We start from the raw sequence: 56,170 nt of genomic DNA, 5'->3' as shown, positions 1-56,170 counted from the left end.
GATTACTCATCTGCTGTGCCTGACCCAGCGCGCGCTCGCTTCCCAATGAATCCAGGGAATCCAGCTCACTCAATTGCGTTCCCAGTTCCGCACGAACGGTCAGGACGTTATTAAGGGAGTTTTTCAGACCACGGTTTGTTTTATCAATTGCCGCAGCAGCTTCCGCCTTCTTCACATCATCGTCAGCAACCGGCGTTTTCAGCGCTGCAATGGCCGTATCCAGCATCGCAAACAGGCTGGTTTCTGAAGCGCTGTTGTCGGGTTCCGGTACGGCATTACTGGTAATACGATTAAAAATCTGATCGCCCGTATGGCCAATTACCATCGTACGCGAAGCATCAACCTGCTGGGTGATGTTTTCAGTGCCACCGCTATAGTCGCCATTTGCCTGATCAAACGGCGCTTTTTCAGTTTTATAGCCCGCAAAAATATAACGACCGTTGCCGTCGGTGCTGTTGGCCAGGTTCATTAACTGATCGCGAATCCCCTGCAAATCGGTCGCCAGCGAGGCGCGGTCATCATCGCTTAAGGTGCCGTTCCCTGCGTTGACAATTTTTTCCTGCGCCGTCTGAATCGCAGTAGTCACCTGGCTTAGCACGTTTTCTTCCAGCGACACTTTCTGAGTGGCAAAGGTGCGTGCCAGCGCATACTGACTGTTCTGAGCCTGGGCCTGAGCGAGTACGATAGCCTGAGAAGCGGCAATAGGATCGTCAGACGGATTGATTACGCGCTTACCGGTGGACATCTGCTCACCGTACTTCATCCATTCAGCCTGGGAATTGGTGATACCACGCATATTCTGCTGGTACATCATCTGGGTACTGATACGCATTTATCCTCCTCTTCCTTAGCGAATGCCCAACAGCGCATCAAACAGCGTATTCGCGGTTTGCAGCACCTGGGCGTTCGCCAGGTAATACTGTTGGTAGCGTTGCAGGTTGCCGTATTCTTCATCAAGGTTAACACCGGAAATCGATTGCTGCTGGTTATACAACTGCGTCACAACATTGCCCTGCGCTGTGCTGCTGGTTTTCAACGTGGCGGTTTTGTTCCCCACATCGCTGACCATCGTCGCATAAGCATCATTAAAGGACTTATTGCCTACCGTTTTCTGGGTTTGCAAATCCAGCAGCGCCTGACCGTTACGGTTATCGCTCCCACCCGCATCGGGATCGGAAGCCATCGCAATTTTGGATTCATCGGTCACCAGCACGTTCATGTTCACAATGGCATCGCTGACCGGTTTCAGGGTAAAGCTGTCATTCGCATTTGCCCCTGCCCCGACCGTCACTTCCAGCCCGTCAAACGTCAGTTTCCCGTTGGTTTCAACCGCCTCAAAACTGGTATTGTCTGACAAGCGCGTGACCTGCCAGTTATTACCATCAAATACCAGCTTATAATTGGTAGCCTGTACCGCGGAACTGTCGGTAACTTCCGCAGACAAGGTCCCGCTGCCCGTATTTTTCGCATTACTCAATACGGACGGTTTACCGATGGAAAAGAAGTCCTCGCCCTGATCGCCATTGGCATCATATCCCTGTTTATGCTGGGCATTAAACGCTTCGGCAAAGGCCAGCGCCAGCTGGTTGAGGGTATTGCGAGTCTGATCCAGATCCTGAGAGCGGAACGTCAGCAACCCGCCAAGCGAGCCGCTATTGAGCAATTTTTCCGGGATTTCAACGTTTCCGGCAGTCGCATCAACATAGGCGACCGTGGTGCGTGACGGATCGGCGCTGGACGGCACCGCTGCCAGTTGACGGGCGCTGCTGCCCTGCACCAGGGTATAGCCATTCGCCATCGTCAGGTTATAGGTGCCGCCGTCCTGGACGCTAACTTCCACACCGACAATCTGGTTCAGCTCACTCACCAGTTGGTCGCGCTGGTCGAGAAGATCGTTCGGTGAAGCGCCCGCGCCCACCCCGGTCAGACGGGAAATCTGATCGTTCAGGCTGGCGATTTGCTTCGCGTAATTGTTGATCTGCTCAACGCTGGAGCCAATGGCGATATTGACCTGCTTATCCTGATCGCGCAGGTACTGATCGGTCGTTTTAAACTGGTTTACCAGGCCGTCGGCTTTACCGATAAGCGCCTGACGCGCTGCCGGGTCTTCCGCGTTGCTGACCAGCGTTTGCAGGCTGGTGAAGAAACCTTGCAGAGAGGTCGAAATCGAGCTGGTGGTACTGGAGAGCAGGTTATCAATTTTCGACATTTGCTCATAACGCGTAGTCAAACCGCTGCTCTGATTCTGCGCCGCGCGTAACTGATTGGTAATAAAAGAATCATACTCACGCTGTACGCCAGAAACGTAGACGCCATTACCGACCCAACCGCCCGCTCCCAGCGTACTGTTGGCTTGCGCCATAATCGTCGTCTGTCGGGTGTATCCGGCAACGTTATAGCTGGAGATGTTATTACTGGCAGTATTTAACGCAGCCTGGGCTGCGCTAAGTCCGCTCATGGCGTTGTTAATTAAGCTGGACATGGAGGTTCCTTGTAATCCTTCAATACTGGTTATTATCGGCAGCAGGTTTCTGGACTTGAGCTATTTAAAAGAGATTGTCGAGATTCGCGCTGTACGTTTTGCTCACCTTGTCGCTCATGGATTTCAGCTGTTGAATCATGCTGGTTAATTTACGCGCATAGTCAGGATCGGTTGCATAACCGGCATTTTGTAACGCCTGTGCGCCCTGTTCAGCGGTAGACGCGGCGGTCACCGCGGCATAGCGCGGGTTACGGGTCAGCAGCCCCACATAATCCGATAGCGCCTCCAGATAGGAGCTGTAAACGCGGAATTTCGCTTTTACCTTCTTCGCTTCGCCGTTCTCATATTCGGTGGTGGTGATCTCTGTTACCGGCCCCTTCCAGTTGGACGAGGCCTTAATACCAAACAGGTTAAAGCTCGGCTCGCCATTTTCACGGCGGATCTGTCGCTGACCCCATCCCGACTCCAGCGCCGCCTGCGCCAGAATCAGATGATGCGGCACGCCGCTTTGTTCACTTGCCAGGCGTGCCGGAAGCGAAAGCTGGGCCAGGAAGTCTTTGCTGTCGCCGGACAGCGGCTCATCATTATTTTCCGGCGCTTTTGGCATCGCCTTACGCACCAGCTGCGTCAGCGCCTGATTTTGATAGCTGGTCACCGTTTCCAGAGGGAACTTCATTGGTACCTGCGGCGCTTCTTCCGCAGGCTGCGTCTGCCCCTCGGTCATCTGCCTGACCATCATCTCCGCCAGTCCCAACCCTTTACCGGCGGTCATCTGCTGCGCAATCTGCTGGTCATACATGCTGGTGTACAGTCGCGTTTGATCGCTGCTGAATATGCCGTCTTTCGGCAGCGCTTCACGCATGCTTTTCAGCATCATCTGCACAAACATCCCTTCAACCTGACGAGCGACCGGGCGGATATTCGCCGCCGGATCTTGCCCCGCTTTGGCTTTCAGCTCATTGAGCGATTGCGCATCCCAGGCCGCGCTGGCCAACAGTTTGCTGTCACCAATCATCAGATAATTTCCAGTTTGGCGCGCAGACAACCCGCGCTCTGCATGGATTGCAGGATGGACATCAGATCCATCGGCGTGGCGCCCAGCGCATTCAGCGCGCGGACGACGTTGTTCAGGTTGGCGCTGGAACGGACGCTTTGCAGCGAACCGCCGCTCTGACGTAAATCAATCTGCGTTTGTGGCGTAACGACCGTCTGCCCACCGCCAAACGGCGTGTCCGGCTGGCTGACGTTCGCCTGGCGATTCACCGTTACGGACAAATTGCCCTGCGCGACGGCGCAGCTGTCCAGCGTCACTTCACGGTTCATCACCACGGAACCGGTACGGGAGTTAATCACCACCTTCGCGTCCTGTGGTGTGACGTTCACCTCCAGATTCTGGATATCCGCCAGGAAACGGACCTGCGAGCTGTTGCCGCTGGGTACGCGAACCTGAATCGTGCGCGCATCCAGCGCGGTCGCACTGCCATAGCCACGGGCACGGTTGATGGTGTCAGTGATCTGCTGCGCCATTGCGAAATCTTCGTTGTTCAGTTGCAGATTGAGGGTATTTCCGCCGCCAAACTGGCTGGGCAGCTCGCGTTCAATAATTGCGCCATTGGTGATACGCCCGCCATTGAGCTGGTTAACCTGCACGCTGCTGCCGCCCGCAGACGCCCCTGCGCCGCCGACTAAAATATTTCCCTGCGCCAGGGCATACACCTGGCTATCGACCCCTTTCAGCGGCGTCATCAGCAATGTACCGCCGCGCAGACTTTTCGCGTTCCCCATTGAGGACACCACCACGTCGATCGTTTGCCCCTGGCGACCGAATGCCGGAAATTGCGCCGTGACCATTACCGCCGCAACGTTTTTCAACTGCATATTGGTGCCCGTCGGGACGGTGATCCCCAACTGAGACAGCATGTTATTCAGCGTCTGGGTGGTAAAGGGCGTCTGGGTCGTCTGGTCGCCCGTCCCGTCCAGGCCGACCACCAGCCCGTAACCAATCAGCGAGTTTTCCCGCACCCCCTGCACGCTGGTCAGATCCCGAATACGATCGGCATGCGCCAGGGTGGTTGCCAGTATCAGTACAATTCCAACAAGAGATTTAAACACTGGAGACCTCGCTTACATCGGCGACAAGTTAAGGAAGAAACGTTGCAGCCAACCCATATTTTGCGCCTCGTTGATATAGCCGTTGCCGACATATTCAATGCGCGCATCCGCAACCTGTGTTGACGGAACGGAGTTGCTGCCGCTGATGGTGCGTGGGTTCACGACCCCGGAGAAGCGGATGAACTCAGTGCCCTGATTAATGGCGATCTGTTTTTCACCCACGACGTGTAAATTGCCATTTGCCAGTACCTGATCGACGGTCACGGTCAGCGTGCCGCTAAAGGTATTGCTGGCGTTCGCGCCGCCTTTACCGTTGAAGGAGTTCCCGCCAGAGGCTTCCATATCTGCACGCGCGTTGCCGAACAATCCCTGCAAATAACGAGGAACCGTATCAAAGCCGAAGTTGGTTTTACCATCACGGCTGGCATTGGCGGAGGAGCTCTTACTGGCGCTGACGTTTTCCTGCAATACAATCGTCAGCGTATCGCCGATATTGCGTGGACGTCGGTCTTCAAACAGCGGCTGATAGCCATAGTTGATCGGCTGCGCAGACTGAAAAATGGAACCATTCGCCACCGGAGTCGGGCCCGGTATGGGCTGTGCAGTGGTCGCGCCCTGCACGAGCGGTGTGGAAGGTATCCAGGCACATCCTGTCAGTGAAACCACCAGCAGGGCCATAATCGGGTAATGGTGCGCAGCGTATTTTTGCATTGCCTTCATCTTCAAAATCAGTGTGCCGGTGAGGTTTCCCTCACCGGACGACACTTAGAGTTGCGTCAGTTTTTGCAGCATCTGATCGGTAGTCGATACCGCTTTGCTGTTAATTTCGTAAGCGCGCTGAACCTGGATCATATTCACCAGTTCTTCCGCCACGTTTACGTTAGAGGTTTCGACATAGCCCTGATACAGCAGACCCGCACCGTTAAGCCCTGGCGTACTCTCATTCGGCGCACCCGAGGATTGCGTTTCGGTGTACAGGTTTTCACCAATGCTTTCCAGACCCGTATCGTTCATGAACGTGGTCAGGTTAAGCTGCCCCACCTGTACCGGCGCGGCCTGCCCCTGCTGAGTTACGCTTACCACGCCATCGCGACCCACGGTGATGCTCAGCGAGTTCGCCGGAATGGTGATCGCTGGCTGTACCTGGAAGCCGCCTGCCGTGACCAGTTGGCCGTTCTGATCCACCTGGAAAGAACCGTCACGGGTATAAGCAGAAGTGCCATCCGGCAACATCACCTGGAAGAAGCCCTGCCCTTTGATGGCGACATCTTTACTGTTGTTGGTCTGAGACAGGTTGCCCTGACTATGCAGACGCTCGGTGGCGACCGGGCGAACGCCCGTACCGATTTGCAGACCAGAAGGTAAGGTCGTCTGTTCTGACGACTGCGCGCCAGGCTGACGAATCGTCTGGTACAGCAGGTCTTCAAACACCGCGCGTTGACGCTTAAAACCATTGGTGCTGACGTTTGCCAGGTTGTTGGCAATCACATCCATGTTGGTTTGCTGCGCGTCCAGGCCGGTTTTGGCGATCCATAATGAACTGATCATAAAATGTCCTGTATTAACTCATCGACAGCAGTTGGTTAGCGCGCCCGGCATTGTCATCCACGCTGCTGATAACCTTCATCTGCATTTCAAAACGGCGGGCGTTAGCGATCATATCGCTCATGGCGGACACCGCATTCACGTTACTGCCCTCCAGTACGCCAGACATCACGCGAATGGACGGGTCAGCCTGCAACACCGGGCCACGCGCAGCCTGTGTCGCCGCGCTTAAACGGAACATACCGTCATCGCCGCGTTGCACTTCGCTGCCAAGCGCTTTCACCAGCTTCAGACGTCCTACCGGTGCGACGGTATTGGCCGGATCGCCAGGGTTAAGCGCAGAGATAGTCCCGTCTGCCGCGATAGTGATTTCTGAACCTTCAGGAACAGCAATCGGCCCGGCTTCACCGATAACCGGATGCCCCTGAATTGTCAGTTGCCCGGTCGGGTCTACCTGAATGCTGCCGTTACGGGTGTATCCCTCGTTACCATCAGCGGTCTGAACAACCAGCCAGCCATCCTGTTGCAGCGCCACATCCAGCGGGCGCGAGGTGTAATCCATCTGCCCGGGCGTCATATCGGCTCCCGGCGTGGACGCAGCCACCAGCGTACGCGTCGGTAAAGAGAGACCTTCCACCGGCACCGCGCGCAACGCATTAAGTTGCGCACGAAAACCCGGCGTGGAGGCGTTCGCCAGGTTGCTGGCGGTCACCGCTTGTTGATTAAGCGTCTGACTGGCCGCGCCCATGGCGGTATATATTGCGTGATCCATTAAGCCATCCCGTCAGGCGCTTAGCGCAGGTTAACCAGGGTGTTGAGGATCTGATCCTGGGTTTTGATGGTCTGCGCGTTTGACTGATAGTTACGCTGCGCGACGATCATATTCACCAGCTCTTTACTCAAATCCACGTTTGAGGATTCCAGCGCGCCGTTGGTCAACTTACCGAAGTTACCCGTACCCGCCGTACCAAGCAGCGCAACGCCTGAAGCCTGCGTCGCCGCCCAGACGTTATCGCCCTGAGAAGCCAGACCTTCATTGTTGGCGAAGTTAGCCAGCACGATCTGCCCCAGAACCTGCGTTTGTTCGTTGGAATAGTTACCCACTACGGTGCCGTCATCGTTGATCTGATAGCTCACCAGATCGCCCGGCTTATAGCCGTTCTGGTTGGTCGCGACGATATTGTTCGCACCGGTGTTCTGCTGCATAGAATTCAGGAAGCTCAGGGAGAAAGTAGCCGGTACCGCGCCGTTAATCGCTTCCGTAGTGATGTTAATTTGTGGCTGTGCGTTCGCAGGGCCTTCAATTAACGTGCCTGGATTACTCGGATCATCAATATAGTTATTAACGGAAGTCAGCGTACCGTTGCTGCTAAAATTCATTACCGCCGCTTTCGTAACCGCTGCTCCTGCAACGCTGGAGTCTTGGGTGTATACATCCCATTTATTGGCAGCAGTTTTGACATAATAAACGTTCATGTCATGGGCATTACCCTGGCTATCAAAGACCGTTATGGTGCCCTTTTTGTTGTAGGAATCCGCATCGCTCGGATCAAACGGTGACTTAGACGGCAGTTCATCCGTTGAGTTAAGGTTGATCTGCATAGACGCCGTGGTGGTCGCCTGTGCGGCCATCAGGGTGTTCGGGATGGTGATCGGGCCTGGGTTGGCACCCTGCTGGATCGTCGGCGGCGTTCCGGTTGCCGGATAGCCGGTCAGTTGCAGCCCCTGCATGTTAACCAGATTGCGGTTCTCATCCAGTTTGAACTGGCCGTTACGGCTGTAGAAAACGGAGCCGTTGCTGTCAACCAGACGGAAGAAACCGTTCTGGCTAATCGCGACATCCAGACCACGCCCGGTGTTGGTGGTAGTGCCGTCGGTAAAGTCCTGGGTAATCCCGGCGACTTTAACGCCCAGGCCCACTTTGGAGCCCGCGAACATATCAGCAAAAGACGCCGTACCGGATTTAAACCCGTAGGTGGCGGAGTTGGCGATGTTATTACCAATAACATCGAGGTTGGTCGCTGCTGCGTTCAGACCGCTGACCGCTTGAGAAAAGGCCATGACTTACTCCTGATAAGTGTAAAGGCTTAAATGATCTGCCGTACTTCGTCGAGTGTGGTGGTTCCGTAGGTCCCTAAATCCAGGGTATTACCGCTACTGTTGCGGATAACCCCCTGAACCAGCGCAAACTGAAGCGGTTGCGCCACAAGCTGCGTACTGCCGTTGCTGGCGGCGATCGCGACGTTATAGGAACCGTTTGGCGCGCTTGTGCCATCCTCCAACGTACCGTCCCAGGTAAAGGTATGAACGCCAGCCTTCAGCTCGCCGATATTGATCGTGCGCACCACCTTGCCGTCTTTGTCGGTAATGGTGGCGGTGACTTTATCCGCTGCCTGCTGCAACTCCACGCCAAACGGCGTCGTGGTGATGGTCGCGCCCTCTTCGGTACCCGTACCGGCCAGAATGGTGGTGCCGGGGATCATGACGCCATGACCAATCAGGGTGCTGGCCTGTAGCGACTGGCTGTTGTCGATCTGCCCAGAAATCGCGCCCAGCGTGGTGTTCAGTTTTTCAATTCCGCTAACGGTGCTGATCTGCGCCAGTTGCGTGGTCAGCTCGTTGTTTTGCAGTGGGTTGGTCGGGTCCTGATTCTTCAACTGCGCGACCAGCAATGTCAGGAAGCTGCTTTGCAAATCACTCGCGCTGCTTCCCGTCAGCGAACTGCCACTGCTGGTGGATGCGACTCCCGAGTTGGTCGAGTCATTCATATTTACGGCAATAGACATACGCGCCTCCTTTACTGGCCTAATGTCAGCGTTTTAAGCATCATGCTTTTCACGGTATTAAGAACTTCGACGTTTGCCTGATAGCTGCGCGAGGCTGACATGGTGTTGACCATTTCACCGACCACGTCCACATTAGGCATTTTTACGTACCCATTGGCGTCCGCCAGCGGGTTGCCAGGCTCATACACCAGTTTGTCCGGCGCCTGACTTTCAATAACGTCCGCCACTTTTACCCCACCGGTTGCCGCCCCTGGCGCCGCGTCTACCTGAAAGACCACCTGTTTAGCGCGATACGGTTGACCGTCCGGCCCGGTGACGCTATCGGCGTTCGCCAGGTTACTGGCCGCCACGTTAAGACGTTTGGACTGCGCGGTGAGCGCCGACCCGGCAATATCAAAAATGTTTAACAGCGCCACGAATTAGTTTCCTCCCTGTAGCACATTCATCATGCCTTTGATTTGTCCACCCAACACGGTGAGGCCCGTCTGGTATTTCAGACTGTTATCCGCAAACTGCGTACGCTCGCGGTCCATATCGACGGTATTGCCATCAAGGGACGGCTGGTCAGGAATACGGTAGAGCAGATCCACCGAAGGAGACGCGACGGTCTGGGCCGGAATGTGTTGTGCAGAGGTGAGCTTCAACGCGATCCCGCCGGTTTCTTCCCGACCACGCACCATGACTTTTTTGAGTTCGCTGGCGAAATCCATATCACGCGCCTGATACCCAGGGGTGTCGGCGTTAGCGATATTGGCGGCCAACACCTCCTGGCGTTGAGCGCGCAGATTCAGCGCTTCCTGTTGAAAACGTAAGGCGGCATCGAGCTTATCGAGCATATCTCCTCCGCAAATGACAAAATTCAGCCGACAGCTTAAATCCCATCACGCGCGCGTTATCGCCGGAATAAACGCAAAATGCGTCGCTATTTGTTGCGTTGATGCTTGTGGTACGCAGGTAGAATCCTGTCATTGCTTAAACTGGCGGGAAGTGACGATGCAAACGTTAAAACGTGGAATAGCGCTGCTGGCGCTGCTGTTCAGCCCCCTGACGATGGCCCAGGATCTGAATGCCCAGTTAACGGACTGGTTTTCTCAGCGTCTGGCAGGGTTCAGCGATGACGTCGTTGTCACGATCCGCACGTCGCCCAATCTGTTGCCGAATTGCGAACAGCCCGCGCTGAGCGTAACCGGAAGTGCGAAGTTATGGGGGCATGTGAACGTACTGGCGCGCTGCGCGAACGAAAAGCGCTATCTACAGGTAAATGTACAGGCAACGGGGAATTACGTTGTTGCCGCGGCCCCCGTCGCCCGTGGCGGTGCGCTTGGCCCGGCTAACATCACGCTAAAACGCGGACGGCTGGATCAGCTTCCCCCGCGAACCGTCCTGGACATCAACCAGATTCAGGACGCCGTCAGCTTGCGCGACCTCGTTCCCGGGCAGCCAATACAGCTCAGTATGTTGCGCCAGGCATGGCGGATAAAAGCCGGTCAGCGCGTTCTGGTGGTGGCAAGCGGCGACGGATTTAGCGTCAATGCGGAAGGCCAGGCACTGAACAATGCCGCCGTCGCGCAAAACGCGCGCGTACGCATGTTGTCAGGCCAGGTCGTGAGTGGAACCGTCGATCCTGATGGGAATATTCTTATTAATCTATAATGAGTTAAAGATTTTGTAGTGGCTGCCGATAAATAATCAACCAATGATGATAGCTGGCTGCTACAGCGTAACCCCTCGATGAGGATAAATAAATGAGCATTGACCGTACCTCACCTTTGAAGCCCGTTAGCACTGTCCAACCGCGCGAAACCAGCGATGCGCCGGTACAAAAAGCGCGTCAGGAAAAAGCGTCAACCACGACCAGTACCAGTGTGAAGTTAAGCGATGCTCAGGCGAAACTGATGCAACCCGGCACCAGCGACATCAATATGGAGCGCGTGGAAGCCCTGAAAACGGCGATTCGTAATGGTGAGTTGAAGATGGACACCGGTAAAATTGCAGACTCGCTGATCCGCGAGGCGCAGAGCTACTTACAGAGTAAATAAGCGTATGACTCGTCTGTCAGAAATTCTGGATCATATGACGGCTGTCCTCAATGACCTGAAAAAGGTGATGGATGCCGAGCAGCAGCAGCTCTCCGTAGGTCACATTAACGGTAGCCAGTTACAGCGTATTACAGAAGAAAAAAGCTCTTTACTGGCGACGCTGGATTATCTGGAGCAGCAGCGCCGTCTTGAACAAGATGCGCAGCGTAACGTTAATGATGATGTCGCCAGACGCTGGCAGGCGATTACGGAAAAAACGCAGCATTTACGCGATCTCAACCAACATAATGGTTGGCTGCTGGAAGGGCAGATTGAACGGAATCATCAGGCGCTCGACATGCTGAAACCGCATCAGGAACCGACGCTGTATGGCGCGAACGGTCAAACCGCCTCTCCCCACCGTGGCGGGAAAAAAATCTCTATCTGATTGCCGGATGGCGGCTACGCCTTATCCGGCCTACACGATTACAGAACAACTTGTAGGCCCGGTAAGCGACAGCGCCACCGGGCAATTGGCCGTAATCCGGCCGACACAATCACAGAACAACCCTGTAGGCCCGGTAAGCGGCAGCGCCACCGGGCAATTGGCCGGATAGAGGCTCTATGCCGTCCGGCGAGTAAATTCCTTCACTTTAAAGCCCAACACCGCCAGCGCGGCGAAATAGGCGGCAATCCCCACAACCACAACCGCCATCAGTCGGGCCAGACGCCACAGCATTGTCCCTTCTGACCACTCAGGCATAATATGCAACATGCCAACCAGCGCGGCGGACATCACCAGCACGGAAATCACCAGGCGGGTCAGGAACCACGTCCAGCCCGGCTGCGGAGTAAAGATTTTCTGTTTGCGCAGTTGCCAGTACAGCAGCGACGCATTCAGACACGCCGCCAGACCAATAGACAGCGACAGACCGGCATGCTTCAACGGCCCGATAAACGCCAGGTTCATCAACTGAGTCATGATCAGCGTCACAATGGCGATTCTGACCGGCGTTTTGATATCCTGGCGCGAGTAAAATCCCGGAGCCAAAACTTTCACCACGATTAAACCAATCAGACCAACGGAATAGGCCACCAGCGCGCGCTGGGTCATCGACGCATCAAAGGCAGTGAACTTGCCGTACTGGAACAGCGATACCGTCAGCGGTTTGGCCAGAATGCCCAACGCGACGGCGCTCGGCAACGCCAGCAGAAAACACAGACGCAGCCCCCAGTCCATCAGACGGCAATACTCATCATGATTGCCGCTGGCAAAACTTTTAGACAGCGAAGGCAGCAAAATGGTGCCCAGCGCCACGCCCAGAACCCCTGACGGAAACTCCATCAGTCGGTCAGCATAATACATCCAGGAGACCGAACCGGAAGCCAGAAACGAGGCGAAAATGGTGTTGATGATCAGAGATATCTGGCTTACCGAAACGCCGAGGATCGCCGGGCCCATTTGCTTCACAACGCGCATCGCGCCTGCGTCACGGAAATTGATGCGCGGCAATACCAGCATCCCAATTTTCTTCAGATGAGGAAGCTGGTAAACCAGTTGCAGCACGCCGCCCACCGTCACCGCCCAGGCCAGCGCCAGTACGGGAGGATTAAAATACGGCGCGGCAAACAGCGCAAAGCCGATCATACTGATATTCAGAAATGTGGGCGCAAACGCAGGAATCGAGAAACGGTTCCAGGTGTTGAGGATCGCGCCCACCAGCGAAGCCAGCGAAATCAGCAAAATATACGGAAAGGTGATTTGCAGCAGTTTGGTGGTCAGGGCGAATTTATCAGCGGTATCAGCAAAACCCGGCGCGGTTACCATGATCACCCACGGCGCGGCGAGCATACCGGCCACCGTCACCACGGCTAACGCCAGGGTCAGCAGGCCGGAGACATAGGAGACAAAAACCCGGGTCGCCTCTTCGCCCTGCTTGCTCTTGTATTCTGCAAGGATCGGCACAAACGCCTGGGAAAATGCCCCTTCGGCAAAAATGCGCCGCAACAGATTCGGTAACTTGAATGCCACGAAAAAGGCGTCGGTCGCCATCCCTGCGCCAAAAATTCTGGCGACAATCGCGTCACGCGCAAAACCAAGCACGCGCGAAAACATGGTCATCGAGCTGACGGCAGCCAGCGATTTTAATAAATTCATCAGTGTTGTATTCCAGACCCTGGAGCAAAACCCTTGCATGGCCGACCGCAGGCCGGATAAAGGCGTTTACGTCGCCATCCGGCAATATCGCTGTGCCTGATAACCACGTAAAAACGTCTTATCAGGCCGACAGAACGATCCACGGTTTGCCATCATTCTCTGTCAGAAAGAGGTGTTATTTTGAGTTGGCATATAGTACCTGGATTATGATGAATTACTACAGCCAGATGTTACAGGGCGTTATTCGCTCATTGCCTCGCGCCAGAGTTTCTCTACGACGCGCTGCGCCAGAACCGCCTGTTCGCCCGCCGTTTCAGGAACCGTCTGATTTTGCACGCATTCAATAAAATGACGGGCGCATCCGGCAAATCCACGTTGCTCCTGAGTTGTCTGCCAGCCCGGAATGGGTTTATGCACCACGCCCTGACCGCGTTCCTCGCGCCATTCGCGCATGTCCGTCACATCAAACAGGCCGCCGTCCGTCACCGCCTGCACACATTCACGCTGGCTCCCGGCGCGACGGTGCATACTGGTGGTGATTTGCAACTGATCCGCCGAAAAATAGTGCTCGGCATACAGCATCTCGCCAAGATCGTTGGTCTGCAACGTGCCGCCGTTCAGTTGCGCCTTGCCGTCCGTCAGCCACAACGCGGTGTCCACAACGTGCAGGTAGTCATCCAGCAGCGTGAAACGCAAATCATGCGGCCCGACGCTGTCCGTCCGGTGTTTATCCATACGGACAGAAGCGGCGGCGCCCAGTTGCGCTTTCAGATCGCGGTAGAGCGGAGCGAAGCGTCGGTTAAACCCGACCATTAGCGTCAAATTTTTGCGCGCGGCCAACGCCACCAGCCGTTCCGCATCGCGCAGGTTTTCCGCCAGCGGTTTATCGACGCAGACATGAACCCCGGCATTGAGCAGTTCGCTCACCACCTCATAATGCGTCGCCGTGCTGGAGTGGACGAAAATGGCGTCGCAGGTTGACGCCAGCGCTGGCAACGACTCAACGTACGGCATCCGCCAGCTTTCACAAATGCGCAGCGCCTTATCCCGCGAAGGAGACCAGGCCCCCTGTAGCGTCCAGTCGCCGGATGCGCCCAGTACGGGCAACCAGGCTTTTTGGGCGATCCCCCCTAACCCAACAACACCGATACGTAATTTTTTCACGTTAGTCTCCCAGGTGCGCCAGGAGCGAATCAAGGCGCTGTTTCAGTTCCGCGACTTCGCCTTCCAGCGCCTCAACGCGCGCATGCAGATCGCCCGACGCCGCCTGCGGCGCGTCATCTGAACTCACCGGTTCATCGACTTCGCCGCAAAACAGGTGCATATACCGGCTTTCACGCTTACCCGGTTCGCGCGCCAGGCGCACTACGTAAGGGCCGTCGTCACGGGTGGCAAGCTGTTCCAGCGTCGTTTCCACTTCCGCCATATCACTAAATTCATACATGCGGGATGCACGGCTGCGCAGTTCACCTGGCGTCTGGGCGCCACGCAGCAGCAGCGTGGCAATCAGCGCCACCTCCGCCGGACTCAGTTTAAGATTGCCAAACTCGGAGTTGCAGAAGCGCTGTTCATATTTGGTGACGCGATTGCCGAAACCGCTCACCGTCCGCAGAAAATGGCGTTTCACCAGGTTATCAAGCTGTTCCTGCACCTCATGTTCCGATAAGTTCATTACCGGTTCACGGTTGGTTTTTTGATTGCAGGCGGTAACCACGCCGTTAACCGAGAGCGGGTACTGCTCCGGCGTTGTCACCTGTTTTTCCAGCAGGCAGCCAATCACTCGCGCTTCAGTGGCGGTTAGTTCGTATTTCATCGTCCTCTCCTTAGCGACCGGGGGTCCATTCAGTCGTCGTCAACGCCGTCAGCACATGATCGCGCCACTGTCCGTCAATCAACAGGTAATCTTTCGCATACCCTTCTTTTTCAAAGCCGAGTCGCGCCAGCAAGTCGCCGCTGCGCTTATTATGCGGCATATAGTTCGCCATAATACGGTGAATATGTTGCGTACGCTGCATATAGCGAATCGCCGAGGTTAAGGCCTCATACATCAGCCCCTGCCCCTGCCACTTTTGTGCGATGGAGTATCCCAGATAACAGGCGTGGAATGAGCCACGCACCACGTTAGAAAAATTGGCCACGCCGATGATCTCTTTCTCTTCCGGGTCGAGCAGCGCGAAATAGAACGCTGAGCCCTGTTTATGAAATTCGGCGATCATGCTCAGACGCGCCTGCCAGCCCGAAGGATAGCAGTGGCTTTCATCACGAACGGGTTCCCAGGGTTTTAAAAAATGACGATTTTCCGCGTAATAATCGGCCAGACGCCAGGCATCACGCTCATGTACTAAACGCACAACCAGACGGTCGGTTGTTAAGCGTACTTTTGGCACGTTACTGCGATAGCCAAACATTCTATACCTACTCCTTCCCGTAACGTCTTCACACCCTGATAACGTTACTATACCTGCGCCTGTACGCTCTGTGAAAAGTGCAAATCGTCATTTTTTGGCTTATTCACACATTTTGATGAAAACTCTCTATCAAGATGGACTTTTGATAAAAAAATATTGTCCCGGCAAAGGTGGGAAAAAACGCGCCGACACCGCAGAATAGAAGGTGCTCACCTTTTAAACTCAACAGAATTCGAGTTGCAGGACGGCGGCAAGCGAGTCACTCCCTGAAAGCGCACAGAAATACGTGGCCGGGGAGCGCGAACGCCGCCGACGCGCCTGCGACGTGAAGGATGACGAGTGTCTTTCCCGGGAGGGGAAATGTCGCGTGTCTCGCAGGCCAGGAACCTGGGTAAATATTTCCTGCTCATCGATAATATGCTGGTCGTATTAGGCTTTTTCGTGGTGTTTCCACTGATCTCCATTCGCTTTGTCGACCAGATGGGCTGGGCGGCATTGATGGTCGGCATTGCGCTCGGACTGCGCCAGTTCATCCAGCAAGGGCTGGGCATTTTTGGCGGCGCGATTGCCGACCGTTTTGGCGCGAAGCCAATGATTGTTACCGGGATGCTTATGCGCGCAGCCGGATTCGCGACGATGGGGATCGCCCATGAGCCCTGGCTGCTCTGGTTTTCCTGCTTTCTTTCCGGGCTTGGCGGCACCCTTTTCGATCCGCCGCGCTCTGCGCTGGTCGTCAAGCTGATTCGCCCTGAACAACGCGGTCGTTTCTTTTCGCTGTTGATGATGCAGGACAGCGCGGGCGCCGTGACTGGCGCGCTATTGGGTAGCTGGTTGTTGCAGTACGATTTTCGTCTGGTATGCGCGACGGGAGCGGTACTGTTCGTTTTGTGCGCCGCGTTTAACGCCTGGCTGCTTCCGGCGTGGAAGCTGTCAACGGTGAAAATCCCGGTACGCGAGGGCATGGGGCGCGTCATGGCGGACAAACGGTTCGTGACTTACGTACTGACCCTGGCGGGATACTACATGCTGGCCGTACAGGTGATGCTGATGCTGCCCATCATGGTCAATGACATCGCGGGATCACCGGCCGCCGTCAAGTGGATGTATGCGATCGAAGCCTGCCTCTCGCTGACGCTGCTCTACCCAATCGCCCGCTGGAGCGAGAAACGTTTTCGCCTCGAGCACCGCCTGATGGCCGGACTGCTGCTGATGTCGCTCAGTATGTTGCCTGTCGGGCTGGTCGGTAATTTACAGCAGCTCTTCACGCTCATTTGCACGTTCTATATCGGTTCGGTCATTGCAGAACCGGCGCGTGAAACGCTCAGCGCCTCGCTGTCCGATGCGCGGGCGCGCGGCAGCTATATGGGCTTCAGTCGACTGGGTTTAGCCATTGGCGGCGCGATAGGGTATATCGGCGGAGGATGGTTGTTCGATATGGGGAAAGCGCTGCAACAGCCTGAACTGCCCTGGATGATGCTTGGGGTAATCGGAATCATGACCTTTCTTGCGCTCGGCTGGCAATTCAGCCACAAACGGACGCCACGCGGCATGCTGGAGCCAGGCGCCTGATTTGATACCTGCTTTCATCTCCTCCATACTGAAAGAGAACCGACAGTTAAATGGAGGAGAAACGTGAAGCTTTATATTTACGATCACTGCCCTTTCTGCATCAAAGCCCGCATGATTTTCGGCCTGAAAAATATTCCCGTTGAGCTAAACGTCCTGGCAAACGACGACGACGCAACGCCCACCCGCATGATCGGCAAAAAAATGGCGCCCATTCTGCAAAAGGACGACAGCCGTTATCTGCCCGAAAGTATGGATATCGTCCATTATGTGGACAACCTTGACGGCAAACCCTTGCTGATCGGAAAGCAGAACCCCGCGATTGAGGAGTGGCTACGCAAAGTTAACGGTTACGCCAATCGCCTGCTCCTTCCGCGTTTCGCAAAATCGGCATTTGATGAGTTTTCCACGCCGTCGGCGCGGAAATACTTCACTGAGAAAAAAGAGGCCATGATTGGCGACTTTAGCGAAAATCTGGCGCATTCCAGTGGGCTCATCAAAAACATCAGCGACGATCTGCGCGCGCTGGATAAATTGATTGTGCAGCCCAATGCCGTGAACGGTGAACTGTCTGAAGACGATATTCATCTGTTCCCGTTATTACGTAACCTGACGCTGGTCGCTGGCATAAACTGGCCAACCCGGGTCGCTGATTACCGTGATAACATGGCAAAACAGACGCAAATCAATCTGTTATCGTCTATGGCCCTCTAATGCTTGTGGGTGGAGGCGCCATGCCGCCACCCTTTCAGTTTTTTCTGCTGGTGCGCGGCGTGCTGGTGCCACATGCTGCTTTGTGTCAGGATTACGACACGGGCATCATGTTGAGGAACCCCATGAAAAAGATTGTCTTTGCCGCTGCATTGTTGGTTAGCGGCCTGTTGGTTGGCTGCAACCAACTCACGCAGTACACGGTAAGCGAGCAAGAAATTAATCAGGCGCTTGAAAAACGGAATAATTTTTCCAAAGACATTGGCTTACCGGGCATCGCGGATGCGCATATTGTACTGACGAATCTCAGCAGCCAGATTGGCCGGGAAGAGCCCAACAAAGTCACGCTAACCGGTGATGCGAACCTGGATATGAGCTCCCTGTTTGGCAGCCAGAAAGCCACCATGAAACTGAAGCTGAAAGCGCTACCGGTCTTTAACAAAGAAAAAGGCGCGATTTATCTGCAAGAAATGGAAGTGGTGGATGCAACCGTAACGCCGGAAAAAATGCAATCGGTGCTGCAAACGCTGATGCCTTACCTGAATCAGTCGTTGCGTAATTATTTTAATCAGCAACCGGCCTACGTTTTGCGTGAAGACAGCAGCAAAGGCGAAGCGCTGGCGAAAAAATATGCCAAAGGCATAGAGGTTAAACCGGGCGAAATCATCATCCCGTTCACCGACTAACGCACCAGGGCGCATTTGCGCCCTTTTTTTTCGTGCAAACGAAAACGTTTCCGCTTATCCTTGGTTTCCGGCAAAAATGACTATCCCCCAGCCGGAGCATATTAATGACTGCACCATCCCAGGTTTTAAAGATCCGCCGCCCAGACGACTGGCACGTTCACTTTCGCGATGGCGACATGTTAAAAACTGTCGTGCCTTACACCAGTGAAATTTATGGCCGCGCGATAGTGATGCCGAACCTGGCGCCGCCTGTTACGACGGTCGATGCGGCCATCGCATACCGCCAGCGCATTCTTGATGCCGTTCCTGCCGGGCATGACTTTACCCCACTGATGACCTGCTACTTAACGGATACGCTTGATCCTGATGAGCTTGAGCGCGGATTCCGCGAAGGCGTCTTTACCGCAGCAAAACTCTATCCGGCCAACGCGACCACCAACTCCAGCCACGGCGTCACCTCTGTCGATACGATCATGCCGGTACTGGAGCGCATGGAAAAACTCGGTATGCCGTTGCTGGTACACGGCGAAGTTACCCATGCTGATATCGATATTTTTGACCGCGAAGCGCGGTTTATTGAAACGGTGATGGAGCCGCTGCGCCAGCGTCTGACGGCGTTGAAGGTCGTGTTTGAGCACATTACCACCAAAGATGCCGCAGAGTACGTTCGCGACGGCAACGAGCTGTTAGCCGCCACCATCACGCCACAGCATCTGCTGTTTAATCGCAACCATATGCTGGTCGGCGGCATTCGCCCGCATCTGTATTGCCTGCCGATCCTCAAACGTAACGTCCACCAGCAGGCCTTGCGTGAACTGGTCGCCAGCGGATTTAGCCGCGCCTTCCTCGGTACCGACTCCGCGCCGCACGCCCGTCATCGGAAAGAAACCAGCTGCGGCTGCGCAGGCTGCTTTAATGCCCCGACGGCGCTTGGCAGCTACGCTACGGTCTTTGAAGAGATGAACGCCCTCGCGCATTTTGAAGCGTTCTGCTCACTCAATGGGCCACGGTTCTACGGCCTGCCGGTCAATGAAACCTACGTTGAACTGGTACGCGAAGAGCAGCTCGTCCCGGAAAGCATCACGCTTGACGATGACTCACTGGTGCCCTTCCTCGGCGGCGAGCGCGTACGCTGGTCAGTAAAATAATAAAAAAATGTGGCCAACTGTTGTAAGCCGGAAAGGTTAACTGTATAAATACACAGTATATTCAACAGGGGGCCATTATGCGTATTGAAGTCACTATAGCGAAAACGTCACCTTTGCCTGCTGGCGCGATTGACGCGCTGGCCGGTGAACTCTCCCGCCGTATCCATCACTCTTTTCCAGATAACGCGGGCAATGTTGTCGTCCGTTATGCCGCCGCCAACAATTTGTCGGTCATTGGCGCGACAAAAGAGGATAAAGAACGCATCAGCGAAATCCTACAGGAAACCTGGGAAAGCGCGGATGACTGGTTCGTCAATGAATAAAAAATGATATGCAGTAATGTTCGTTTTTGCCGGGTCGCCCCGGCTTTTTTATTTGCGCAACTGGTCGCTTTTTAATCCATTACTCAAAATAACTGCACAACATGCCAAAAAAATATGAATAACATGCTGTTTTATTGTGCACATAATTCTTAAAAAGAAGAAATTTATTCTGTCACCCTTTAAATTTCCAGTGAATAGCCTTATTTATTGATATACTGAAGTTGCTTCAGAAAAAAACACGCATTGAACCTCGAAAACCGTTGTCTTGTAACACGTATTAGGGGGCATAATGGAAAAGAATAATGAAGTCATTCAGACTCATCCGCTTGTAGGATGGGACATCAGCACCGTTGACAGCTATGATGCGCTGATGTTGCGTTTGCACTACCAGACCCCGAATCGCCCTGACCCTGATGGGACTGAAGTTGGTCAGACGCTCTGGTTAACCACCGATGTTGCCAGACAATTTATTTCGATATTAGAAGCAGGCATCGCCAAAATTGAATCTGGCGATTACCAGGAAAATGAGTATCGCCGTCATTAACGTGACGTGACCCCTCCACCCAAAGGCACCTTAAAAGGTGCCTTTATCGTTTCATACTCTCAATAATTCCACTGACAGAAAGTCGGCCGACAAACGCGCCGACGCGACAGCAATCCGAAAGCATGACGAGTATAACTTGTATATCTCAATTCACTTATTTACCCTGCAATAATCGCGATAGCAGAGAGAAGCTGATGAAATACGACTTAATCATTATTGGCAGCGGTTCCGTCGGCGCCGCAGCCGGATATTATGCCACTCGCGCCGGACTGAAGGTTCTGATGACAGATGCCCATATGCCGCCACATCAACAGGGCAGCCATCATGGCGATACCCGGTTAATCCGCCACGCTTATGGCGAGGGTGAGAAATACGTTCCTCTGGTGCTGCGTGCGCAAACGTTATGGGAAGAGCTTTCAACGCATAATGAAGATCCCATCTTCGTTCGCTCCGGCGTCATAAACCTCGGCCCGGTGGACTCACCATTTCTGGCGAACGTGGCGCATAGCGCACAGCAATGGCAGTTAAACGTTGAGCAACTGGATGCCGCCGCCATCATGGCGCGCTGGCCTGAAATTCGCGTCCCTGACAACTACATTGGCCTGTTCGAAACGGACTCCGGTTTTCTGCGCAGTGAACTGGCGATCAAAACCTGGGTTCGCCTTGCCGAAGAGGCTGGCTGCGCGCAGCTCTTTAACTGCCCCGTCACCGCCCTTCACCACGATAACGACGGCGTTGCCGTTGAAACCGCTGACGGCGAATACCGCGCGAAGAAAGTGCTGATCAGTGCCGGTACATGGGTACAGGCGCTGGTGCCGGAACTCCCTATCCAACCCGTTCGTAAAGTTTTTGCCTGGTATCAGGCTGACGGGCGCTACAGCATGAAAAATAACTTCCCGGCGTTCACTGGAGAACTCCCGAACGGCGATCAGTATTACGGTTTTCCCGCCGAAAACGACGCATTAAAAATAGGAAAACACAACGGTGGTCAGTTGATTCACTCACCGGAAGAGCGCAAGCCGTTTGCCGCCGTCGACAGCGATGGTTCCGAAGCGTTCCCCTTCCTGCGCACTATCCTGCCCGGCATTGGCTGCTGCCTGAACGGCGCCGCCTGTACCTATGATAATTCCCCGGATGAAGATTTTATTATCGATACATTACCGGGACATGATAATACGCTGATCGTCACCGGTCTGAGCGGCCACGGCTTTAAGTTCGCCTCGGTATTGGGCGAGATTGCCGCCAATTTCGCGCAGGGTAAATCGCCGGCTTTTGACCTGACGCCATTCAAACTGAACCGCTTTACGCAATAATGACCCAATGGCCTCGCAAACGGGGCCGTTTCTTTTTGAGGAGTCAGGCTGTGCGTCGTATTTTTCACTATCTGATCAATAATATTCGTGAGCATTTTATGCTCTACGTTATTTTATGGTCGCTGCTGGCCATCATGGACATTATTTATATCATGTTCTTTTAATTTATTTCAGCTGACAAAAATTGACAAAACCTGAGATTACTCTAACTTTCATTGTAATAATTTGACCAATAAGAAACCTCCCGCCCTCCTGCCCCATATAGATAAAACCGCTAATCACCTCGAATCTTCTGACGCACAATGACAAATTCAATCAATTTTATTGAAATAAAAACAAATATCGCCATGATTGTTATTTATTAGTTGCATTAATGTCTCTAACAGGTCATTTTCATTCTCTCCTGAAATATCCATTGGTGTGTTTATGCAATTCCAAAATACTCCTCAGCGCTATGGCGCCATTTCTGTATTGCTTCACTGGCTGGTCGCCATTGTTGTATACGGCATGTTTGCCCTGGGTTTATGGATGGTGACGCTCAGCTATTACGATGGCTGGTATCACCAGGCGCCGGAATTGCATAAAAGTATCGGCATCCTGCTAATGATGGGGCTGGTTATACGTGTTTTCTGGCGTTTCGTCTCACCACCGCCAAAGGCGCTGAAAAGCTATTCACGACTGACCCGTCTGGGTGCGGCGGTGGGCCACCTTGCGCTGTATCTTCTGCTCTTCGCCATTGTGATCAGCGGCTATCTGATCTCAACCGCCGACGGCAAACCGATCAGCGTGTTTGGGTGGTTTGACGTGCCCGCCACGCTGGCCGACGCGGGCGCTCAGGCCGATCTTGCCGGTAGCCTGCACCTGTGGCTGGCCTGGAGCGTTGTGATTTTGTCTGTTCTGCATGGGCTAATGGCCCTGAAGCACCATTTCATCGATAAAGACGACACCCTGAAGCGTATGCTGGGGAGATCGTCGCCTGACTATGGAGTTGAAAAATGAAAAAAAGCCTGCTGGGACTGACTTTTGCTTCCCTGTTATTCACCACTGGTTCTGCAATCGCGGCAGACTATAAAATTGATAAAGAGGGACAACACGCCTTCGTTAACTTCCGTATCCAGCACCTGGGTTACAGCTGGCTGTACGGGACGTTCAAAGATTTCGACGGGACATTTACCTTCGATGAAAAAAATCCGGCAGCGGATAAAGTGAACGTCACCATTAACACCAACAGCGTTGATACCAACCATGCGGAGCGTGATAAGCACCTGCGTAGCGCTGATTTCCTGAACGTGGCGAAATTCCCGCAGGCGACGTTTACCTCGACCAGCGTGAAAAAAGATGGCGACGAGCTGGATATCACCGGCGACCTGACGCTCAATGGCGTCACCAAACCGGTCACGCTGGAAGCGAAGCTGATCGGCCAGGGTGACGATCCGTGGGGCGGGAAGCGCGCGGGCTTTGAAGCGGAAGGTAAAATTAAGCTGAAAGACTTCAACATCACCACCGACCTCGGCCCTGCATCGCAGGAAGTCGATCTGATTATCTCGGTGGAAGGCGTACAGCAGAAGTAACGAATGCCGGATGGCGGCTTCGCCTTATCCGGCCTACAGCAACGCACATTGTAGACCCGGTAAGCAAAGCGCCACCGGGCATAATGCCGGATGACGGCATTGCCTTCAGCACATATTGTAGGCCCGGTAAGCGGAGAGCCACCGGGCGCAATGCCGGATGACAGCGTCGCCTTCAGCACATATTGCAGGCCCGGTAAGCGGAGCGCCACCGGGCGTAATGCCGGATGGCGCTACGTTATTCCGTCGGGTCGGGAATGCCCAGTTGGGTATTCAGGCGACCACGCGATTTATTGAAGATTTTATTGCCATTTTCACGGCCAGCGCGGCGACGGCGCTGTTCCTCTTCCGGCAAACTGCTCTCTTCACAGCACAGCTCGCTACAGCAGCCTTTAAACTTCTCGGCGCAAGCCGGGCACTGAATAAACAGCAGATGGCAACCATCATTTTTACAGTTGGTATGGCTGTCGCACGGTGCGCCGCACTGGTGACAATGCGCGATAACCTCATCAGAGATCCGCTCTCCCATGCGCTCATCAAACACAAAGTTCTTACCAATGAAACGCACCGGCAGTCCCTGCTCGCGCGCCTTACGCGCGTACTCAATGATGCCGCCCTCAATGTGCCACACTTTGTTAAAACCGTTATGCTTCATCCAGGCGCTGGCTTTTTCACAACGAATACCGCCCGTACAATACATGACGATTTTCTTGTCTCTATGCTCCTGCATCATTTCAACAGCTTTCGGCAACTGCTCGCGGAACGTGTCAGCCGGAATTTCCAGCGCATTTTCGAAATGCCCCACTTCATATTCGTAGTGGTTACGCATGTCGATAAACACGGCATCAGGATCGTCCAGCATGGCGTTCACTTCCGCCGCTTTCAGGTACTCGCCAACGTCGCTGGCATCAAAATTCGGATCGTCGATACCATCGGCCACAATCCGCTCGCGTACTTTCATACGCAGCACCCAGAAGGACTTACCGTCATCGTCCAGCGCAATATTCAGACGCAAGCCGTTTAATGCGGGATCAAACGCATACAGCTGCTCACGAAACGCCGCGACCTGACTTTGCGGCACGCTGATCTGTGCGTTAATGCCTTCACGCGCCAGATAAACGCGACCAAAAACATTCAGCGAGGTAAACATCTGGTACAACGCGTCGCGCGTGCTCTGCGGATCGACGATCGTGAAATATTTATAAAAAGAGATGGTCGTGCGCGGCTCCGTTTCAGCTAACATCCGGGCTTTAAGCGCATCGTTCGAAATGCGGTTGTGTAACACTGGCATGGTGTACGTATCCTGCAATCAGTAAAAATGAAATCGGGCGGCATCATAAAGCAAACATCGCCAATTTACATCCACACATTTTGCGCTACATTTCATTCTTCATACTAAGAAATTAACAACAATTGCCGCTTTTATCGTCGTTCTCCAACCACAAATTTTTGCTGTACACGAAAAAATGCGACAATACAGGGAATTGCTCGTTTACAGACAGGATAGAGATGACGAATTTACCTAAGTTCTCCGTTGCGCTACTGCATCCACGTTATTGGTTAACCTGGCTGGGTATTGGTGCTCTTTGGTTGGTCGTGCAATTGCCCTACCCGGTGATTTACAAACTGGGTTGTGCAATGGGACGTCTGGCGTTGCGTTTTATGAAGCGCCGCGCCCGCATCGCCTATCGTAATCTTGAATTGTGCTTTCCGCAGATGAGCGAGCAAGAACGCCACCAGATGGTGGTGAAGAACTTCGAGTCTGTCGGGATGGGCGTGATGGAAACCGGCATGGCCTGGTTCTGGTCCGACCGCCGTATTTCACGCTGGACAGATGTCAGCGGCGTTGAGCATATCCGCGACGTTCAGGCCCGGGAGCGAGGGATTCTGCTGGTTGGCCTGCACTTTCTGACGCTGGAGCTGGGCGCGCGCCAGTTTGGTTTGCAACAGCCTGGCATTGGCGTTTATCGTCCGAATGACAATCCGTTGCTCGACTGGCTACAAACCTGGGGACGTATGCGCTCCAACAAGTCGATGCTCGATCGCAAAGACCTGAAAGGCATGATCAAAGCGCTGAAAAAAGGTGAAGTGGTCTGGTATGCGCCGGACCATGACTATGGCCCGCGCGCCAGCGTGTTTGTCCCGCTGTTTGCCGTGGAACAGGCCGCCACCACGTCAGGAACCTGGATGCTCTCCCGGATGTCCAACGCCTGTCTGGTGCCGTTTGTTCCGCGTCGTAAACCCGATGGCAAAGGCTATGAGCTGATTCTCCTGCCGCCGGAATGCTCACCACCGCTGGATGACGCCGAAACCACCGCGGCCTGGATGAACACGATCGTAGAGAAATGCATCATGATGGCGCCCGAGCAATACATGTGGTTGCACCGCCGTTTCAAAACGCGTCCTGAAGGTATGCCTTCCCGTTACTGATTCATCAGGTGCAGCCGGGCGACGGTTGCACCTTCTCAATCGCCTCTTTTAGCTTTAAAAGCTACTCACATTGCCGCCCTCAGCAGGCAGGCGCATAATAAGAGAGTATTGCCTTATTTTTATTCTGATGATAGCGCAAACAGCGCATCACACTGCGGATCGCTATGTCACCCTCTGATGTCCCCATAAACTGGAAACGCAATCTCACCGTGGCCTGGCTGGGCTGTTTTTTGACCGGCGCGGCGTTTAGCCTGGTGATGCCATTTTTACCCCTCTACGTTGAGCAGCTCGGCGTAACGGGCCACAGCGCGCTGAATATGTGGTCGGGGCTGGTTTTCAGTATCACCTTCCTGTTTTCCGCTATTGCCTCGCCTTTTTGGGGCGGGCTGGCCGATCGCAAAGGGCGAAAGATCATGCTGCTGCGCTCAGCCCTCGGCATGGCGATGGTTATGCTGCTGATGGGGCTGGCGCAGAACATCTGGCAGTTTCTGATCCTGCGCGCATTGTTAGGTCTGCTCGGCGGATTTGTGCCAAACGCAAATGCGCTTATCGCCACTCAGGTGCCGCGTAATAAGAGCGGCTGGGCGTTAGGAACGCTTTCTACTGGCGGCGTCAGCGGCGCATTGCTCGGCCCTCTGGCGGGCGGATTACTTGCCGACCAGTACGGATTACGCCCTGTCTTTTTCATCACCGCCAGCGTGCTGTTGGTCTGTTTCTTACTGACGCTCTTTTTTATTCGCGAGCGTTTTCAGCCTGTCAGCAAAAAGGAGATGTTGCACGTCCGGGAGGTCGTTGGCTCACTAAAAAACCCAAAGCTGGTTTTGAGCCTGTTCGTCACCACGCTGATCATTCAGGTTGCAACCGGATCGATCGCGCCTATTCTGACGTTATATGTGCGAGAGTTAGCCGGTAACGTCAGCAATATCGCATTTATCAGCGGAATGATCGCCTCGGTGCCCGGCGTGGCGGCGTTGCTCAGCGCGCCCCGGCTCGGCAAACTGGGCGATCGCATTGGCCCCGAAAAGATCCTGATTACCGCCCTGATTATCTCTGTCCTGCTGCTGATCCCGATGTCATTCGTACAAACGCCCTGGCAGCTTGGCGTGCTGCGCTTTTTACTTGGTGCGGCGGACGGCGCCCTGCTCCCCGCCGTACAGACTCTGCTGGTCTATAACGCCAGCAATCAGATCGCCGGGCGCATCTTCAGTTACAACCAGTCATTTCGCGATATTGGCAACGTCACAGGCCCGTTAATGGGGGCGGCTATTTCTGCCAGCTACGGTTTTCGCGCCGTGTTTTGCGTCACCGCAGGCGTCGTGTTGTTCAACGCAATTTATTCGTGGAACAGCCTGCGGCGGCGCAGAGAGACCCTCGCGGCAAAATGATTTTTGCGCTTTCATACTTGCAAAACCGGAGAATCAGCTATTCTTTCCCTGAATACCTCATCAAATCAAAGGGAGACAGTGATGACTATGTACGCCACGCTGGAAGAAGCCATTGATGCAGCCCGTGAAGAGTTTCTGGCTGACAACCCGGAACTCGAACAAGATGAAGCCAATGTTCAACAACTCAATATCCAGAAATACGTGCTACAGGATGGCGACATCATGTGGCAAGCCGAGTTTTTTGCCGATGAGGGCGAAGAAGGCGAATGTCTGCCAATGCTGAGTGGCGAAGCGGCGCAAAGCGTCTTTGACGGCGATTATGATGAGATAGAGATTCGTCAGGAGTGGCTGGAAGAGAACACTCTGCATGAGTGGGATGACGGTGAATTTCAGCTCGAGCCGCCTCTGGATACCGAAGAAGGCCAGACTGCGGCGGATGAGTGGGATGAGCGTTAACTACTCATAAGGGCCGTGGTGTATATCCAGCGGCAGCAGCAGCGTATCAAAAACCAGTGAAAACGGCAGATCGAGAACCGTGACATAGCGCCACGCGGAATCCCGGACATCCCACTGCACGCCGGGATAGTATTGATTGCCGTGCCCTTGTCCGGGGATCGTCCTGCTAATGATGCTGCCGCACCCGCTCAGAAGTAGCGCCATTACGCCAACCACGATTATTCGCACCGGATACCTCATTCGTCGTTTTGTTCAGTATAAAAAAATACCGGCAGCAGGCCGGTATTTTCAGATAATTGTCAGCGCATATTTGTCGGCCTGATAAACGCCACGTTTATCAGACCGCTACGGCTTACTTCTTCTGCAACGCCAGTGGGTTCAGGTTGATACCCTGATAGTAGTTAACCCACGATGAATATCTTTCCGGTGAATTCCAGACGCGATAGTGTAAACGCGCCATCGTCACTGGATCGCTCAACAACACCAGACGGCGGTCGCGATTCAGTTTTTCCGGCGTTTCATTCAGCGCCTGCTCCACATGGCGGTCGCGCGCAATCTCCAGCACCTTACTGGCGCGGTGACGGGCCGTAGCCATCGCCGTAGCCAGTGCGTTAAACGACGGATTAAACACCGCGTGCATAAAGCCGTCATCCAGCGTGCGATTGCGGTTCATCGCCAGGTATTTGTCAGTATCCACGAGCACCTGCGGCGGGGAATACTCTTCCGGGATGAGGAACAGTTTCCAGCGTTTGGTGCGCAAGCCCACCGTTGAACGGCTGGAAACCACGGACACAAACGGCGACAGGATCAGCGAGAAGACAATCGGCGCCAGCCAGAACAGGAAACGTAAATCCAGCCAGGCCATGCCAACCGCCCATACCAGGCCGAGCAGCAGCTGGGAACCGTGACGCATGAAGGCTTCACCCCACGGGGTAGAGTCATCGTCACGCTGCGGTGAATTCCAGACCACTTCCCAGCCGAGGAATGCACTCACCACAAACACCGTGTGGAACAACATGCGTACCGGCGCCAGCAGCACAGAGAACAGCACTTCCAGCAGCAGCGACAGCGTTACGCGCACAAATCCGCCATACTCTTTTGTGCCCTTACACCAGATGAGCATAATACTCAGCAGCTTCGGCAGGAACAGCAGCACCATCGTGGATGCAAACAGCGCAATCGCCAGTTCGGGGCGCCACTGCGGCCAGACCGGGAACAGCTGGCGCGGTTGCAGGAAGTATTGCGGTTCGGTCAACGCATGAACTACCTGCAAAGCGGTGGAAAGCGCCAGGAACATAAACCACAGCGGCGCCGACAGGTAAGACATAACCCCCGTCAGGAACACCGCACGGTGAACCGGGTGCATTCCTTTCACCAGGAACAGGCGGAAGTTCATCAGGTTGCCATGACACCAGCGGCGGTCACGCTTAAGTTCATCCAGCAGGTTCGGCGGCAGTTCTTCATACGAACCCGGCAGGTCGTAGGCAATCCAGACGCCCCACCCTGCACGACGCATTAACGCCGCTTCCACGAAGTCGTGCGAGAGAATGGAACCCGCGAACGATCCTTCGCCCGGCAGCGGCGCAAGCGCACAGTGTTCGATGAATGGCTTCACGCGAATAATCGCGTTGTGGCCCCAGTAATGCGACTCGCCTAACTGCCAGAAGTGCAGCCCGGCGGTAAACAGCGGGCCGTACACGCGGGTAGCAAACTGCTGGCAACGCGCATACAGCGTATCCATACCGGACGCTTTCGGCGACGACTGAATGATCCCGGCATTCGGGTTCGCTTCCATCAGACGCACCAGGCCGCTCAGACACTCGCCGGTCATCACCGAGTCAGCGTCCAGCACCACCATGTAGCTGTACTGGTTGCCCCAGCGACGGCAGAAGTCATCGATATTGCCGCTTTTGCGCTTCACACGACGGCGGCGACGGCGATAGAAAATCTGTCCTTCGCCCTGCACTTCAGCAATCAGCTCCATCCACGCTTTTTGTTCCGCCACGCAGATATCGGGGTTGTAGCTATCGCTCAGGATATAGACGTCGAAATGCGCTGCGTTGCCGGTGGCTTTAACCGATTCCCACGTAGCGCGTAGCCCCGCGAACACGCGGTCAACGTCCTCGTTGCAGATAGGCATAATCAACGCGGTACGGTGCTCTGGATTCAGCGGCTCATTTCCCACCGTTGACGCCGAAATACTGTATTTATCGCGGCCAATCAGCAGTTGCAGGAAGCCCATAAGCGCGGTCCAGAACCCCGCAGACACCCAGCAGAACAGCACGGCGAACAGGATCAGGATGCCGGTTTGCAGCACATACGGCAGCAGTTGCATAAAGGAGACCCACAGATCCTGCCCGATCATGTCGGCGGGATTGATGAGCGCCCAGCCCTGGTAAGGAAGAATGGTCTTCATATACCAGGTCGCAACCACCGTCTGCGCCAGCGTCAGCAGCAACAGGATGTAGCGGCGGATTGTCCCGACGGTACGCCATTTTTGCTCGTTCTCCTGCTCTTCTTTCGTCAGGCGGGAGAGATAACGCGGCGTCACGTCCCGGCCGCGCAAGCGGTCCCAGAAACGACCCAGCGGGTTGGTGCGCCAGGGATCGGGGAACATAGAAGAACGCGTCGCTTTCGGCATTGCCTGCAACTGATCGCGTCCCTCATCATCCTTAATCAGTTGCCCTTCGGCCAGCGAATCCGGCCAGGCCTGCTCAAGGCGCGCTTTAACAGATCCCTGCGGTGAATCGTCTTCTCGCGAGTAAGCTCGATGCTCAACATCCAGCGCCTCATGGACGGCGCGGATGTCCGTTTTCGGCAGCGCCGCTTTCTCACTGTCTGAAAGCGGCATTGCGTCAATATACTCAGTTGTCTTATTCATTGGCAGGTAACTGGTAGCTCCAGGTTTCACTCAACGGCTGATCGGCATTCACCAACGCAGCACGCATTTCAGTGGTTTTCTTCGCGTCTTTCACTTTTACGCGCAGCGTCAAACGCCAGCCTTTCGTCACCGGGTTATAACGCACTGAGTTCTCAACGATTTCGCCGTTATCGCCAATACTGGTTTGCGCCGTGACAGGGGTATCCTGCGGCAGCTTTTTCATATCTGTGCCGACAAAATCCACGACGAAGGCGATGGTGCCGTCAGGCTGGCGAATCAGGTTAGACTGTTTGACATCGCCCGTAGAGCGACGCGTCTGCTGAACCCAGGCATTCTCCGGCGCATGAAGTTTCTCTTCATCGCGGGTAAACGTCATGGTGTACTTGAAGTTCATCTCTTTGCCTGCTTCAGGCAGTTGATCCGGCGTCCAGTAGGCCACGATGTTATCGTTAGTTTCATCGTTGGTCGGAATTTCCACCAGTTCGATTTTCCCTTTGCCCCACTCGCCTTTCGGCGTGATCCAGGCGCTTGGGCGCAGGTCGTAACGATCGTCTAAATCTTCAAAGCGCGAGAACTGGCGGCCGCGTTGCAGCAAGCCGAACCCTTGCGGGTTTTCCATCGCATAGCTGCTCACCGCGAGATGTTTCGGGTTATTCAGCGGACGCCAGATCCATTCACCGTTGCCCGCATGGATAGACAACCCGTTAGAGTCGTGCAATTCCGGGCGATAGTTGGTTGCCGGAGACGGCTGGTTCGGCCCAAACAGGAACATGCTGGTTAACGGCGCAACGCCCAGTTTACCGACTTTATCACGCAGGTAGACTTTCGACTGAACGTCCACCACGGTGTCACGCCCAGGGATGATGACGAAGCGGTATGCCCCGGTCGCACGCGGGGAATCGAGCAACGCATAGATGGTCAAACGTTTGTCAGTCGGTTTTGGACGCTCAATCCAGAACTCGCGAAAGCGGGGAAATTCCTCACCGGAAGGCAGCGCGGTATCAATCGCCAGACCACGCGCGGAAAGGCCATAGACCTGGCCTGCGCCAATGACGCGGAAATAGCTGGCACCGAGCATGCTGACGATTTCATCGTTTTTGTCTTTGCTGTTGATCGGGTACAGCACTTTGAACCCGGCGAAGCCGAGGTCTTTGACGGTGTCTTTATCATGCTGAACATCGCCAAAATTGAAATAGTCCGGGTTGTATTTGATTCTTTTTACCGTCGTCGCGGTAACTTCGTTGATCCTGACCGGTGTGTCGAAGTACATACCCTGGTGGTAGAACTCGAGTTTGAATGGGGTCTTGATATTGCTCCAGTACGCTTTATCACGGTTAAACTGGATCTGCTGATAGTCCGCATATTTCATGTCGCGGAAAACGGAGGGCAAGTTACTTTTCGGCGCCTCATAGCCTTTACCGGCTAAGGATTGAGCTTGTTTTGCAACATCATCGATGGTGAACGCCCAACTCGACGATGTGTACAGCGTTAACATTACCGCCGCGCCCAACCAACGCATTTTCATCATTTGTCGTTTATGTTTCATAATAAGTAAGCACTTCCCCCTTTGTGTGCTTATATCGATCCGATCCATTTTAATGGATAATCAGGCAATCCGACAACTGAATCCCGGCTTTGTTCAGCGCGCTGGCTCATGGATTAAGCAGGTTTTGCTCCTGTTTTCACTTTGCGTGCTTATCCTGGAGACAGGTTGTTGGACTTCGTGTAGGGTTGCCCTCGAATGTAAACATTATTCGTCCCAGGGATAAGACGAAAAGTCTGAGAATATGTATCTATCTATGAATCCAGTACCTCCACAGCGTGAATATTTTCTTGACTCCATCCGCGCCTGGCTGATGTTGTTGGGGATCCCCTTTCATATCTCGTTGATCTATTCAAGCCATACCTGGCATATCAACAGCGCAGAGCCCTCATGGTGGCTGACCCTGTTTAACGATTTTGTCCACGCATTTCGCATGCAGGTCTTTTTTGTTATTTCCGGTTATTTTTCGTACATGTTATTCCTGCGTTATCCATTAAAACGCTGGTGGAAAGTGCGTGTTGAACGCGTAGGTATTCCTATGCTGACGGCCATTCCTTTACTCACCTTGCCGCAATTTATCATGCTGCAATTTGTCAAAGGAAAAACCGAGAACTGGCACACGCTTTCTTTGTATGAGAAATACAATACGCTGGCCTGGGAATTAATTTCTCATCTGTGGTTTTTATTAGTGCTTGTTGTATTAACAACCCTGAGCATGTGGGCATTCAGCCAAATCAAAAAAAGCGCGGAACGCACAACGAAGCCGTTATTCGCCGCCGTTTCGATGACCAAATTGACGCTTATCTTCTTTATCCTTGGCGTCGGTTACGCCGCGCTGAGACGCGCCATTTTTATCATTTATCCCTCTATTCTTAGCGATGGCATGTTCAATTTCGTCGTCATGCAAACGCTGTTTTATCTCCCTTTCTTTATCCTGGGCGCGCTGGCATTCATCAACCCGGCGCTGAAAGCGCTGTTTACCGTACCGTCACGCGGATGCACGCTGGCTGCGGCGCTCGCCTTCGTTGCCTACCTGCTGAACCAGCGTTATGGCAGCGGCGATGCCTGGATGTATGAGACAGAATACGTCATTACCATGCTGATGGGATTGTGGATGGTTAACGTGGTCTTTTCGCTGGGCCACCGTTTACTTAATTTCCAGTCCGCTCGCGTCACCTATTTTGTGAATGCATCGCTTTTCATCTATCTGGTGCATCATCCACTAACGCTGTTTTTCGGCGCGTATATTACGCCGCATATTACGTCGAATCTGCTGGGCTTTTTATGCGGGCTGGTCTTTGTTATCGGTATTGCGCTGGTTCTGTATGAACTGCATTTACGGGTTCCCGTACTGAAATTTTTATTTTCGGGCAAACCCGCGGTTAAACGTGATAACAGCAAGGCTGTCGCCAGTTAAGCTGCCCGCTGAAGGGCGTTAAAGCAGCCATTCGACGGGCAAGACAGACGCCAGTCGCACCAGAACCCGCTTCCAGAATCCTGTGGCGGGTTCTTTTTTCAGTACCACCTCGTCACGCAGGTGGCGATCAACCCAGTTAATTCTTCCCCAACGATCCAGCCGCAGTTGCCAGGCGTCATCACGCTGGCTCTGCATAAAACGGTTATGAATCAGCGTTGCCAGCGTTTCGCTTTCAATCACAAACCCCATTTCGGTATTGAGTAACGTCGATCGGGGATCGAAATTGAGCGAACCGATAAAAACCTTATTCCCGTCAATGCTGAAGGTCTTCGCATGCAGGCTGGAGCCTGAGTTACCGGTTAAACCACGATCGTGAAGTTCAGCCGCATGCCCGTTAGTGGGTTTAAGCTCATAGAGCTCAATGCCGTAGCGCAGAAGTTTTTTACGCCACCGCGCATAGCCCGCATGGACGACCGCCACATCGTTCGCCGCCAGTGAATTGGTAAGAATCGCGATCCTGACCCCTTTTCTCACCAGTTGCAGCAGTTGCGCGACGCCCGCCCGGGTGGGAACAAAATAGGCGGAAATAATGTCGATACGTTCCGTTGGCGACCCCATCACATCGAACAGGCGTTGCGGCAGAAGCGAATGACGCTGCGCTTTCCCCTCGCCTTTTAAAGGATCGTCGCTGAGCAAACGGGTTTTCGCCCATATCAGCGGTAAAGCGCCGCGATCAAGATGGGACATAAAGTGGCTGGTTTTCAGCTTATGCAAATAGCGGCGCGTAATGTCGTCGTTGTACCAGGAATCCGGTAAGTCAATGCGTCGGGTGATTTCCTGCTCAGACAGCGACAACACTTTTTGCAGCGTTGAAACCGATTTGCAATGCCAGTAACGTTCAAAATCATCCGCCACGTCTTTTACGACAGGGCCAATCGCCATCACGTCGAGATCGGAAAACAGCGGCTCTTCACCTGCGCCAAAATAGGCATCGCCAATATTCCGCCCGCCGACAATGGTGACTGCGCCATCTGCCGTATAGCTTTTATTATGCATACGCCGATTAAGCCGGGCAAAGTCGGTTAAATACCCCAGCGCGCGCAGCATACGAAAAGAGAAAGGATTAAACAGGCGCACTTCGATATTGGGGTGGCTATCCAGCAGTTGCAGCGTATCATCAAGCCCCGGCGTGTTGTTATCATCCAGCAGCAGGCGAACATGAACGCCGCGCTTTGCCGCCGCCAATAATATCGAAAACAGCAGACGCCCGGACATGTCGTCCTCCCAGATGTAATACTGCACATCCAGGGTGCGCTCAGCCATTTCTGTTAATCGATAGCGTGCGGCAAAGGCATCCAGGCTGTCATCCAGGGCGAGAATGCCGCATTCGCCGGGATGACGTTCACACAGCGGGGTAACAGCGCGCTCAAGTCGGGTCAACTCACTCATCACCTTGTTGGGTCAGTAATCGCTCGTAAAGTCGGGCAGTTTCTTCATCATAACAGACAAAGTATACCTGCTCAGGTAGCGCGTGGCGGGCAAGAAAATCCGCAACCGTATTGACCGCGATCTCTGCTGCGGCGGGGCGTGGGTAGCCGTAAGCGCCGGTGCTGATCGCCGGAAACGCGACAGACCGGTAGCCATTGGCCAGCACCAGTTGCAAACTGTTGAAATAGGCATCTTCCAGGAGCTGGGATTCGTTGTGATCGCCGCCACGCCAGACGGGCCCCACCGTATGAATCACTGCTTTCGCCGGCAGATTGCCAGCCAGAGTGATGACCGCGTGTCCTGCCGGGCACTCGCCCTGCTGCTGCCTGACTTTTTTGCAGGCTTCCAGTAGCGCCGGACCCGCTGCACGATGAATCGCGCCGTCGACGCCACCGCCCCCCAGTAATGAAGCGTTGGCGGCATTAACAATCACATCTACCGTGAGTTGGGTTATGTCGCCATGTTGTACATGAATACGCGATTTCATAGATCCCCCTTACCTTAACCTATAGCCTAAGTGTACAGCAGGGCTTTCAATGAAATCGCGTTTTTTAATCGAACGATTTTATCTCTGACAGATGCGTTTATTGGTATTCAATACTCATAATTGCCAGACGTTGTTGCGGATCGAGATAGTTGATTCTCACGGATGCAATTTGTCGAAGGCTTTGCGGGGCGGTTGTAACCTGTTGCAGGGTAAAACGGTTAGTTTTCATCTGGCCATTATTCACGCATGTCATGTCAATATTTTGCTGCCGGGCACTGACCTCACAGGGAGGTTCGACAATCTGACCACGAAAATGAATAACGCCGCCGGTAGTGATTTGTTGAGCTGTAACAGAGGAAGAAAAGAGAATGCAGACGCCAAGGCCTGCTCCGAGGATATTTTTCGAACACAACGCAAACATACAATAGCTCCTCAATGATCAATCATACTTGAAGGATCGGAGTTTTCCTTCCACTGCGACGCTCGCGGTGAACGGAAACGACGTTGTTGCCTCTCTATAATTCATAGAACAGTAATCCATCCCCTGCCACAAACAATCACCAAATAAATCAAATGATTAAGATGACTTCTCAGGAGATGGCCATTGCTGCGACAAATGCAACGACTGCCCGTCGGAAACGGTAACGATAATTTTTACCGAGTCCTCCGGGGAAATATTTAAACTGAGTTTCGTTAAATCAATGGGTTGATTAGCGGGCAAAGAAAGGGTTGTTTTCTGCTGTGTACGGCTTTGCCCTCCTTTCCCATCACGAACGGCAAAAATTTGGACTTCGCACACGCAGGGTTTGCTGAGCGTAACCTGGGGGACAATGGTGTAAATTTCACCTTGTTGCGTGGTATTAAATGTAATCTGGCTGGAGAGCGCGGCAAGGAGTAATAGCGTATTCATTATATCCTCACGAAAAAAAACAGGGCTTTCGCCCTGTTTATTATGAGTACCCGACCTGAATCAGTACTGGTTAGCCGTGGCGTTGTTGCCGAAGCCGACCTGAGTAACCGATACCTGGGAGTCGGACGCAGTCTGGTTAACCAGCGCGCCGTTGCGGCCACCAAACTGGCTCACAACGATATCAGAGTTTTTGGCATTCCACTGATCGATAGTCGCGCTGTTTCTGTACCCATTCTGGGTCAGGTCAATGCCGCTGTTGTCAGCGCCCTGGCCTACGTCTGCGCCGTTACCATGACCATATTGTTTGATGGACAGATCTGATTTACGAGCATCGCTTTGCAGAGCAAGAGCAGAGTTTGCGCTACCGTACTGGAAAATACTCAGGGTGGATTCAGGGCCGGAATTATTACCGCCATTATTATGACCGCCGCCACCGCCCCACTGCGGAACAACACCTGCCAGAGCACTGCCAGAAACTACGATTGCTGCGAATGCTGCCACTTTTAAAAGTTTCATGGTAAACCCCCATCGGATTGATTTAAAAGTCGTCATGGTATTAACGTTGCGTAACGCGAATAGCCATGCGCGACTGTCTCTGCACTACAACTGCTGTTTTTTGCGTACCGTACTGCGTAATATCTGCTTTATTACCAGAACCTTTCTGAATAATCATTGCAGTATTACCATAAGAGCCTTGCGATATACTTGCATCATTGGCGTAACCCGCCTGATCAATATATGCAAGGTTATAAGCTCCTGACTGGTCAATCTTCGCCCGGTTATTTCCGCCTTCTTGTGAAATAACAGATAAAAGTTTTGAGCCGTCCTGGCGTGTTTTTGCACTATTATAAGTGCCCTTTTGACCAATAATGGCTGCCTGATTAAATGAAGACTTGCTTAATTCATTTACCGCAAAATTATATTCCGCATTTGCCAGATCATAACTTGTCGCGGCTGCAATCCCAGGCGCACCCAGTATTGTTAACATCATAAATAACAATTTGTTTTTCATGTTGTCACCCTGGACCTGGTCGTACATTACGTTAATTTAAAAGCATTTCAATTTGACTGTTAACGCGATTCGTTTTTTGTTAACGCCGCGTTACGATGAAGAGTATGTCCGTGGAAACATTTTAAATAACTCACCCGCGAGTGGTATTTTGATATTCAGCGTCACACCAAAGTGCTAATTCACTGTTGATTTCACTGTTATTTACGAAAAATTTATTTTCTTATCTGTAGCGGGCTAAACATTTCTGCCAGTGAGAGGGAAAAACCGTTTTCTGCATATCATTATGCGTTTCTCCGGGCATCACACTGCATCGCCGTCACAACTCGTGACAAACATCATTTTTTTCTCACTAAAAATGTCCAGGCGGCCCTGAGTCGAACGTTTTAAAATTAACTTGTCAGACAAACTCAAACATAATTTTAAATTGTGATTTAAAATCAATAAGTTATTATAATTTGTATGATTTTTTAAATCTATGCAATAACAGCAACATGTACAACTTTTCTATCAAATCTAATCTCTAAAAAATCCATACATTAACATATTAATATATAATTTTACATTTTGTTACAAGTTTAACACTTGCTTTAAGGTTTGTAATGACTAGATTGAAATCAGTTGTAGCCCATCTGTTTTAATATTTTTACCCTTTTTGGGTTGATGTTTTATTTCTACACACAGCAGTGCAACATCTGTCAGTACTTCTGGTGCCTCGTATTTTAGCTGAGGCAGCTGTCAGATGTGCGACTAAAAAAAGTGGGGTTTCATCATGTTTAATGAAGTCCATAGTATTCATGGTCATACATTATTGTTGATCACAAAACCATCTTTACAGGCCACTGCATTATTGCAGCATTTAAAGCAATCACTGGCTGTTACCGGAAAACTACATAATATTCAACGTTCTCTGGATGATATATCCGCCAGTTGCATTGTTTTACTGGATATGATGGAAGCGGATAAAAAAATTATCCATTACTGGCAAGACAATTTGAGTCGGAAAAACAACAATATCAAGACGTTATTGTTGAACACTCCCGACGACTATCCCTTCCGTGATATTGAAAACTGGCCACATATCAATGGCGTGTTTTACGCAACGGAGGATGAAGAACGTGTCGTTAACGGCTTGCAGGGGATCCTGCGAGGCGAATGCTATTTTTCGCAAAAGCTGGCCAGTTACCTGATCACCCATTCAGGGAACTACCGTTACAACAGCACGGAATCAGCGCTTCTCACTCATCGTGAAAAAGAGATCCTCAATAAACTGCGAATCGGCGCCTCAAACATTGAAATCGCCCGCTCGCTTTTTATCAGCGAGAATACGGTAAAAACACATCTTTATAATCTTTTCAAAAAGATAGCTGTTAAAAACCGTACTCAGGCGGTCTCGTGGGCAAACGATAACCTCAGGCGATAAAGCCATGAAACGCTATCTGACCTGGATTGTGGCAGCAGAATTACTGCTTGCCGCAGGGAATCTTCACGCTGCGGAAGTTGAAGTGGAAGTTCCCGGACTCTTAACTGACCATACCGTCTCATCAGTCGGCCACAATTTTTATCGCGCCTTCAGCGACAAATGGGAAAGTGAGTACACAGGCAATTTGACCATCAATGAAAGACCCAGTGCGCGTTGGGGAAGTTGGATCACGATAACGGTAAATCAGGACGTTATATTCCAGACTTTTTTATTCCCAACGAAAAGAGACTTCGAGCGAACCGTTGACTTCGCGCTGGCGCAAACTGAAGAAGCATTAAATCGTCGGCAAATAGATCAAACGCTATTAAGCACGAGTGATTTAGCGCGCGATGAATTCTAAAATATGATTTAGTCTGGAGGCTGCCATGCGTGTCAAACATGCAGTAGTTATGCTCATGCTTATTTCACCATTAAGTTGGGCCGGAAATATGACATTCCAGTTCCGAAATCCTAATTTTGGTGGAAACCCAAATAACGGCGCATTTTTATTAAATAGCGCTCAGGCACAAAACTCTTATAAGGACCCAAGTTATTACGACGACTTCGGGATTGAAACCCCGTCTGCACTGGATAACTTTACGCAAGCTATTCAATCGCAAATCCTTGGCGGATTGCTGACGAATATTAACACCGGCAAACCAGGCAGAATGGTGACCAATGATTTTATCATTGATATCGCCAACCGGGATGGGCAACTGCGACTTAATGTCACGGACAGGAAAACCGGGAAAACCTCGACGATTGAAGTGTCAGGTTTGCAAACACAGTCAACCGATTTCTAAGCCCCAGCTACCAAAGGACAATAATCATGCAGCGCTTACTTATTTTGGTTGCAGTATGTTTACTGAGCGGATGCTTAACCGCCCCGCCTAAAGAAGCCGCGAAACCGACATTAATGCCTCGTGCGCAAAGCTATAAAGATTTGACGCACCTGCCGATGCCAACGGGTAAGATTTTTGTCTCGGTTTATAATATTCAGGATGAAACGGGCCAGTTTAAACCTTATCCGGCGAGTAACTTCTCGACTGCCGTTCCGCAGAGCGCCACCGCGATGCTGGTGACTGCGCTGAAAGACTCCCGCTGGTTTATCCCGCTGGAGCGTCAGGGACTGCAAAACCTGCTGAACGAACGCAAAATTATTCGTGCAGCGCAGGAAAACGGCACGGTGGCTATCAATAACCGAATCCCGCTTCAGTCCCTCACCGCCGCGAATATCATGGTGGAAGGGTCGATTATCGGTTACGAAAGCAACGTGAAGTCAGGCGGGGTCGGCGCGCGGTACTTCGGTATCGGTGCGGATACGCAGTATCAGCTTGACCAGATTGCGGTAAACCTGCGCGTGGTTAACGTCAGCACCGGCGAGATCCTCTCTTCGGTCAATACCAGCAAGACCATCCTTTCCTATGAGGTGCAGGCCGGGGTGTTCCGCTTTATTGATTACCAGCGACTGCTGGAAGGTGAAATCGGCTACACCTCTAATGAACCGGTGATGCTGTGTCTGATGTCAGCGATTGAAACGGGCGTTATCTTCCTGATTAACGACGGGATCGATCGCGGCCTGTGGGATTTGCAGAACAAAGCGGAGCGTCAGAACGACATTCTGGTGAAATACCGCCACATGTCCGTACCGCCGGAATCCTGATATTTCGCCAACCGTAGAATGCCCGATGGCGCAGGCTTATCGGGCCTACAGCAGGCAGGATAAGTTTGCGCCATCAGGATTGACATCATATGAGCGTGGGGGAAACCTCACGCTTTTTTATTTGCTGACCGCCGTCGGCGAAGACTCTCTTACCCGACGAGACGCCAGCCACAGCCCGCTATTTTTCATCGCATAGCCAAACACGAGTCCCAGCGCCAGCGAAGGCAGAACCAGTCGCCAGTCCCCCTGCCCTGCAAACGTCGCGCATGCGCCGATAAAGGTGCCAGGCACAAAAGAAAGCAACAGCTGCTTCGCCTGAACGCACATCAAAAATGCGACGATTCCCGTCATGACGTAACTGACGATCTCCAGATGCGGAGCCAGCGCGCTGCCGTGAATAATCACCAGCGCCCACACCACGCCGCTCAGGAGCGTACATGCAGAAATCAATAACCCTTTCAGGCCGCCCTGCGGGCAGGCGAAATAGGCCGTACAGCCCAGAAAACCCGCCCAGCTGAGCAGGCCAAAGGAAACGGCCACCCATCCCCAGATACCGGAGAGAATGCCCGTTGTGATTGCAATGGAGATAAGTATGTTCATGCCGCGCATCATAGCAGAAAAGCGGCATACGAATGAGATCACGCACACATTTTATGCAAGGCAATTAATCACGTTGCATAACAAAGTGACTATGATCACATTTACTCTTCAGCACCTTCCTGTAACTCATCCCACATTGCGCCGATCGCATCGCGCGTCAACGGCGCCATCGTACGCCAGAATGGCGTCGCGGCATGGGCTTCCACTTTGCCAAGGAAAGTACCGCACCAGGGAAGCAGGTATTCAATAAACAGCGTTTCCAGCGCTTCGCTCTCATCTTCAGCAGACTGATCCTCCAGCCAGGAGGCGGCCAGCAGCAGCGTACCGATATGGTCGGCAGGGGTATCCGCCAACGGCATACCGCGAGCGGAAAGAAATGCGCGAACATCGGACTCCTTCGCCCCTTCCACCCAGGCGCTGCGATAAGGCGACACGGCGCACTCGTCGCCGACAAACAGCGCATTGTAGTCCGCCGCCAGTTGGGTCATGTCGCAACTTTTCTGCAACCGCGCCAGAAGCTCATCCTGCTCCAGCGGCCAGCTTGCCGACAATTTACCCTCGCGGATCAGCGTAAACAGAGGAACCAGCAGAGGGTCCTGCGGTTGGCGGTAATACAGCGATCCCAGCACACGACACAGGATAGAAAACTCATTCATTGATATATTCCAGTTATCAGCAATTAAAGTTCAGCAAACTCCGGGATCGGCGCCATACCGCGCGATTCCAGAAATCTCAGTAAGCGTCCTGGCGAAACGTTTAAAACGCGTTCTTCCGGGAAATCCACTTCATCCAGGATCTTCCGGCATTCGGCAAATTCACCGAGTGTAAACGCAGTATGGGAATCCGACCCTAACGCTACCCATCCGCCAGCGTCACGCACGGCTGCGGCCACCGCGCGGCAATTATCTTCACTGCCTTTGCGCGAATGCAGGAATGACGAGTTATTGATTTCCAGCGCCACCTGGTATTTAGCCGCCGCCTGCGCAATCGCGGTGATATCGACAGGATACTTCGGGTTACCCGGATGGCTGATAATATGCACATTTCCGCTGGCCATCGCGGCAATCATCGCCTGGGTATTGGTCTCTTTATCGTGCGGCGCGAAAACCGGTTCATGGAAACCGGCGATAATCACATCCAGCGAGTTCAGCATCGGGCCCGTGCAGTCAATCTCGCCATCGATATTCTTGATGTTGGCTTCAATACCGCGAAGAATGCCCACCCCGTCAACCAGACGCGGCCAGATACGCATGTTGATAAAGTGCCAGTGATGCGGAGCATCGGCCATATCCGGGCCGTGATCGGTAATGGCAAAGAGCTTAATACCTTTGCGTTTCGCTTCGGCAATATAATCGTGCAAGGTACTGTATGCGTGGGTGCTGGCGACGGTATGCATATGCAAGTCAACGGGATACATAACTCACTCCTGTAGTCGTTTTCCGACAAGGATAGCAGGTATCGTCGCCATTTATTAGTCGAAACCCGGCGCTAACCGGGTTGTCATCAATAGCCGCGAACGCGATCGACCTGACCCGTCACGGATTCGCCGCGTTCCAGATGCGTAATGGTGCGCGAAATATAGTCCACGGCTTCCGCCGGGCGGGTGACGGCAGCAATGTGCGGCGTCATCGCCACGCGAGGGTGTTGCCAGAGCGGACTCTCTTTTGGCAACGGCTCGCGGCTGAAAACATCCAGCATCGCCCCTTTGAGTTTTTCGCTATTCAACGCGGCAAGCAGATCGTCCTCATTAACATGCACGCCACGCGCCAGGTTAAGCAGGTAAGCGCCATCCCGTAACTGATTGAGCAAGCCGGAATTAATAATGCCCACCGTCTCCGCCGTATTTGGCAGCAGGTTGATCAGCACCCTTGTTTGATTCAGGAATGCGCCTAACTCCTCAGCTCCCGCAAAACTCTCTACGCCAGGCCAGGATTTACGGCTACGGCTCCAGCAGCGAAGCGGGAACCCCCATGCCTGGAGCGCTTCAGCGACTTTGGCGCCCAGCACCCCCGCCCCCATAATACCGACGGTGAACTCATCGCGATCATATTCCGGCAGCGGCTGCCATGTTGACTGGTTTTTCAACGCCTGATAATCATCGAAGCGGCGGAACCAATGCAGCACCTGGCTCACGGCATACTCCTGCATTTGCAGGCCCATGCCGGTATCTTCCAGGCGGAACAACGGGATAGAGGCATCCAGCATTTCCGGGTGCGCTTTGAGCTTACTCAGAATGGAATCCACACCTGCGCCAAGCGCAAATACGGCTTTTAGCTTCCGTCCTTCAAGCATCTCCACCGGCGGATGCCACACGAGCGCATAATCCGCAGGTTCGTTATCACCGGGTTTCCATTCACGAATATTCGCGCCGGGAATCGCCTTTGCCAAAGCGTTAAGCCACCAGGCCGTATCGAAGGTCGGGTGATAGAACATTATCTCCATGTTGACTCCTGAGTGTTGTTGTGCGGAATTTACTCGCACTTATTATCATCATTTTCATAGGGATCATCAGCATAACAAATTTAGAGATGCTGGCAAAAAAAGCAGTTTCCGCTTATTTAAACTGCATGTTGATTGAAGTTTGTGTAATTGCACGATTTTTTAGAAAAGGTGATTGACGCCGGGGGCGTATTTCCCTAAATTAGCGCCCGTTCCAGCAACACTGGAACGACAATATGGTGAGGTGTCCGAGTGGCTGAAGGAGCACGCCTGGAAAGTGTGTATACGGCAACGTATCGGGGGTTCGAATCCCCCCCTCACCGCCATATTCAGAAAAAGAGCTCGTACGAAAGTACGGGCTTTTTTTTTGCATGTTGCACGCGCTGTGGGGGGATGAGAACCCACGACCGGGGTTCGACAACTGGCGGCAGCCAGTTGGACAGACCGCGAACGCAGAGAGCGGGCTGCCCGCAGGGCGAGCGAAGCGAGTCAATCCCCCCCTCACCGCCATATTCAGAAAAAGAGCTCGTACTAAAGTACGGGCTTTTTTTTGCATGTTGCACGCGCTGTGGGGGGATGAGAACCCACGACCGGGGTTCGACAACTGGCGGCAGCCAGTTGGACAGACCGCGAACGCAGAGAGCGGGCTGCCCGCAGGGCGAGCGAAGCGAGTCAATCCCCCCCTCACCGCCATATTCGGAAAAAGAGCTCGTACGAAAGTACGGGCTTTTTTTTGCCTATTGCACATGCTATCCGGCTGACAAGAACACCCCAGGCCCGGTAAGCGTTAGCGCCACCGGGCGCTCGCACATCGCCGGATGGCAGCGCAAGCGCCTTATCCGGCCTACAAAAACATCCCAGGACCGATACGCGTTAGCACCATCGGGCACCCGCACATCGCCGGATGGCGGCGCAAGCGCCTTATCCGGCCTACAAGAACACCCCAGGCCCGGTAAGCGTTAGCGCCACCGGGCGCCTGCACATCGCCGGATGGCAGCGCAAGCGCCTTATCCGGCCTACAAAAAAACAAAGCCCGGTTTCCCGGGCTATGAGATCTGACGACGCTTCAGTTGTAGGCATGAAGGGTTCGTTGGCACAATGCCGAACGCACGCAGTCGTCTTTATGGAAACGGACAATACCTATCATCTCATCTTCTTCAAAGCGAGCTAACGCATCACTTAACCCTGATTGAACATGAGCCGGTAAATCGCACTGGGTAATGTCGCCATTTACGATAACCGTCACGTTCTCCCCGAGGCGCGTTAAGAACATCTTCATTTGCGCAGCAGTCACATTCTGAGCCTCGTCAAGAATGACGACTGCATTTTCAAATGTACGTCCGCGCATATAGGCGAACGGCGCGATTTCCACCTTACCAATCTCAGGCCGCAGGCAGTATTGCATAAAAGACGCGCCCAGGCGTTTCACCAGCACGTCATAGACGGGCCGGAAATAAGGCGCGAACTTCTCGGATATATCGCCTGGTAAGAAGCCGAGATCTTCATCGGCCTGCAAAACCGGACGGGTAACAATAATCCTGTCTACATCTTTATGTATCAGGGCCTCTGCTGCTTTTGCCGCACTGATCCAGGTTTTTCCACACCCGGCTTCGCCAGTGGCGAAGATCAGTTGTTTACTCTCGATAGCATTCAGGTAGTGCTCCTGAGCCTCATTTCGCGCTACGATTGGTGTGGCGTCACGGCTATCACGCGCCATGCCTATCGCTTCTACGCCGCTCATCTGCACAAGCGAGGTGACCGATTCTTCTTCACGTTGTTTGTGGCTACGCGAATCCCGTCTCAGCACACGTTTTGCTTCACGACGAGCTTTGATCACTGCTTTTTGTCTTCCCATGGATAGCACCTTGAGTTGTTGGTATACATCACACGCGCCGTTGGCGGCACGATTATGCGCACAAACATCTGAGGGTTGGCTTCCTTGTAAGCCATTGCTTGCTTTTTGAAAAGACGCCCTACACGGCTACGCGCACCGAATACGGCGTCAGTAACAGGGATAAAAAGAGGAAGTGAGAGGAATTTAGCGGTGACGACAGGGCTACCGGAGGAGAGGCATCCGCATAAGTTATTGCTGTTACTGCGAAAAACGTGTCCAGTACAGGACCTTACCATTCGCGATCTCCATAGTGAAAAGTGTCATCACTGCCGGGAACTACCGCTATTACGTATTAGTACAACATAATTTATCATTAATGCAACAACATATTTACCATGCATTAACTAAAGTTCCCCTTTGCACTGGCAATAGTCTCTTACAGAGATATTACAAAATTATTTCACCTGAACGCTCATAGTAAAAATTAATACTTTCATTCATCGACATACAGAGAAACACGCCACAATTCTGAATAAAAAGCCCGCGCATGGCGGGCGATGAAAGTAAACGGGCAGCGGTCAGATTACTCTGCCTGTAAACGCGACGGCGGTGCGGAGTGGTAATACGCATCCGCTTTTGCAAAACGTTCTTGCATAGCCGACGACGGCGCTTTACCCAGCAGGCTAAAGACCACAATCCCGATGCTGCCGAAGATGAAGCCAGGGATGATTTCGTACAGATCCAGCCAGCCAAACTGTTTCCAGACAATAACCGTCAGCGCCCCGATAACCATTCCGGCCAGCGCGCCGTTACGGGTCATACGCGACCACATCACCGAGAACAGCACGACCGGGCCAAACGCCGCGCCGAAGCCCGCCCACGCATAGCTCACCAGACCGAGCACGCGGTTTTCAGGGTTAGCAGCCAGCGCGATAGACACCAGCGCAACCACCAGCACCATAATGCGCCCTACCCATACCAGCTCTTTCTGGCTCGCGCCTTTACGCAAGAAGGCTTTATACAAATCTTCGGTAATCGCGCTGGAGCACACCAGCAGCTGGCAGCTTAACGTCGACATCACCGCCGCGAGAATAGCGGACAGCAGAATACCGGCAATCCACGGGTTGAACAGGATTTGCGCCAGTTCAATGAACACGCGTTCCGAGTTCTGATTCACCGCTCCGGCCAGTGCCGGGTTATTGTTAAAGTAAGCAATGCCGAAGAAGCCGACAGCCACCGCCCCCGCCAGACACAGGATCATCCAGCTCATACTGATGCGACGCGCGTGCACGATGCTGTGATGAGAATCCGCCGCCATAAAGCGCGCCAGAATATGCGGTTGACCAAAGTAGCCCAGCCCCCAGCCCATCAGGGAGATAATGGCGACAAAGTTCAGCCCCTTGAGCATATCCACATTCTCAATGCTCTTTTGTTTGATCACTTCCAGGGAGTCACCAAAACCGCCGACGCTGATGATCACCATAACAGGCGTCAGAATCAGGGCGAAAATCATCAGGCTGGCCTGGACGGTATCGGTCCAGCTCACGGCCAGGAAGCCGCCAATAAAGGTGTAGATAATGGTGGCTGCCGCCCCCGCCCACAGCGCGGTTTCATAGCTCATGCCAAAGGTGCTTTCAAACAAACGCGCCCCTGCCACAATCCCCGATGCGCAATAAATGGTGAAAAACAGCAGGATAACCAGGGCAGAGATAATGCGCAGAACGCGACTTTTATCTTCAAAACGCCCGGTAAAATAATCCGGCAGAGTCAGGGCGTTATCATTAAATTCAGTGTGGACGCGTAAACGTCCCGCCACCAGTTTCCAGTTAATCCATGCCCCTAACGTCAGACCAATCGCGATCCAGCTTTCAGAAATCCCCGACAGGAAAATCGCCCCCGGCAGACCCATCAGCAGCCAGCCGCTCATATCAGATGCGCCAGCGGATAATGCCGTCACAAACGGCCCAAGGCTGCGGCCGCCGAGAATATAGTCATCAAAGTTTTTGGTCGAACGCCATGCAATAAACCCTATCAATATCATGCCAAAGATATAGACACAAAACGTCACCAACATCGGTGTGCTAATAGCCATCAAAAGTCTCCAGATTTTATGTGCCGGCAATAATAAGAGCTGCCGTTTTATACCCTGCCGGAACGTGGCAATGGTGTTTATGTTTACCAGGGCGACCGTATCCTGCCGGAAGCGGTGGTCATTCACAATCGATTTAACACATCATTTACATCAAATTTTATTCGGGTGGGATACTATTTTTCTCCAGGTTGCACTCTCTCACATTTTTTAAGGTTGCACCTTTCAAAAGTGTTAACTGCCGCAGAGAAAAAGATTTGGTTATTGTTTTTATCCCATCCAGAAGCGTCTCTTCTTTTAACATTTCATTCATTTTTAAGCTTGCAAGGCAGGTCACATTTAACGAGGTTGCACAAAGTTGCAACATGGTGGATATTTCTCGATAACTATCAGCAGCACATATCAGAACAACAGGAGTAGACGGCATGGGAACCACCACGATGGGGGTTAAGCTGGACGACGCGACGCGCGAACGTATTAAAACAGCAGCAACACGAATTGATCGCACCCCACACTGGCTGATCAAACAGGCAATCTTTAATTATCTGGAAAAACTGGAAAGCGACGAGGCGTTACCGGAGTTGCCCGCCCTGCTGGCTGGCGCCGCCAATGAAGGTGATGAGTCAACCGCACAGCAGGAAGAAAACCACCAGCCTTTCCTTGAATTTGCCGAGCAGATCCTGCCTCAGTCGGTCTCCCGCGCCGCGATTACCGCAGCTTACCGTCGCGCCGAAACCGATGCGGTGCCGATGTTAATGGAGCAGGCGCGTCTACCGCAGCCGGTGGCTGAGCAGGCCCACAAGCTGGCCTATCAACTGGCGGAGAAACTGCGTAACCAGAAAACGGCCAGCGGTCGCGCCGGGATGGTGCAGGGGCTGTTGCAGGAGTTCTCCCTCTCCTCACAGGAAGGCGTCGCGCTGATGTGCCTTGCGGAAGCGCTGCTGCGTATCCCGGATAAAGCGACGCGTGACGCGCTCATCCGCGACAAAATCAGCAACGGCAACTGGCAGTCGCATATTGGCCGCAGCCCGTCGCTGTTTGTTAATGCCGCCACCTGGGGTCTGTTGTTTACCGGCAAGCTGGTCTCTACCCACAACGAAGCCAATCTCTCTCGCTCGCTGAACCGGATTATCGGTAAGAGCGGCGAGCCGCTGATCCGCAAAGGCGTGGACATGGCAATGCGCCTGATGGGCGAGCAGTTCGTCACCGGCGAAACCATCGCCGAAGCGCTGGCGAATGCGCGTAAGCTGGAAGACAAGGGCTTTCGCTACTCCTACGATATGTTAGGCGAAGCGGCGCTGACCGCCGCCGATGCGCAGGCTTATATGGTTTCGTATCAGCAGGCTATTCACGCCATTGGCAAAGCGTCTAACGGACGCGGAATTTATGAAGGGCCGGGGATCTCCATCAAGCTTTCCGCCCTGCACCCGCGCTACAGCCGCGCGCAGTATGACCGCGTGATGGAGGAGCTGTATCCGCGCCTGAAATCCCTGACGCTGCTGGCGCGTCAGTATGATATCGGCATCAACATCGACGCCGAAGAAGCTGACCGTCTGGAAATCTCCCTCGACCTGCTGGAAAAACTTTGTTTTGAGCCGGAACTGGCTGGCTGGAACGGCATCGGTTTCGTGATTCAGGCTTATCAGAAACGCTGCCCGTTTGTGATTGATTATCTGATCGATCTCGCCACTCGTAGCCGTCGTCGCCTGATGATCCGCCTGGTGAAAGGCGCGTACTGGGACAGTGAAATCAAACGCGCCCAAATGGACGGACTGGAGGGATACCCGGTTTACACCCGCAAGGTCTATACCGACGTTTCTTATCTGGCCTGCGCGAAAAAACTGCTCGCCGTACCGAATCTGATTTACCCGCAGTTTGCGACCCATAACGCCCATACTCTGGCGGCGATTTATCAACTGGCGGGGCAGAACTACTATCCGGGCCAGTATGAATTCCAGTGTCTGCACGGCATGGGCGAACCGCTGTACGAGCAGGTCACCGGTAAAGTGGCGGATGGCAAACTCAACCGTCCGTGTCGTATTTATGCCCCGGTCGGCACGCATGAAACGCTGCTGGCGTATCTGGTGCGCCGCCTGCTGGAAAACGGCGCCAACACCTCCTTCGTTAACCGTATTGCCGACGCCACGCTGCCGCTGGATGAACTGGTCGCCGACCCGGTGGAGGCCGTGGAAAAACTGGCGCAGCAAGAAGGGCAAACCGGCTTGCCGCATCCGAAAATCCCGCTGCCTCGCGACCTCTACGGACAAGGCCGGGAAAACTCCGGCGGGTTGGATCTGGCGAACGAACACCGTCTGGCTTCCCTCTCCTCCGCCCTGTTGAACAATGCGCTGCAAAAATGGCAGGCCAAACCGATGCTGGAACAGCCGGTCGCTGACGGAGAGATGACGCCGGTGATCAACCCGGCAGAGCCGAAAGACATCGTCGGCTACGTGCGCGAAGCCAGCGCTGCGGACGTTGAACAAGCGCTACAAAACGCGGTTAACAACGCCCCTATCTGGTTCGCGACGCCACCGCAGGAACGCGCCGCCATCCTGCAACGCGCGGCGGTATTAATGGAAGGCCAAATGCAGCAGTTGATTGGCATTCTGGTACGCGAAGCCGGGAAAACCTTCAGTAATGCCATTGCAGAAGTACGCGAAGCGGTGGATTTCCTCCACTACTACGCCGGGCAGGTACGCGATGACTTTGATAACGAAACGCATCGTCCTTTAGGCCCGGTCGTCTGTATCAGCCCGTGGAACTTCCCGCTGGCCATCTTCACCGGACAAATTGCCGCTGCGCTGGCGGCGGGCAACAGCGTCCTGGCGAAACCGGCGGAACAAACGCCGCTGATTGCCGCCCAGGGCATCGCCATCTTACTGGAAGCCGGTGTTCCGCCGGGCGTAGTGCAGCTGCTGCCCGGCCAGGGTGAAACCGTTGGGGCGCAGTTAACCTCCGATGAGCGCGTACGCGGCGTGATGTTTACCGGCTCGACCGAAGTCGCCAGCTTATTGCAGCGTAACATCGCCACCCGTCTGGATGCGCAGGGTCGCCCGATTCCGCTGATTGCGGAAACCGGCGGGATGAACGCCATGATCGTGGACTCCTCCGCCCTTACCGAACAGGTGGTTGTGGATGTGCTGGCATCTGCGTTTGACAGCGCCGGGCAGCGCTGTTCGGCGCTACGCATACTGTGCTTGCAGGATGATATCGCCGACCACACCCTGAAAATGCTGCGCGGGGCAATGGCGGAATGCCGCATGGGCAATCCGGGCCGTCTGACCACCGACATTGGCCCGGTTATCGATAACGAAGCCAAAACCAATATCGAGCGCCATATTCAGGCGATGCGTACGAAAGGTCGTCCGGTATTCCAGGCCGTACGTGAGAACAGCGATGATGCGCGCGAATGGCAAAGCGGCACCTTTGTTCCGCCAACGCTGATTGAGCTGGAAAGTTTTGATGAGCTGCAAAAAGAGATCTTCGGGCCGGTGCTGCATGTGGTGCGTTACACGCGCAACCACCTTCCCGAACTGATTGCGCAGATCAACGCCTCCGGCTACGGTCTGACGCTGGGCGTACATACCCGAATTGACGAGACCATTGCGCAGGTCACCGGTTCAGCGCACGCAGGCAACCTGTACGTCAACCGTAATATGGTCGGCGCGGTCGTGGGCGTCCAGCCATTCGGCGGCGAAGGCTTGTCCGGCACCGGGCCGAAAGCGGGCGGTCCGCTCTATCTCTACCGTCTGTTGGCAAATCGCCCGGAAAACGCGCTGGGCATTACGCTTGCTCGTCAGGATGCGGACTACCCGGTGGATGCCCAGCTTAAAGCCGCGCTGACTCAGCCGCTTGACGCGCTGATCGGGTGGGCGGCGGATCGCCCGGCCTTGCATACGCTCTGTCAGCAGTTTAGCGAGCTGGCGCAGGCCGGAACCCAGCGTCTGCTGCCTGGCCCTACCGGTGAGCGCAATACCTGGACGTTACTGCCGCGTGAACGCGTATTGTGTCTGGCTGATGACGAGCAGGACGCTCTGGTGCAGGTCGCCGCCGTGACAGCGGTCGGTAGTCTGATTTTGTGGCCGGACGATGCCTTCCATCGCGAACTGGCGAAGCGCCTGCCTGCTGCGGTTTGTGAACGTATTCAGTTTGCGAAAGCGGACACGCTGACTTCGCAGCCGTTCGATGCGGTGATCTTCCACGGCGATTCCGATCAGCTACGGGCGCTGTGCGAGGCGGTAGCCGCCCGTGACGGCGCGATCGTGTCGGTACAGGGCTTTGCCCGTGGTGAAACCAATATCCTGCTGGAGCGTCTGTATATCGAGCGCTCGCTCAGCGTTAACACCGCTGCGGCAGGTGGTAACGCCAGCCTGATGACAATTGGTTAAGGCTGTGGTTAATTAAGGCTTTGGAAAATGCCCGGTGGCGCTACGGCTCACCGGGCCTACAAAACACATTTGTAGGCCGGATCAGGCAAAGCCGCCATCCGGCAATGTTTTAGAGCCAGAGGGAAGTATGAAGCGAATTATATTCACATGCGCTGCGCTGCTACTCAGCGCTCCGGCACTGGCCGATGACTGCGCCAACGCCAGCACGCAAATGGAGATGAACACCTGCGCCGCCGCGCAATTTCAAACCGCCGATAAAAAACTCAATGAGACGTACCAGAATGCGCTAAAACGCGCCGAACCGCCGCAGCGTGACTTGCTGAAAAAAGCGCAAATCGCCTGGATTGCCCTGCGGGACGCCGACTGCGCGCTGGTCAGTTCCGGCACGGAAGGCGGCAGTATACAGCCGATGATCGCCAGCCAGTGCATGACGGACAAAACGGACGAACGCGAAGCGTTTTTAGCTTCGCTGCTGCAATGTGAGGAAGGTGATTTGAGCTGTCCGTTGCCGCCAGCCGGTTAACGTACGCGAATGCCTTCAATAATCATCCGCTGTACGCTTTCGACCGTTTGATTGAAAAAGGCTTCATCACGCAGCGTTGCGCCCGTTACCGCTTCGACCTGAGGCGCAAAATCGGCGTAATGCTGCGTTGAAGCCCAAATCATAAAGATCAGGTGATGCGGATCGACGGGCGCCAGTTTTCCACTGTTTACCCATCCGGCAATCAATGCTGATTTTTCGTCAATCAGCGCCTTCAAATCCCCGGTCAGTTCTTCCATCAGCAACGGCGCGCCCGCCAGCATCTCCATGCAAAAAAGCCGGGAAGCCTGCGGATAATCACGGGAGACCTCCAGTTTAAGACGGATGTACTCTTTGATCGCCACCAGTGGCGCGAAGTCTTCACGAAAGGCCTTTAACGGCGCCAGCCAGATATCAAGGATTTGCCGCAGTACGGCGACATAAAGCGCCTCTTTCGACGGGTAATAATAGAGCAAATTGGTTTTGGACACTCCCGCCTGCTCAGCCACCTGCTCCAGACGTGAACCATGAATACCGTACTGGGAAAACGTGTTTAATGCAGCGGTTAAAATCGCCTGGCGCTTGGCGCTGACGGCCTGTGAACGTTTACCTGTTTTTTTCTCTGCGCGTTGAACCATGCGCCCTCTCCTTGTTTTATTGCCGCCAGGATACCGTGGCAACGGCGCTTTTTTCTTTTTGAACGTCAGGACGCTTAGTTTGCGTCGCCTGCGGCGACACTTCAATCTTACGGACAAAAAAACCGCCGGAGGAACCGGCGGCGGTGGCATCATAACGTTTACCAGCGGCATGCGCTAAACATTATGGCGTTAACTTACAGGCTAGCTGTTACGGTTACCGTGACTGCTTTTGCCCCCTTTTTTGCCTGCTTCTGATGCACGCTGCGGGTCATTCTTAAAGTTGCCCCCGCTGTGCTGGCCACCTTTACGACCTGCTTCTGATGCTCTTTCGCGGTCTTCCGCAAAATTACCGGAACCGCCCCGATGGTTTGCCATTACTGACCTCCGTCATAGATTAGACATCATATTGCATCGGTGTTGAGGAAGATCTCCTCACGCGGCATATGGCAGACGCCACAATTATTGCCACGCGGAACTAAGCTTAGCGAAGTTACCCCGGCTGACCAGTAAATCGTAATATTCTGCAACAGGTTCGTCAGGGGGACAGGAATAATCCCCCCAGGAAATCAATAAGCCTCTCTTATGGTTAAAGAAATCCGAACGGCGAAAAATGTATCATTTTGCAACAAAAACGACGCTGATAAATCTTGTTATAAATCAAAGAAATGGTTGTGATATTTGCACTCTCTCCAGGACGTCATATCTTTAAATAGAGGTAGCGAATCGCTACGGACACGGTTAACTCGAGGAGTAGTGCAAAATGGCAAAAATTCTGGTGCTTTATTATTCCATGTACGGACACATCGAAACCATGGCGCATGCGGTGGCGGAAGGGGCAAACAAAGTGGACGGCGCAGAAGTCGTTATCAAACGCGTACCGGAAACGATGCAGCCTGAAATCTTCGCAAAGGCCGGAGGTAAAACACAAAACGCACCAGTCGCAACCCCGCAGGAACTGCCTGATTACGACGCCATCATTTTTGGTACGCCGACGCGCTTTGGCAATATGTCAGGCCAGATGCGCACCTTCCTGGACCAGACGGGCGGTTTGTGGGCATCCGGCGCGCTGTATGGAAAACTCGCCAGCGTATTCAGCTCGACAGGCACCGGCGGCGGTCAGGAACAAACCATTACCTCAACCTGGACCACGCTGGCTCACCACGGCATGGTGATTGTCCCTATCGGTTACGCCGCGCAGGAACTGTTTGACGTCTCGCAGGTTCGCGGCGGTACGCCATACGGCGCCACCACGATTGCCGGGGGCGATGGTTCACGCCAGCCAAGCCAGGAAGAACTTTCTATCGCTCGCTATCAGGGTGAATATGTTGCAGGTCTGGCAGTAAAACTCAACGGCTAATCTTCAACAGGAGGATTCGAATGCCAACTCAAGAAGCGAAGGCTCATCACGTCGGCGAATGGGCAAGTCTGCGTAATACATCACCAGAAATAGCCGAAGCCATTTTTGAAGTCGCGAAGTATGACGAGAAACTGGCTGAAAAAATTTGGGAGGAAGGCAGCGACGAAGTGTTGCTTAAAGCCTTTGAGAAGACGGATAAAGATTCGCTATTTTGGGGCGAACAAACCATCGAACGTAAAAATGTCTGACCTTTTCTCCCCCGCCTGCGCGGGGGAGAACCTCTGCTATTTTGCCGCGCTGTTCAACACGTTATCGAACTTATCAAGAGGACAGAAGCCGTTTGCGTCTATCGGGCATCCCGCCAGTTCCAGCGTGACGCGCTGCGCCGGTGATTTCAGCGTCAGGACGTCCGCGTTACGCAACTGCTGCGAGCTCTGATACACATATTCGATTTTCATCAGGTCGCGATTGCCTTTGCTGTCATGCCAGCGCTGGAACACAATCTTGCCGCCAATAGGGGTGCGTTCGTACTGATCGTGCAGCTGGTAGGGTTTGAAATCCAGCGCCGTCAGCAGCGAAGCAATATTCGAGTCATGCCCCACCAGAACGGTAATTTTCGGCGCGCTGCTACGGTCAGTCACCAGCGCTTTATCAATATATTTGACCAACGGTTTGGCGACGTTGCGCGCCACTTCACCCGAGGTAAACAGGCTGTCCTGATACCCGTTCTTCAGCTTTGACAGGACTTTCCACTGCTGATCGGATTTAATCTCGCCCCAGGCGACCTGATCCATCGGGAAACCTTCGTAGTATTGCAGCGTAAACGCATCCACCAGCGAGTTGCCGACTTTCAGCGGCCCCGAAACGCCAGGCTCCTCCTGATACTTCGCGCTAAAGGCGTCTTTGGCTTCGGTCAGCGAACACTGCTGTTTTTCTTTGCAGGACGGTGAATCTTTGTAGTCCGTCATCTGCGCCAGCAGCTGATAGCTGTCGTCAAGCTGCATCTGGCTGCGCTCTTTTTCCATCGCCTGCACCGCTTTCTGGCTAAACGCCGCAGAGTCATCGGTGATCACCGGATTAAACGTTGGGTCCATCGTGCCCATTTTTTCCTGATGATGTACCGGAATGTCGCACCCAGGGAAAGCGCCGGTGATAAAGAATTGTGCCGTCGCAACGGTGCGTTGCAGACTGTTGGCATAGGTATATACCGTGTCCGGCGTCGGGCATTCGCCTGACGTGACCATCCCCAGCTCCGCCAGCCATTCTCGCATGTAGTGGCCCATATAAATTTCCAGCACACCGCCTTTCGTGGTGAGCTGCCCGCCGGGCACATCCCACTCCGGCCACTGATTCGGCGTGGACTGCTCCAGCACGCTGCCATTATTGGCCAACGGCGCGCGCAAGTTGTGTCGGCTCATCATCAACACTTGTTGCAGTTGATAACCTTCCGGCGTTGTCTGCGCTTGCGCGGCGGACGACAATAAAACAGCCCCTGCCACAGCGGCGGCGAGTATCAATTTTTTCATCCCTACAACCTCTTGTTGTTATCAATCCTCATAGAGTGTGACAGAAATATGACATTTTTCCGGGAACGGTTTCGCAAAACGGGAGATTCCAGAAGATAACCGGCAGGTCAGCGTGTTCCGGTTATTCCGAGATAAAAACCTCATACTTAATATTGCGGGCGCAATAAAAAGTGCCGTCCGTCAGATACAGTTCACGAAATCGCGTGTTATCAGAGATGTTGTCCAGCAGGGAACGCTCCGTATCGACAAATTCTTTTTGCACGCGGTAATGAACGGCGTT

General features: G+C 53.5%; 61 protein-coding genes and 1 tRNA gene (2 of these 62 cut by a window edge). 26 read left to right on the top strand and 36 right to left on the bottom strand.

Annotated features, from left to right (window positions below; all coding sequences use genetic code 11):
• The 11 genes from flgL to flgB all read right to left on the bottom strand — a co-directional run.
• Positions 1-832, bottom strand: partial view of a flagellar hook-associated protein FlgL gene (flgL, locus tag OGV83_RS05110; RefSeq protein ID WP_049008924.1) — the 5' portion only. It extends 122 nt beyond the left edge of the window; 832 of the gene's 954 nt are visible here — the first part of the coding sequence; it begins with the start codon at positions 830-832; its stop codon lies beyond the left edge, outside the window.
• A 15-nt stretch (positions 833-847) separates the two neighbouring features.
• Positions 848-2,482, bottom strand: a complete 1,635-nt coding sequence (flgK, locus tag OGV83_RS05105) for a flagellar hook-associated protein FlgK (RefSeq protein ID WP_049008923.1) — start codon at positions 2,480-2,482, stop codon at positions 848-850.
• A gap of 64 nt (positions 2,483-2,546) precedes the next feature.
• A complete protein-coding gene (gene flgJ / locus OGV83_RS05100) occupies positions 2,547-3,497 on the bottom strand; it encodes a flagellar assembly peptidoglycan hydrolase FlgJ (RefSeq protein WP_047457531.1) in 951 nt (316 codons plus the stop codon).
• Positions 3,497-4,594 carry a flagellar basal body P-ring protein FlgI gene (locus tag OGV83_RS05095; protein ID WP_012132841.1) on the bottom strand — a complete coding sequence of 366 codons (1,098 nt, stop codon included), beginning with the start codon at positions 4,592-4,594 and terminating at the stop codon, positions 3,497-3,499. Before OGV83_RS05095 ends, flgJ begins: the two co-directional genes overlap by 1 nt.
• Positions 4,595-4,606: 12 nt before the next feature.
• Positions 4,607-5,305 carry a flagellar basal body L-ring protein FlgH gene (gene flgH, locus OGV83_RS05090; protein ID WP_024130441.1) on the bottom strand — a complete coding sequence of 233 codons (699 nt, stop codon included), beginning with the start codon at positions 5,303-5,305 and terminating at the stop codon, positions 4,607-4,609.
• A gap of 54 nt (positions 5,306-5,359) precedes the next feature.
• Positions 5,360-6,142, bottom strand: a complete 783-nt coding sequence (gene flgG / locus OGV83_RS05085) for a flagellar basal-body rod protein FlgG (protein ID WP_012132843.1) — start codon at positions 6,140-6,142, stop codon at positions 5,360-5,362.
• Between the two features lie 13 nt (positions 6,143-6,155).
• Positions 6,156-6,911, bottom strand: coding sequence for a flagellar basal-body rod protein FlgF (gene flgF, locus OGV83_RS05080; protein WP_012132844.1), 756 nt, complete (start codon positions 6,909-6,911; stop codon positions 6,156-6,158).
• A 20-nt stretch (positions 6,912-6,931) separates the two neighbouring features.
• Positions 6,932-8,200, bottom strand: coding sequence for a flagellar hook protein FlgE (gene flgE / locus OGV83_RS05075; RefSeq protein WP_049008920.1), 1,269 nt, complete (start codon positions 8,198-8,200; stop codon positions 6,932-6,934).
• A 26-nt stretch (positions 8,201-8,226) separates the two neighbouring features.
• Positions 8,227-8,925, bottom strand: coding sequence for a flagellar hook assembly protein FlgD (gene flgD, locus OGV83_RS05070; RefSeq protein ID WP_012132846.1), 699 nt, complete (start codon positions 8,923-8,925; stop codon positions 8,227-8,229).
• An 11-nt stretch (positions 8,926-8,936) separates the two neighbouring features.
• Positions 8,937-9,341, bottom strand: a complete 405-nt coding sequence (flgC, locus tag OGV83_RS05065; RefSeq protein ID WP_012132847.1) for a flagellar basal body rod protein FlgC — start codon at positions 9,339-9,341, stop codon at positions 8,937-8,939.
• Between the two features lie 3 nt (positions 9,342-9,344).
• The gene (gene flgB, locus OGV83_RS05060) at positions 9,345-9,761 is read right to left on the bottom strand and encodes a flagellar basal body rod protein FlgB (RefSeq protein WP_012132848.1); all 417 of its coding nucleotides are present in this window, start codon (positions 9,759-9,761) and stop codon (positions 9,345-9,347) included.
• A 157-nt stretch (positions 9,762-9,918) separates the two neighbouring features.
• Here flgB and flgA point away from each other — a divergent pair, with 157 nt between their 5' ends.
• The 3 genes from flgA (at position 9,919) to flgN (ending at position 11,391) form a co-directional block, all read left to right on the top strand.
• Positions 9,919-10,578, top strand: coding sequence for a flagellar basal body P-ring formation chaperone FlgA (gene flgA / locus OGV83_RS05055; protein WP_049010759.1), 660 nt, complete (start codon positions 9,919-9,921; stop codon positions 10,576-10,578).
• A 92-nt stretch (positions 10,579-10,670) separates the two neighbouring features.
• Positions 10,671-10,964 carry a flagellar biosynthesis anti-sigma factor FlgM gene (gene flgM, locus OGV83_RS05050; protein WP_115614866.1) on the top strand — a complete coding sequence of 98 codons (294 nt, stop codon included), beginning with the start codon at positions 10,671-10,673 and terminating at the stop codon, positions 10,962-10,964.
• A 4-nt stretch (positions 10,965-10,968) separates the two neighbouring features.
• Positions 10,969-11,391 carry a flagella biosynthesis chaperone FlgN gene (flgN, locus tag OGV83_RS05045; protein ID WP_012132851.1) on the top strand — a complete coding sequence of 141 codons (423 nt, stop codon included), beginning with the start codon at positions 10,969-10,971 and terminating at the stop codon, positions 11,389-11,391.
• Positions 11,392-11,565: 174 nt separating this feature from the next.
• Here the strand turns inward: flgN and murJ are convergent, their stop codons facing one another.
• From murJ to rimJ, 4 genes are all read right to left on the bottom strand, one after another.
• The gene (gene murJ / locus OGV83_RS05040) at positions 11,566-13,101 is read right to left on the bottom strand and encodes a murein biosynthesis integral membrane protein MurJ (RefSeq protein ID WP_286463226.1); all 1,536 of its coding nucleotides are present in this window, start codon (positions 13,099-13,101) and stop codon (positions 11,566-11,568) included.
• Positions 13,102-13,341: 240 nt separating this feature from the next.
• Positions 13,342-14,265 carry a Gfo/Idh/MocA family protein gene (locus OGV83_RS05035; RefSeq protein ID WP_286463225.1) on the bottom strand — a complete coding sequence of 308 codons (924 nt, stop codon included), beginning with the start codon at positions 14,263-14,265 and terminating at the stop codon, positions 13,342-13,344.
• A 1-nt stretch (position 14,266) separates the two neighbouring features.
• Positions 14,267-14,914, bottom strand: coding sequence for a YceH family protein (locus OGV83_RS05030; protein WP_115609389.1), 648 nt, complete (start codon positions 14,912-14,914; stop codon positions 14,267-14,269).
• Between the two features lie 10 nt (positions 14,915-14,924).
• Positions 14,925-15,509 (bottom strand): ribosomal protein S5-alanine N-acetyltransferase, encoded by a 585-nt coding sequence (gene rimJ, locus OGV83_RS05025; protein WP_024130443.1) that lies wholly within the window; start codon positions 15,507-15,509, stop codon positions 14,925-14,927.
• 360 nt (positions 15,510-15,869) lie between these two features.
• Here rimJ and mdtH point away from each other — a divergent pair, with 360 nt between their 5' ends.
• The 10 genes from mdtH to OGV83_RS04975 all read left to right on the top strand — a co-directional run bounded on the left by mdtH (position 15,870) and on the right by OGV83_RS04975 (position 23,371).
• Positions 15,870-17,078, top strand: a complete 1,209-nt coding sequence (gene mdtH / locus OGV83_RS05020) for a multidrug efflux MFS transporter MdtH (protein WP_071258238.1) — start codon at positions 15,870-15,872, stop codon at positions 17,076-17,078.
• A 63-nt stretch (positions 17,079-17,141) separates the two neighbouring features.
• Positions 17,142-17,789: a glutaredoxin 2 gene (grxB, locus tag OGV83_RS05015; RefSeq protein WP_230011309.1), complete on the top strand. Its 648-nt coding sequence runs from the start codon at positions 17,142-17,144 to the stop codon at positions 17,787-17,789.
• 122 nt (positions 17,790-17,911) lie between these two features.
• A complete protein-coding gene (locus OGV83_RS05010) occupies positions 17,912-18,472 on the top strand; it encodes a lipoprotein (RefSeq protein WP_024130445.1) in 561 nt (186 codons plus the stop codon).
• A gap of 104 nt (positions 18,473-18,576) precedes the next feature.
• Positions 18,577-19,620 carry a dihydroorotase gene (gene pyrC / locus OGV83_RS05005; RefSeq protein WP_286463223.1) on the top strand — a complete coding sequence of 348 codons (1,044 nt, stop codon included), beginning with the start codon at positions 18,577-18,579 and terminating at the stop codon, positions 19,618-19,620.
• A 77-nt stretch (positions 19,621-19,697) separates the two neighbouring features.
• The gene (gene dinI / locus OGV83_RS05000; protein WP_012132864.1) at positions 19,698-19,943 is read left to right on the top strand and encodes a DNA damage-inducible protein I; all 246 of its coding nucleotides are present in this window, start codon (positions 19,698-19,700) and stop codon (positions 19,941-19,943) included.
• Between the two features lie 289 nt (positions 19,944-20,232).
• Entirely contained in the window at positions 20,233-20,487 is a 255-nt protein-coding gene (gene bssS / locus OGV83_RS04995) for a biofilm formation regulator BssS (RefSeq protein ID WP_012132867.1), read from the top strand.
• Between the two features lie 194 nt (positions 20,488-20,681).
• Entirely contained in the window at positions 20,682-21,800 is a 1,119-nt protein-coding gene (solA, locus tag OGV83_RS04990) for an N-methyl-L-tryptophan oxidase (RefSeq protein WP_286463221.1), read from the top strand.
• 50 nt (positions 21,801-21,850) lie between these two features.
• Positions 21,851-21,964, top strand: a complete 114-nt coding sequence (locus OGV83_RS04985) for a YceO family protein (RefSeq protein WP_047457560.1) — start codon at positions 21,851-21,853, stop codon at positions 21,962-21,964.
• 262 nt (positions 21,965-22,226) lie between these two features.
• Positions 22,227-22,799, top strand: coding sequence for a cytochrome b (locus OGV83_RS04980; protein WP_286463220.1), 573 nt, complete (start codon positions 22,227-22,229; stop codon positions 22,797-22,799).
• Positions 22,796-23,371, top strand: a complete 576-nt coding sequence (locus OGV83_RS04975; RefSeq protein WP_012132872.1) for a YceI family protein — start codon at positions 22,796-22,798, stop codon at positions 23,369-23,371. Before OGV83_RS04980 ends, OGV83_RS04975 begins: the two co-directional genes overlap by 4 nt.
• Before the next feature lie 235 nt (positions 23,372-23,606).
• Here OGV83_RS04975 and trhO read toward each other — a convergent pair whose 3' ends face one another.
• The gene (trhO, locus tag OGV83_RS04970) at positions 23,607-24,659 is read right to left on the bottom strand and encodes an oxygen-dependent tRNA uridine(34) hydroxylase TrhO (protein ID WP_199977247.1); all 1,053 of its coding nucleotides are present in this window, start codon (positions 24,657-24,659) and stop codon (positions 23,607-23,609) included.
• Between the two features lie 218 nt (positions 24,660-24,877).
• Here trhO and OGV83_RS04965 point away from each other — a divergent pair, with 218 nt between their 5' ends.
• From OGV83_RS04965 to OGV83_RS04955, 3 genes are all read left to right on the top strand, one after another.
• A complete protein-coding gene (locus OGV83_RS04965) occupies positions 24,878-25,798 on the top strand; it encodes a Kdo(2)-lipid IV(A) acyltransferase (protein WP_047457570.1) in 921 nt (306 codons plus the stop codon).
• 164 nt (positions 25,799-25,962) lie between these two features.
• Positions 25,963-27,183 carry a multidrug efflux MFS transporter MdtG gene (mdtG, locus tag OGV83_RS04960; protein ID WP_071258243.1) on the top strand — a complete coding sequence of 407 codons (1,221 nt, stop codon included), beginning with the start codon at positions 25,963-25,965 and terminating at the stop codon, positions 27,181-27,183.
• An 81-nt stretch (positions 27,184-27,264) separates the two neighbouring features.
• A complete protein-coding gene (locus OGV83_RS04955) occupies positions 27,265-27,639 on the top strand; it encodes a MysB family protein (protein ID WP_012132878.1) in 375 nt (124 codons plus the stop codon).
• Here the strand turns inward: OGV83_RS04955 and OGV83_RS04950 are convergent, their stop codons facing one another.
• The 3 genes from OGV83_RS04950 to mdoG all read right to left on the bottom strand — a co-directional run bounded on the left by OGV83_RS04950 (position 27,640) and on the right by mdoG (position 32,048).
• Positions 27,640-27,867: a YceK/YidQ family lipoprotein gene (locus OGV83_RS04950; RefSeq protein WP_024130446.1), complete on the bottom strand. Its 228-nt coding sequence runs from the start codon at positions 27,865-27,867 to the stop codon at positions 27,640-27,642. It abuts the gene before it with no gap.
• A 124-nt stretch (positions 27,868-27,991) separates the two neighbouring features.
• The gene (mdoH, locus tag OGV83_RS04945) at positions 27,992-30,520 is read right to left on the bottom strand and encodes a glucans biosynthesis glucosyltransferase MdoH (RefSeq protein ID WP_060815905.1); all 2,529 of its coding nucleotides are present in this window, start codon (positions 30,518-30,520) and stop codon (positions 27,992-27,994) included.
• A complete protein-coding gene (gene mdoG, locus OGV83_RS04940) occupies positions 30,513-32,048 on the bottom strand; it encodes a glucans biosynthesis protein MdoG (RefSeq protein ID WP_077956924.1) in 1,536 nt (511 codons plus the stop codon). Before mdoG ends, mdoH begins: the two co-directional genes overlap by 8 nt.
• Before the next feature lie 271 nt (positions 32,049-32,319).
• Here mdoG and mdoC point away from each other — a divergent pair, with 271 nt between their 5' ends.
• Positions 32,320-33,480, top strand: coding sequence for a glucans biosynthesis protein MdoC (mdoC, locus tag OGV83_RS04935; RefSeq protein ID WP_012132882.1), 1,161 nt, complete (start codon positions 32,320-32,322; stop codon positions 33,478-33,480).
• Between the two features lie 18 nt (positions 33,481-33,498).
• Here the strand turns inward: mdoC and OGV83_RS04930 are convergent, their stop codons facing one another.
• The 6 genes from OGV83_RS04930 to csgB form a co-directional block, all read right to left on the bottom strand.
• A complete protein-coding gene (locus OGV83_RS04930; protein ID WP_080975442.1) occupies positions 33,499-34,929 on the bottom strand; it encodes a phospholipase D family protein in 1,431 nt (476 codons plus the stop codon).
• Positions 34,922-35,455: an O-acetyl-ADP-ribose deacetylase gene (ymdB, locus tag OGV83_RS04925; RefSeq protein WP_047457580.1), complete on the bottom strand. Its 534-nt coding sequence runs from the start codon at positions 35,453-35,455 to the stop codon at positions 34,922-34,924. Before ymdB ends, OGV83_RS04930 begins: the two co-directional genes overlap by 8 nt.
• 97 nt (positions 35,456-35,552) lie before the next feature.
• Positions 35,553-35,876 carry a YmdA family protein gene (locus tag OGV83_RS04920; RefSeq protein WP_200029268.1) on the bottom strand — a complete coding sequence of 108 codons (324 nt, stop codon included), beginning with the start codon at positions 35,874-35,876 and terminating at the stop codon, positions 35,553-35,555.
• A gap of 156 nt (positions 35,877-36,032) precedes the next feature.
• Positions 36,033-36,365, bottom strand: coding sequence for a curli assembly chaperone CsgC (gene csgC, locus OGV83_RS04915; RefSeq protein ID WP_024130449.1), 333 nt, complete (start codon positions 36,363-36,365; stop codon positions 36,033-36,035).
• Between the two features lie 60 nt (positions 36,366-36,425).
• Positions 36,426-36,881, bottom strand: a complete 456-nt coding sequence (gene csgA / locus OGV83_RS04910) for a curli major subunit CsgA (RefSeq protein WP_024130450.1) — start codon at positions 36,879-36,881, stop codon at positions 36,426-36,428.
• Between the two features lie 40 nt (positions 36,882-36,921).
• Complete coding sequence (gene csgB / locus OGV83_RS04905) at positions 36,922-37,377, bottom strand: curli minor subunit CsgB (RefSeq protein WP_047457584.1); 456 nt, start codon at positions 37,375-37,377, stop codon at positions 36,922-36,924.
• Positions 37,378-38,146: 769 nt separating this feature from the next.
• Here csgB and csgD point away from each other — a divergent pair.
• Genes csgD through csgG form a run of 4 tightly spaced genes read left to right on the top strand, consistent with a single transcriptional unit; the run spans position 38,147 to position 40,499 of the window.
• Positions 38,147-38,797: a biofilm master transcriptional regulator CsgD gene (csgD, locus tag OGV83_RS04900; protein WP_012132891.1), complete on the top strand. Its 651-nt coding sequence runs from the start codon at positions 38,147-38,149 to the stop codon at positions 38,795-38,797.
• 4 nt (positions 38,798-38,801) lie between these two features.
• Complete coding sequence (gene csgE / locus OGV83_RS04895; RefSeq protein ID WP_012132892.1) at positions 38,802-39,197, top strand: curli production assembly/transport protein CsgE; 396 nt, start codon at positions 38,802-38,804, stop codon at positions 39,195-39,197.
• A gap of 25 nt (positions 39,198-39,222) precedes the next feature.
• Entirely contained in the window at positions 39,223-39,639 is a 417-nt protein-coding gene (gene csgF, locus OGV83_RS04890; protein WP_012132893.1) for a curli production assembly/transport protein CsgF, read from the top strand.
• A 26-nt stretch (positions 39,640-39,665) separates the two neighbouring features.
• Positions 39,666-40,499: a curli production assembly/transport protein CsgG gene (csgG, locus tag OGV83_RS04885; RefSeq protein WP_024130452.1), complete on the top strand. Its 834-nt coding sequence runs from the start codon at positions 39,666-39,668 to the stop codon at positions 40,497-40,499.
• 117 nt (positions 40,500-40,616) lie between these two features.
• Here the strand turns inward: csgG and OGV83_RS04880 are convergent, their stop codons facing one another.
• The 4 genes from OGV83_RS04880 to ghrA form a co-directional block, all read right to left on the bottom strand.
• Complete coding sequence (locus OGV83_RS04880) at positions 40,617-41,099, bottom strand: DUF1097 domain-containing protein (protein WP_146209156.1); 483 nt, start codon at positions 41,097-41,099, stop codon at positions 40,617-40,619.
• A 101-nt stretch (positions 41,100-41,200) separates the two neighbouring features.
• Positions 41,201-41,755: a TorD/DmsD family molecular chaperone gene (locus tag OGV83_RS04875; RefSeq protein ID WP_012132896.1), complete on the bottom strand. Its 555-nt coding sequence runs from the start codon at positions 41,753-41,755 to the stop codon at positions 41,201-41,203.
• Between the two features lie 23 nt (positions 41,756-41,778).
• On the bottom strand, positions 41,779-42,516 hold the full coding sequence (locus OGV83_RS04870) for a phosphatase (protein WP_012132897.1): 738 nt from the start codon (positions 42,514-42,516) through the stop codon (positions 41,779-41,781).
• Between the two features lie 86 nt (positions 42,517-42,602).
• Positions 42,603-43,541 (bottom strand): glyoxylate/hydroxypyruvate reductase GhrA, encoded by a 939-nt coding sequence (ghrA, locus tag OGV83_RS04865; RefSeq protein ID WP_012132898.1) that lies wholly within the window; start codon positions 43,539-43,541, stop codon positions 42,603-42,605.
• A 235-nt stretch (positions 43,542-43,776) separates the two neighbouring features.
• Between ghrA and OGV83_RS04860 the strand changes: the two genes are divergently transcribed.
• Positions 43,777-43,864 (top strand) — tRNA-Ser (locus OGV83_RS04860).
• 740 nt (positions 43,865-44,604) lie between these two features.
• Here the strand turns inward: OGV83_RS04860 and phoH are convergent.
• The 3 genes from phoH to OGV83_RS04845 all read right to left on the bottom strand — a co-directional run bounded on the left by phoH (position 44,605) and on the right by OGV83_RS04845 (position 47,888).
• The gene (phoH, locus tag OGV83_RS04855) at positions 44,605-45,393 is read right to left on the bottom strand and encodes a phosphate starvation-inducible protein PhoH (protein ID WP_012132901.1); all 789 of its coding nucleotides are present in this window, start codon (positions 45,391-45,393) and stop codon (positions 44,605-44,607) included.
• 562 nt (positions 45,394-45,955) lie between these two features.
• The gene (gene putP, locus OGV83_RS04850) at positions 45,956-47,464 is read right to left on the bottom strand and encodes a sodium/proline symporter PutP (RefSeq protein ID WP_024130454.1); all 1,509 of its coding nucleotides are present in this window, start codon (positions 47,462-47,464) and stop codon (positions 45,956-45,958) included.
• A gap of 157 nt (positions 47,465-47,621) precedes the next feature.
• On the bottom strand, positions 47,622-47,888 hold the full coding sequence (locus tag OGV83_RS04845) for a hypothetical protein (protein WP_123907508.1): 267 nt from the start codon (positions 47,886-47,888) through the stop codon (positions 47,622-47,624).
• Here OGV83_RS04845 and putA point away from each other — a divergent pair.
• Both putA and OGV83_RS04835 read left to right on the top strand, forming a co-directional pair.
• On the top strand, positions 47,887-51,849 hold the full coding sequence (gene putA / locus OGV83_RS04840; protein WP_286463216.1) for a trifunctional transcriptional regulator/proline dehydrogenase/L-glutamate gamma-semialdehyde dehydrogenase: 3,963 nt from the start codon (positions 47,887-47,889) through the stop codon (positions 51,847-51,849). The genes OGV83_RS04845 and putA overlap by 2 nt on opposite strands.
• Positions 51,850-51,976: 127 nt before the next feature.
• Complete coding sequence (locus OGV83_RS04835) at positions 51,977-52,372, top strand: lysozyme inhibitor LprI family protein (protein ID WP_071258246.1); 396 nt, start codon at positions 51,977-51,979, stop codon at positions 52,370-52,372.
• Here the strand turns inward: OGV83_RS04835 and rutR are convergent.
• Positions 52,369-53,007, bottom strand: coding sequence for an HTH-type transcriptional regulator RutR (gene rutR, locus OGV83_RS04830; RefSeq protein WP_012132906.1), 639 nt, complete (start codon positions 53,005-53,007; stop codon positions 52,369-52,371). The two genes, OGV83_RS04835 and rutR, sit on opposite strands and share 4 nt — an antisense overlap.
• 201 nt (positions 53,008-53,208) lie before the next feature.
• Entirely contained in the window at positions 53,209-53,382 is a 174-nt protein-coding gene (locus tag OGV83_RS04825; protein ID WP_012132907.1) for a con-10 family general stress protein, read from the bottom strand.
• Between the two features lie 385 nt (positions 53,383-53,767).
• Between OGV83_RS04825 and wrbA the strand changes: the two genes are divergently transcribed.
• Together wrbA and OGV83_RS04815 are read left to right on the top strand one after the other, a co-directional pair.
• Positions 53,768-54,364 carry an NAD(P)H:quinone oxidoreductase gene (gene wrbA, locus OGV83_RS04820; protein WP_012132908.1) on the top strand — a complete coding sequence of 199 codons (597 nt, stop codon included), beginning with the start codon at positions 53,768-53,770 and terminating at the stop codon, positions 54,362-54,364.
• Between the two features lie 20 nt (positions 54,365-54,384).
• Positions 54,385-54,612: a YccJ family protein gene (locus OGV83_RS04815; protein ID WP_047457633.1), complete on the top strand. Its 228-nt coding sequence runs from the start codon at positions 54,385-54,387 to the stop codon at positions 54,610-54,612.
• 36 nt (positions 54,613-54,648) lie between these two features.
• Here OGV83_RS04815 and agp read toward each other — a convergent pair whose 3' ends face one another.
• Both agp and OGV83_RS04805 read right to left on the bottom strand, forming a co-directional pair.
• Complete coding sequence (gene agp, locus OGV83_RS04810; RefSeq protein ID WP_286463213.1) at positions 54,649-55,890, bottom strand: bifunctional glucose-1-phosphatase/inositol phosphatase; 1,242 nt, start codon at positions 55,888-55,890, stop codon at positions 54,649-54,651.
• Positions 55,891-56,011: 121 nt separating this feature from the next.
• Positions 56,012-56,170, bottom strand: partial view of a hypothetical protein gene (locus OGV83_RS04805; RefSeq protein ID WP_000874189.1) — the final stretch only. Its footprint extends 327 nt past the window's final position; 159 of the gene's 486 nt are visible here — the last part of the coding sequence; the start codon falls outside the window, past its right edge; the stop codon is at positions 56,012-56,014.

The sequence above is a fragment of the Citrobacter sp. CK189 genome (genome assembly GCF_030333505.1).
In the GTDB taxonomy this organism is placed as follows: Bacteria; Pseudomonadota; Gammaproteobacteria; order Enterobacterales; family Enterobacteriaceae; genus Citrobacter_B; species Citrobacter_B koseri.
The sequence above is the reverse complement of the archived record's forward strand: the minus strand, read 5'-3'. Positions and strand labels throughout refer to the sequence as shown.

Excerpts from the sequence above, each read along its gene's own strand:
- flgK (WP_049008923.1), bottom strand. The coding sequence starts at position 2,482 with ATGTCCAGCTTAATTAACAACGCCATGAGCGGACTTAGCGCAGCCCAG.
- flgJ (WP_047457531.1), bottom strand. The coding sequence starts at position 3,497 with ATGATTGGTGACAGCAAACTGTTGGCCAGCGCGGCCTGGGATGCGCAA.
- flgH (WP_024130441.1), bottom strand. The coding sequence starts at position 5,305 with ATGCAAAAATACGCTGCGCACCATTACCCGATTATGGCCCTGCTGGTG.
- flgG (WP_012132843.1), bottom strand. The coding sequence starts at position 6,142 with ATGATCAGTTCATTATGGATCGCCAAAACCGGCCTGGACGCGCAGCAA.
- flgF (WP_012132844.1), bottom strand. The coding sequence starts at position 6,911 with ATGGATCACGCAATATATACCGCCATGGGCGCGGCCAGTCAGACGCTT.
- flgE (WP_049008920.1), bottom strand. The coding sequence starts at position 8,200 with ATGGCCTTTTCTCAAGCGGTCAGCGGTCTGAACGCAGCAGCGACCAAC.
- flgD (WP_012132846.1), bottom strand. The coding sequence starts at position 8,925 with ATGTCTATTGCCGTAAATATGAATGACTCGACCAACTCGGGAGTCGCA.
- flgB (WP_012132848.1), bottom strand. The coding sequence starts at position 9,761 with ATGCTCGATAAGCTCGATGCCGCCTTACGTTTTCAACAGGAAGCGCTG.
- flgA (WP_049010759.1), top strand. The coding sequence starts at position 9,919 with ATGCAAACGTTAAAACGTGGAATAGCGCTGCTGGCGCTGCTGTTCAGC.
- flgM (WP_115614866.1), top strand. The coding sequence starts at position 10,671 with ATGAGCATTGACCGTACCTCACCTTTGAAGCCCGTTAGCACTGTCCAA.
- flgN (WP_012132851.1), top strand. The coding sequence starts at position 10,969 with ATGACTCGTCTGTCAGAAATTCTGGATCATATGACGGCTGTCCTCAAT.
- murJ (WP_286463226.1), bottom strand. The coding sequence starts at position 13,101 with ATGAATTTATTAAAATCGCTGGCTGCCGTCAGCTCGATGACCATGTTT.
- OGV83_RS05030 (WP_115609389.1), bottom strand. The coding sequence starts at position 14,914 with ATGAAATACGAACTAACCGCCACTGAAGCGCGAGTGATTGGCTGCCTG.
- rimJ (WP_024130443.1), bottom strand. The coding sequence starts at position 15,509 with ATGTTTGGCTATCGCAGTAACGTGCCAAAAGTACGCTTAACAACCGAC.
- mdtH (WP_071258238.1), top strand. The coding sequence starts at position 15,870 with ATGTCGCGTGTCTCGCAGGCCAGGAACCTGGGTAAATATTTCCTGCTC.
- OGV83_RS05010 (WP_024130445.1), top strand. The coding sequence starts at position 17,912 with ATGAAAAAGATTGTCTTTGCCGCTGCATTGTTGGTTAGCGGCCTGTTG.
- pyrC (WP_286463223.1), top strand. The coding sequence starts at position 18,577 with ATGACTGCACCATCCCAGGTTTTAAAGATCCGCCGCCCAGACGACTGG.
- dinI (WP_012132864.1), top strand. The coding sequence starts at position 19,698 with ATGCGTATTGAAGTCACTATAGCGAAAACGTCACCTTTGCCTGCTGGC.
- bssS (WP_012132867.1), top strand. The coding sequence starts at position 20,233 with ATGGAAAAGAATAATGAAGTCATTCAGACTCATCCGCTTGTAGGATGG.
- solA (WP_286463221.1), top strand. The coding sequence starts at position 20,682 with ATGAAATACGACTTAATCATTATTGGCAGCGGTTCCGTCGGCGCCGCA.
- OGV83_RS04980 (WP_286463220.1), top strand. The coding sequence starts at position 22,227 with ATGCAATTCCAAAATACTCCTCAGCGCTATGGCGCCATTTCTGTATTG.
- OGV83_RS04975 (WP_012132872.1), top strand. The coding sequence starts at position 22,796 with ATGAAAAAAAGCCTGCTGGGACTGACTTTTGCTTCCCTGTTATTCACC.
- trhO (WP_199977247.1), bottom strand. The coding sequence starts at position 24,659 with ATGCCAGTGTTACACAACCGCATTTCGAACGATGCGCTTAAAGCCCGG.
- OGV83_RS04965 (WP_047457570.1), top strand. The coding sequence starts at position 24,878 with ATGACGAATTTACCTAAGTTCTCCGTTGCGCTACTGCATCCACGTTAT.
- mdtG (WP_071258243.1), top strand. The coding sequence starts at position 25,963 with ATGTCACCCTCTGATGTCCCCATAAACTGGAAACGCAATCTCACCGTG.
- OGV83_RS04955 (WP_012132878.1), top strand. The coding sequence starts at position 27,265 with ATGACTATGTACGCCACGCTGGAAGAAGCCATTGATGCAGCCCGTGAA.
- mdoH (WP_060815905.1), bottom strand. The coding sequence starts at position 30,520 with ATGAATAAGACAACTGAGTATATTGACGCAATGCCGCTTTCAGACAGT.
- mdoG (WP_077956924.1), bottom strand. The coding sequence starts at position 32,048 with ATGATGAAAATGCGTTGGTTGGGCGCGGCGGTAATGTTAACGCTGTAC.
- mdoC (WP_012132882.1), top strand. The coding sequence starts at position 32,320 with ATGAATCCAGTACCTCCACAGCGTGAATATTTTCTTGACTCCATCCGC.
- OGV83_RS04930 (WP_080975442.1), bottom strand. The coding sequence starts at position 34,929 with ATGAGTGAGTTGACCCGACTTGAGCGCGCTGTTACCCCGCTGTGTGAA.
- ymdB (WP_047457580.1), bottom strand. The coding sequence starts at position 35,455 with ATGAAATCGCGTATTCATGTACAACATGGCGACATAACCCAACTCACG.
- OGV83_RS04920 (WP_200029268.1), bottom strand. The coding sequence starts at position 35,876 with ATGTTTGCGTTGTGTTCGAAAAATATCCTCGGAGCAGGCCTTGGCGTC.
- csgC (WP_024130449.1), bottom strand. The coding sequence starts at position 36,365 with ATGAATACGCTATTACTCCTTGCCGCGCTCTCCAGCCAGATTACATTT.
- csgA (WP_024130450.1), bottom strand. The coding sequence starts at position 36,881 with ATGAAACTTTTAAAAGTGGCAGCATTCGCAGCAATCGTAGTTTCTGGC.
- csgB (WP_047457584.1), bottom strand. The coding sequence starts at position 37,377 with ATGAAAAACAAATTGTTATTTATGATGTTAACAATACTGGGTGCGCCT.
- csgD (WP_012132891.1), top strand. The coding sequence starts at position 38,147 with ATGTTTAATGAAGTCCATAGTATTCATGGTCATACATTATTGTTGATC.
- csgE (WP_012132892.1), top strand. The coding sequence starts at position 38,802 with ATGAAACGCTATCTGACCTGGATTGTGGCAGCAGAATTACTGCTTGCC.
- csgF (WP_012132893.1), top strand. The coding sequence starts at position 39,223 with ATGCGTGTCAAACATGCAGTAGTTATGCTCATGCTTATTTCACCATTA.
- csgG (WP_024130452.1), top strand. The coding sequence starts at position 39,666 with ATGCAGCGCTTACTTATTTTGGTTGCAGTATGTTTACTGAGCGGATGC.
- OGV83_RS04880 (WP_146209156.1), bottom strand. The coding sequence starts at position 41,099 with ATGAACATACTTATCTCCATTGCAATCACAACGGGCATTCTCTCCGGT.
- OGV83_RS04875 (WP_012132896.1), bottom strand. The coding sequence starts at position 41,755 with ATGAATGAGTTTTCTATCCTGTGTCGTGTGCTGGGATCGCTGTATTAC.
- OGV83_RS04870 (WP_012132897.1), bottom strand. The coding sequence starts at position 42,516 with ATGTATCCCGTTGACTTGCATATGCATACCGTCGCCAGCACCCACGCA.
- ghrA (WP_012132898.1), bottom strand. The coding sequence starts at position 43,541 with ATGGAGATAATGTTCTATCACCCGACCTTCGATACGGCCTGGTGGCTT.
- phoH (WP_012132901.1), bottom strand. The coding sequence starts at position 45,393 with ATGGGAAGACAAAAAGCAGTGATCAAAGCTCGTCGTGAAGCAAAACGT.
- putP (WP_024130454.1), bottom strand. The coding sequence starts at position 47,464 with ATGGCTATTAGCACACCGATGTTGGTGACGTTTTGTGTCTATATCTTT.
- putA (WP_286463216.1), top strand. The coding sequence starts at position 47,887 with ATGGGAACCACCACGATGGGGGTTAAGCTGGACGACGCGACGCGCGAA.
- OGV83_RS04845 (WP_123907508.1), bottom strand. The coding sequence starts at position 47,888 with ATGCCGTCTACTCCTGTTGTTCTGATATGTGCTGCTGATAGTTATCGA.
- OGV83_RS04835 (WP_071258246.1), top strand. The coding sequence starts at position 51,977 with ATGAAGCGAATTATATTCACATGCGCTGCGCTGCTACTCAGCGCTCCG.
- rutR (WP_012132906.1), bottom strand. The coding sequence starts at position 53,007 with ATGGTTCAACGCGCAGAGAAAAAAACAGGTAAACGTTCACAGGCCGTC.
- OGV83_RS04825 (WP_012132907.1), bottom strand. The coding sequence starts at position 53,382 with ATGGCAAACCATCGGGGCGGTTCCGGTAATTTTGCGGAAGACCGCGAA.
- wrbA (WP_012132908.1), top strand. The coding sequence starts at position 53,768 with ATGGCAAAAATTCTGGTGCTTTATTATTCCATGTACGGACACATCGAA.
- OGV83_RS04815 (WP_047457633.1), top strand. The coding sequence starts at position 54,385 with ATGCCAACTCAAGAAGCGAAGGCTCATCACGTCGGCGAATGGGCAAGT.
- agp (WP_286463213.1), bottom strand. The coding sequence starts at position 55,890 with ATGAAAAAATTGATACTCGCCGCCGCTGTGGCAGGGGCTGTTTTATTG.